This window comes from Phycisphaeraceae bacterium, assembly GCA_019636555.1.
In the GTDB taxonomy this organism is placed as follows: domain Bacteria; phylum Planctomycetota; class Phycisphaerae; order Phycisphaerales; family UBA1924; genus JAFEBO01.
In genome coordinates this window covers 403,701-461,371 of sequence record JAHBXH010000001.1, presented here as the reverse complement: position 1 = coordinate 461,371, position 57,671 = coordinate 403,701, and the positions used below count along the sequence as shown (strand labels likewise).

46 protein-coding genes (2 of these 46 cut by a window edge) are annotated in these 57,671 nt (G+C 62.8%); 20 read left to right on the top strand and 26 right to left on the bottom strand.

Features of this window, described 5'->3' with window-relative positions; genetic code table 11:
• The 3 genes from KF691_01865 to KF691_01855 form a co-directional block, all read right to left on the bottom strand.
• Positions 1 to 1,292: the 5' portion of an HlyC/CorC family transporter gene (locus tag KF691_01865; protein ID MBX3388183.1), read on the bottom strand. 133 nt of this gene lie to the left of the window's left edge; only the first 1,292 of its 1,425 coding nucleotides appear in the window; its start codon is at positions 1,290 to 1,292; its stop codon lies off the left edge, out of view.
• The gene (gene ybeY / locus KF691_01860; GenBank protein MBX3388182.1) at positions 1,289 to 1,954 is read right to left on the bottom strand and encodes an rRNA maturation RNase YbeY; all 666 of its coding nucleotides are present in this window, start codon (positions 1,952 to 1,954) and stop codon (positions 1,289 to 1,291) included. The genes KF691_01865 and ybeY overlap by 4 nt, the downstream gene beginning before the upstream one ends.
• Positions 1,955 to 2,027: 73 nt before the next feature.
• The gene (locus KF691_01855; protein MBX3388181.1) at positions 2,028 to 2,933 is read right to left on the bottom strand and encodes a hypothetical protein; all 906 of its coding nucleotides are present in this window, start codon (positions 2,931 to 2,933) and stop codon (positions 2,028 to 2,030) included.
• 49 nt (positions 2,934 to 2,982) lie between these two features.
• Between KF691_01855 and upp the strand changes: the two genes are divergently transcribed.
• From upp to KF691_01825, 6 genes are all read left to right on the top strand, one after another.
• Positions 2,983 to 3,630: a uracil phosphoribosyltransferase gene (gene upp, locus KF691_01850; protein ID MBX3388180.1), complete on the top strand. Its 648-nt coding sequence runs from the start codon at positions 2,983 to 2,985 to the stop codon at positions 3,628 to 3,630.
• Positions 3,631 to 3,876: 246 nt separating this feature from the next.
• On the top strand, positions 3,877 to 4,335 hold the full coding sequence (locus KF691_01845) for a hypothetical protein (GenBank protein MBX3388179.1): 459 nt from the start codon (positions 3,877 to 3,879) through the stop codon (positions 4,333 to 4,335).
• Between the two features lie 206 nt (positions 4,336 to 4,541).
• Positions 4,542 to 6,389: a hypothetical protein gene (locus KF691_01840; protein ID MBX3388178.1), complete on the top strand. Its 1,848-nt coding sequence runs from the start codon at positions 4,542 to 4,544 to the stop codon at positions 6,387 to 6,389.
• A gap of 141 nt (positions 6,390 to 6,530) precedes the next feature.
• Positions 6,531 to 7,655, top strand: coding sequence for a hypothetical protein (locus tag KF691_01835; protein ID MBX3388177.1), 1,125 nt, complete (start codon positions 6,531 to 6,533; stop codon positions 7,653 to 7,655).
• 175 nt (positions 7,656 to 7,830) lie between these two features.
• Positions 7,831 to 8,634: a hypothetical protein gene (locus tag KF691_01830; protein MBX3388176.1), complete on the top strand. Its 804-nt coding sequence runs from the start codon at positions 7,831 to 7,833 to the stop codon at positions 8,632 to 8,634.
• Complete coding sequence (locus KF691_01825) at positions 8,631 to 9,143, top strand: hypothetical protein (GenBank protein ID MBX3388175.1); 513 nt, start codon at positions 8,631 to 8,633, stop codon at positions 9,141 to 9,143. Before KF691_01830 ends, KF691_01825 begins: the two co-directional genes overlap by 4 nt.
• A gap of 154 nt (positions 9,144 to 9,297) precedes the next feature.
• Here KF691_01825 and KF691_01820 read toward each other — a convergent pair whose 3' ends face one another.
• Complete coding sequence (locus KF691_01820; GenBank protein ID MBX3388174.1) at positions 9,298 to 9,495, bottom strand: hypothetical protein; 198 nt, start codon at positions 9,493 to 9,495, stop codon at positions 9,298 to 9,300.
• Positions 9,496 to 9,809: 314 nt separating this feature from the next.
• On the opposite strand from KF691_01820, the gene KF691_01815 reads away from it, so the two are divergent.
• A complete protein-coding gene (locus tag KF691_01815) occupies positions 9,810 to 10,115 on the top strand; it encodes a hypothetical protein (protein ID MBX3388173.1) in 306 nt (101 codons plus the stop codon).
• A 652-nt stretch (positions 10,116 to 10,767) separates the two neighbouring features.
• On the opposite strand, the gene KF691_01810 is transcribed toward KF691_01815, so the two are convergent.
• Complete coding sequence (locus KF691_01810; protein ID MBX3388172.1) at positions 10,768 to 11,247, bottom strand: DinB family protein; 480 nt, start codon at positions 11,245 to 11,247, stop codon at positions 10,768 to 10,770.
• A 735-nt stretch (positions 11,248 to 11,982) separates the two neighbouring features.
• Here KF691_01810 and KF691_01805 point away from each other — a divergent pair.
• From KF691_01805 to KF691_01795, 3 genes are all read left to right on the top strand, one after another.
• Entirely contained in the window at positions 11,983 to 12,366 is a 384-nt protein-coding gene (locus KF691_01805; protein ID MBX3388171.1) for a hypothetical protein, read from the top strand.
• Between the two features lie 422 nt (positions 12,367 to 12,788).
• Complete coding sequence (locus tag KF691_01800) at positions 12,789 to 14,543, top strand: FHA domain-containing protein (GenBank protein MBX3388170.1); 1,755 nt, start codon at positions 12,789 to 12,791, stop codon at positions 14,541 to 14,543.
• A 100-nt stretch (positions 14,544 to 14,643) separates the two neighbouring features.
• Entirely contained in the window at positions 14,644 to 15,429 is a 786-nt protein-coding gene (locus KF691_01795) for a methyltransferase domain-containing protein (protein ID MBX3388169.1), read from the top strand.
• Here the strand turns inward: KF691_01795 and KF691_01790 are convergent.
• The 11 genes from KF691_01790 to KF691_01740 form a co-directional block, all read right to left on the bottom strand.
• Entirely contained in the window at positions 15,362 to 17,146 is a 1,785-nt protein-coding gene (locus tag KF691_01790) for a tetratricopeptide repeat protein (protein MBX3388168.1), read from the bottom strand. The genes KF691_01795 and KF691_01790 overlap by 68 nt on opposite strands.
• A 4-nt stretch (positions 17,147 to 17,150) precedes the next feature.
• The gene (locus tag KF691_01785; protein ID MBX3388167.1) at positions 17,151 to 18,950 is read right to left on the bottom strand and encodes a tetratricopeptide repeat protein; all 1,800 of its coding nucleotides are present in this window, start codon (positions 18,948 to 18,950) and stop codon (positions 17,151 to 17,153) included.
• Between the two features lie 48 nt (positions 18,951 to 18,998).
• The gene (locus KF691_01780; protein ID MBX3388166.1) at positions 18,999 to 20,756 is read right to left on the bottom strand and encodes a hypothetical protein; all 1,758 of its coding nucleotides are present in this window, start codon (positions 20,754 to 20,756) and stop codon (positions 18,999 to 19,001) included.
• Between the two features lie 25 nt (positions 20,757 to 20,781).
• Positions 20,782 to 22,047 (bottom strand): MFS transporter, encoded by a 1,266-nt coding sequence (locus KF691_01775; protein MBX3388165.1) that lies wholly within the window; start codon positions 22,045 to 22,047, stop codon positions 20,782 to 20,784.
• Positions 22,048 to 22,097: 50 nt separating this feature from the next.
• The gene (locus KF691_01770; protein MBX3388164.1) at positions 22,098 to 22,685 is read right to left on the bottom strand and encodes a GNAT family N-acetyltransferase; all 588 of its coding nucleotides are present in this window, start codon (positions 22,683 to 22,685) and stop codon (positions 22,098 to 22,100) included.
• A gap of 9 nt (positions 22,686 to 22,694) precedes the next feature.
• A complete protein-coding gene (locus KF691_01765; GenBank protein ID MBX3388163.1) occupies positions 22,695 to 23,897 on the bottom strand; it encodes a patatin-like phospholipase family protein in 1,203 nt (400 codons plus the stop codon).
• A 135-nt stretch (positions 23,898 to 24,032) separates the two neighbouring features.
• Positions 24,033 to 24,266, bottom strand: coding sequence for a hypothetical protein (locus KF691_01760; GenBank protein ID MBX3388162.1), 234 nt, complete (start codon positions 24,264 to 24,266; stop codon positions 24,033 to 24,035).
• Positions 24,267 to 24,270: 4 nt separating this feature from the next.
• Complete coding sequence (locus KF691_01755; protein MBX3388161.1) at positions 24,271 to 24,858, bottom strand: SRPBCC domain-containing protein; 588 nt, start codon at positions 24,856 to 24,858, stop codon at positions 24,271 to 24,273.
• A gap of 134 nt (positions 24,859 to 24,992) precedes the next feature.
• Positions 24,993 to 26,723, bottom strand: a complete 1,731-nt coding sequence (gene tadA / locus KF691_01750) for a Flp pilus assembly complex ATPase component TadA (protein ID MBX3388160.1) — start codon at positions 26,721 to 26,723, stop codon at positions 24,993 to 24,995.
• A 3-nt stretch (positions 26,724 to 26,726) separates the two neighbouring features.
• On the bottom strand, positions 26,727 to 29,573 hold the full coding sequence (locus KF691_01745; GenBank protein ID MBX3388159.1) for a hypothetical protein: 2,847 nt from the start codon (positions 29,571 to 29,573) through the stop codon (positions 26,727 to 26,729).
• Positions 29,574 to 29,864: 291 nt separating this feature from the next.
• Positions 29,865 to 30,581, bottom strand: coding sequence for a Cys-Gln thioester bond-forming surface protein (locus KF691_01740; GenBank protein ID MBX3388158.1), 717 nt, complete (start codon positions 30,579 to 30,581; stop codon positions 29,865 to 29,867).
• Positions 30,582 to 30,968: 387 nt separating this feature from the next.
• Here KF691_01740 and KF691_01735 point away from each other — a divergent pair, with 387 nt between their 5' ends.
• From KF691_01735 to KF691_01715, 5 genes are all read left to right on the top strand, one after another.
• Complete coding sequence (locus KF691_01735; GenBank protein ID MBX3388157.1) at positions 30,969 to 32,600, top strand: hypothetical protein; 1,632 nt, start codon at positions 30,969 to 30,971, stop codon at positions 32,598 to 32,600.
• A gap of 119 nt (positions 32,601 to 32,719) precedes the next feature.
• Positions 32,720 to 34,339 carry a hypothetical protein gene (locus KF691_01730; protein MBX3388156.1) on the top strand — a complete coding sequence of 540 codons (1,620 nt, stop codon included), beginning with the start codon at positions 32,720 to 32,722 and terminating at the stop codon, positions 34,337 to 34,339.
• 64 nt (positions 34,340 to 34,403) lie between these two features.
• Entirely contained in the window at positions 34,404 to 38,564 is a 4,161-nt protein-coding gene (gene dnaE, locus KF691_01725; protein ID MBX3388155.1) for a DNA polymerase III subunit alpha, read from the top strand.
• A 114-nt stretch (positions 38,565 to 38,678) separates the two neighbouring features.
• Positions 38,679 to 39,101, top strand: coding sequence for a transposase (locus KF691_01720; GenBank protein ID MBX3388154.1), 423 nt, complete (start codon positions 38,679 to 38,681; stop codon positions 39,099 to 39,101).
• Complete coding sequence (locus KF691_01715; protein ID MBX3388153.1) at positions 38,990 to 39,625, top strand: IS630 family transposase; 636 nt, start codon at positions 38,990 to 38,992, stop codon at positions 39,623 to 39,625. Before KF691_01720 ends, KF691_01715 begins: the two co-directional genes overlap by 112 nt.
• A gap of 95 nt (positions 39,626 to 39,720) precedes the next feature.
• On the opposite strand, the gene KF691_01710 is transcribed toward KF691_01715, so the two are convergent.
• From KF691_01710 to KF691_01695, 4 genes are all read right to left on the bottom strand, one after another.
• Positions 39,721 to 42,036 carry a hypothetical protein gene (locus KF691_01710; protein ID MBX3388152.1) on the bottom strand — a complete coding sequence of 772 codons (2,316 nt, stop codon included), beginning with the start codon at positions 42,034 to 42,036 and terminating at the stop codon, positions 39,721 to 39,723.
• Positions 42,037 to 42,082: 46 nt separating this feature from the next.
• Positions 42,083 to 43,456: a trypsin-like peptidase domain-containing protein gene (locus KF691_01705; GenBank protein ID MBX3388151.1), complete on the bottom strand. Its 1,374-nt coding sequence runs from the start codon at positions 43,454 to 43,456 to the stop codon at positions 42,083 to 42,085.
• A 224-nt stretch (positions 43,457 to 43,680) separates the two neighbouring features.
• Positions 43,681 to 44,877: a hypothetical protein gene (locus KF691_01700; protein MBX3388150.1), complete on the bottom strand. Its 1,197-nt coding sequence runs from the start codon at positions 44,875 to 44,877 to the stop codon at positions 43,681 to 43,683.
• Positions 44,874 to 46,184 (bottom strand): B12-binding domain-containing radical SAM protein, encoded by a 1,311-nt coding sequence (locus tag KF691_01695; protein ID MBX3388149.1) that lies wholly within the window; start codon positions 46,182 to 46,184, stop codon positions 44,874 to 44,876. Before KF691_01695 ends, KF691_01700 begins: the two co-directional genes overlap by 4 nt.
• Before the next feature lie 248 nt (positions 46,185 to 46,432).
• Between KF691_01695 and KF691_01690 the strand changes: the two genes are divergently transcribed.
• A complete protein-coding gene (locus KF691_01690) occupies positions 46,433 to 47,158 on the top strand; it encodes a hypothetical protein (GenBank protein ID MBX3388148.1) in 726 nt (241 codons plus the stop codon).
• Here KF691_01690 and KF691_01685 read toward each other — a convergent pair.
• A complete protein-coding gene (locus tag KF691_01685) occupies positions 47,155 to 48,603 on the bottom strand; it encodes a UbiX family flavin prenyltransferase (protein MBX3388147.1) in 1,449 nt (482 codons plus the stop codon). The genes KF691_01690 and KF691_01685 overlap by 4 nt on opposite strands.
• Positions 48,604 to 48,609: 6 nt before the next feature.
• On the opposite strand from KF691_01685, the gene KF691_01680 reads away from it, so the two are divergent.
• Together KF691_01680 and gmk are read left to right on the top strand one after the other, a co-directional pair.
• Entirely contained in the window at positions 48,610 to 49,638 is a 1,029-nt protein-coding gene (locus tag KF691_01680) for an aspartate carbamoyltransferase catalytic subunit (GenBank protein MBX3388146.1), read from the top strand.
• 85 nt (positions 49,639 to 49,723) lie between these two features.
• The gene (gene gmk / locus KF691_01675) at positions 49,724 to 50,347 is read left to right on the top strand and encodes a guanylate kinase (GenBank protein ID MBX3388145.1); all 624 of its coding nucleotides are present in this window, start codon (positions 49,724 to 49,726) and stop codon (positions 50,345 to 50,347) included.
• 180 nt (positions 50,348 to 50,527) lie between these two features.
• On the opposite strand, the gene KF691_01670 is transcribed toward gmk, so the two are convergent.
• From KF691_01670 to KF691_01660, 3 genes are all read right to left on the bottom strand, one after another.
• A complete protein-coding gene (locus tag KF691_01670; protein ID MBX3388144.1) occupies positions 50,528 to 51,400 on the bottom strand; it encodes a GAF domain-containing protein in 873 nt (290 codons plus the stop codon).
• A 70-nt stretch (positions 51,401 to 51,470) separates the two neighbouring features.
• Positions 51,471 to 51,959, bottom strand: coding sequence for a hypothetical protein (locus KF691_01665; protein MBX3388143.1), 489 nt, complete (start codon positions 51,957 to 51,959; stop codon positions 51,471 to 51,473).
• Between the two features lie 123 nt (positions 51,960 to 52,082).
• Positions 52,083 to 53,156 (bottom strand): Mrp/NBP35 family ATP-binding protein, encoded by a 1,074-nt coding sequence (locus KF691_01660; protein ID MBX3388142.1) that lies wholly within the window; start codon positions 53,154 to 53,156, stop codon positions 52,083 to 52,085.
• Between the two features lie 387 nt (positions 53,157 to 53,543).
• Between KF691_01660 and KF691_01655 the strand changes: the two genes are divergently transcribed.
• Together KF691_01655 and KF691_01650 are read left to right on the top strand one after the other, a co-directional pair.
• Positions 53,544 to 54,611, top strand: coding sequence for a hypothetical protein (locus tag KF691_01655; protein ID MBX3388141.1), 1,068 nt, complete (start codon positions 53,544 to 53,546; stop codon positions 54,609 to 54,611).
• A gap of 347 nt (positions 54,612 to 54,958) precedes the next feature.
• On the top strand, positions 54,959 to 55,960 hold the full coding sequence (locus KF691_01650; GenBank protein ID MBX3388140.1) for a GDP-mannose 4,6-dehydratase: 1,002 nt from the start codon (positions 54,959 to 54,961) through the stop codon (positions 55,958 to 55,960).
• A gap of 49 nt (positions 55,961 to 56,009) precedes the next feature.
• Here the strand turns inward: KF691_01650 and KF691_01645 are convergent, their stop codons facing one another.
• On the bottom strand, positions 56,010 to 56,876 hold the full coding sequence (locus KF691_01645) for a hypothetical protein (GenBank protein MBX3388139.1): 867 nt from the start codon (positions 56,874 to 56,876) through the stop codon (positions 56,010 to 56,012).
• Between the two features lie 93 nt (positions 56,877 to 56,969).
• Positions 56,970 to 57,671, bottom strand: partial view of a trypsin-like peptidase domain-containing protein gene (locus tag KF691_01640; GenBank protein ID MBX3388138.1) — the 3' portion only. 1,488 nt of this gene lie beyond the right edge of the window; 702 of the gene's 2,190 nt are visible here — the last part of the coding sequence; its start codon lies off the right edge, out of view; its stop codon occupies positions 56,970 to 56,972.

Sequence of the window (57,671 nt, the reverse complement as noted above, 5' to 3'; positions counted from 1 at the left end):
GCTTCGAGCACGCTCACCTGCATCGTCGCACGCCCCGCCGGCAGTTCGAACCGCTCGCCCGTTTGCGGAATCCGCCCGAGCGCGACCGTCAAGTAGCCGCCCACGGTCGAGTAGTCCTCGCTCTCGGGAAGCGCGAGCCCCAGCGGCTCGAGCGCCTCGTTCGCATCCGAGATGTACGAGCGCGCATCGAGCTCCGCGACCCGCCGCACCTCGTCGGTCTTCGCGCCCGGCGCATCTTCCGGTTTCTCGTACTCGTCCTGCACGTCGCCGAAGAATTCCTCGACGATGTCTTCGAGCGTCACGACCCCCGCCGTGCCGCCGTACTCATCGAGCACGATCGCGATGTGCACGCGCTTCTCGAGCATCTCGTCCAAAAGTTCGCGGATCGTCTTCGATTCCGGAACAAAGATCGCCGGGCGCAACTGCGAGCGCAGATTGAACGTCTTCCCGCCGCGGCTGCCGCCGACTCCCGCCAGCCAGCGCAGCAGGTCCTTGATGTAGAAGACGCCGATGATGCGATCGATCGATTCTTCGTACACGGGGATCCGGCTGTGCCCGCCCTCGCGGATCATCGACGTGATCGACCCGAGATCGTTCGTCAATTCCAGCACTTCCATCTCGGTGCGCGGCGTCATGATCGCGCGCACCGTGGTGTCGCGGAAGCGCACCACCGCGCGGATCATCTGCTGCTCGGTCTCGTCGAGCTGCCCCTCTTCCTTCGCTTCCGCCACCACGTCGAGAAGTTCCGCCTGGATCGCCTCGACATCCCCCACTTCTTCCTTGCCCGCGAGTATCCGAACCGCGCCGTCGATGCCGCGAACGAGCAGGCGCAGCGGCGCGGTCACCATGTACATCGCACGCACGAGCGAAGCGAACCCGTAGATCGTCGGCTCGGCGAGATGGCGCGCCACGCTCTGCGGGATCACCGTTCCCGCGAGCCAGATGGTGATGCACGTCACCGCGATGCCGCCGATCGCCCACACCCACTGCACCGAAACCGAAGTCCCGGGCGCCGATGTCTGTTCGACAATCCACATCAGGCATCCGGTGGCGGAGATGATGGAGAACACCACGCGCGCGAGCGCCACCGCCGCGGCATGCCCGTCCGGGTCATCGATGATCCGGCGCACGCGGCTGGCGCGCTTGTGATCCACGCGATGCTTGAGGATCTCTTCGAGCGCGGAGCGCGAGAGATCGCGAAGCGAATGGAAGATCGCGCCGAAGACGCCGGTCGCCAGCAGCGAGACGATCGCGACGAAGAGCCATGCGCCGGAAGAAAGAAGGTGGCTCATCGCGCGCCTCCTTCGCTCAGCGCGTCGCGCGCGAAGATCGGTCCGACTCCGATGGCGCTGAGTATGTCATCCTCAGCGCGGTGCATCGCGCGATAGGCAGCGTCATCGTGATCGTCATGCCCAAGGCAGTGCAGAACGCCGTGCAGCGCGTAGAGCAACAACTCGTGCTCGGGGTGATGCTCGTGGCCGCGCTTCGCGCCCTGGCGCAGCGCCTCGTCGAGACAGACGAGCACATCGACATCAAGATCAGGCGCGCCTTCGCCCTCATCGACCGACATGTCGAAGGTGAGCACGTCGGTGGTGCCTTCGACCCCCGCGTACTCCTCGTGCATCTTGGCCATTTCTTCGTCGCCGATCACCCGCACCCGAACCTCGCCGCCACGCACTTTTCCGGCGGTGCGGGCCTTTTCGCGCCGGCAGGCTTCGGGGAGCGCTTCGGAAAGCCGGTCGAGCAGCCAACGGCTCGCGCTGTCGGAAAGGCGGCCGGTCGAATCGGCGAGGTCGATGCGCAGCGAACCCTTCCCCCCTGCGGCCGGAGGGCTTGACGGGAGCTGAGTTTTTCCACGGTCTTCCATGCCGTCCCTGACAAACCCGCCCGCATCAGATACGCGCCGCGGAACCACTTGGGTCTGGCGCGCTGCGGGCTCGATCAGAACCTTCATCGTATCAGACCGCCCGCCCAAACCCGCTCAGTCTACCATTTTCGCGTACCAAATACAATTAAAAACCTATTTATTACCGAACAAAATAGGTTATAGGACTATCTAGGCATTCAAGGCGGAGTTTTTCGCCGGAATTGAGCCGACCGCCGGCATCGCCATCGAGTTGCCAAGCCCCCCCGCCTTCGACGACGACGGCTTTGCCGCGGCAGCAGACAAGGGCGGGGTGTTGCGCGGCGGTCTTGAACGTGCAGCGCGCCATCCACTTGAATACGCCGAGTCGCGAGCGGAGTGGGAAAAAACGCACATCGAGAAGGCCATCGCCGGGCTTGGGGGTCTCGCCGAGTGCGCAGGGGTCGAGCCCGAGCGCGTAGGGAGTGTTCGCGGCGACGATGAGCCATCCGGCATCATCTGCGATTTTCTTGCCATCGACCCAGACACGCAACGGCTGAGGCGCGGGGTGAACGATCGCGTCGAACGCTTCGGCGAGCACGGGGCCGAGATAGGCGAGGTGGCCGCGGGCGCGGCGCGGCGCGCTGCACAAGCGCTCGATGACGGACGCATCGGGACCGAATGAGACCATCAAAGAGAAGCGGCGTGCTTTGTCGAGATGGTCGACGCTCGCGACGGCGCCGACATCCAGAGTCGCGGTTTTTCCGCCGGCAACGAGCGCTGCCGCGAATTCGACGTCGCGGGTGTGACCGCAGGCGCGGGCGAAGAGGTTTTGATTGCCGCAGGGGAAGTGGTAGATGGCGACGCCGAGCTGCGCGCAGGTTTCGAGGGCGCGGTTGACGGTGCCGTCGCCCCCCATGATGACGAGGGCGCGGCAGTCGCCAAGTTCGCCGCGGAGGTCGAGCGATTCGCCGACTTCCACGGCACGCGATTCGACGGCGCGTGATTTCAAGGCTGCTTGCAGCTCGTCCGCGAATCTCGCGGCGCGCGTCATTCCGGAATGCGGGTTGTACACGATGAGCGCCTGCATGGGGCAAGATGCTACCGAAGTGCGGCCCGGCTAGTTCGTATGCTCAGGCATGCCCAAGTCGCACCCGCAGTTCCCGAATCTGGTCGAGTTCGACCATCCGCTCATCCAGCACAAGATGTCGTGGATCCGCGACGAGGCGACGGGGCATCGGTCTTTTCGGGGGCTGCTCGCGCAGATCGCGGGGCTGATGGTGTTCGAGGTGACGCGGAGTTTGCCGGTCTCGAGCGTGCGGGTGAAGACGCCACTGGAGATGACCGAGGCGCGGCGGCTGAGCGCGAACATCACGGTTGTTCCGATCCTGCGCTCGGGGCTCGGGATGATCGAAGGGATTTTGTACGTGATGCCCGAGGCGCGGGTGGGACATTTGGGGATCGCGCGCGATCACGAGACGCTGGAGCCGGTGGCGTACCTGAACAAGTTGCCGCGGGATCTGGAGGCGGGGCCGGTCTTGCTTGTCGATCCGATGCTGGCGACGGGGGGTTCGGCATCGGCGGCGATCACGATGCTGCGCGAGGCGGGAGCGAAAGACCTGCGGATGATCTGTCTGGTCGCGGCGCCGGAGGGCGTGCGGCGGCTGTTGAAGGATCATCCGGATGTGATGGTGTACACGGCGGCGCTGGATCGCGAATTGACGGAGAAGGGATACATCACGCCGGGGCTCGGGGATGCGGGGGACAGGATGTATGGAACGGGGTGAGCGGATGGCGGATGGCGGATGGCGGATGGCGGATGGCGGATGGCGGATGGCGGATGGCGGATGGCGGATGGCGGATGGCGGATGGCGGATGGCGGATGGCGGGCGGAGCGTATGACGCGGGAGATTTTGCCGCGGGACTGAGGTGTTGGGAGTGAGCGAGAGATGTGCTGATCGCGGCGCGATCCGTGGCACGGCGGGGCCCGTCTTCCGCCGATGCCAAGCGCCAAGTCTCCTCTATTCTCTCCCATGCTCCGCCCGGAAGATGTACCCGAGGTGTTCGAGATCGACGGCAGTTGGCGCGATCTCTATGTCCTCGATTCGACGGTCGAGGATTGGAAAGAGATGCTGCGGCTGGTGCGCGATCGCAGGACGATCGACTACGCGCTCCGCATCGAAGATCAACCCGCGGCAATCCCGGAACCGCCCGAGCCCGTATTCATGAGCAGCGGCGAGGTCGGATGGTCGTTGTCCGTAAACATCGACGGCCTAATCCTCAATGCTCACTTCTTCGGACCCGAGAACATCGAGTGCGACATCGACCCGCGCGAACTCACCGTGAACCGCTTCTATGGGTTGCTCGACTTCATGGAAAGCCTCGGCCGCCGACTGAAGAAAGAGGTGCGGCTGACACCGGAGAATCGGGCAGAGGACCCAATCGTAAAGTATGACCCGATTGTGGATCGGATTGTCAAGGTGGAGGAGTAGTTGAGGAAGCCGGATTGAAGGATGAGAGGCAGCAAAGACACACTGATCGCTCAAAGCCGCGATCAGTGCCACGAGCGTGGGTTCGTTTCGAAGTTGGGCCAACAACAAAGGTCAGGGCCACCCGCCAAATTGCAATGCGGCCAACCCTTGCATAATCTGTTTCCAGTCGGGGCACGCAACATTCTGCCAGCGGGGAGCATCACACAATGGCGAACAGAGTAAATCTAGAAGCGATTCTTGCCGGCGCTACCCTTCCTAATCAATACGCGCGGCAGCTCGCGAGAATTCAGAAAGCTGGCAACACAACCGCGATGATCGAAGAGGCGGTTAGCGGGGTGATGGGAAAATTGCCGGGTGCCGTTGGCAACTCCTTGGTGATATACGGCGACCCTCAGAGCGGCAAAACAGAGCTCATGATCTGCCTCACCGCGCGGCTTCTAGATGACGGGCACCACACGATCATCCACCTCGTCACCGACAGCGTGGATCTTCTTTCACAGAATCTTGACAGATTCAAGCTGGCGGGACTAGCCCCTTCCCCGCGAAATGCATCCGACCTTGCGAATGCCCCGGTTGCGGCCGGACACAACGCCGTCCTGTTCTGCAAGAAAAATGCACGGGACTTGGCCAAGCTAATTCCTGCAATTGCCCAGTCTCGACCTGTGGTCGTGATTGACGACGAGGCAGACTACGCGACACCGAACGCCAAAATCAATCAGGCAGAACAAACGAAAATCAACAAACTGGTTGGGCAGCTCTTGGGGAGCAACGGCGTTTACATCGGCGTCACGGCAACCCCGGCGAGACTCAACCTCAACAATACTTTCAACAACAAGACGGAGAGCTGGGTTCGATTCAGGCCGCATCCGACATATACGGGACAGGATGTATTCTTTCCGCAAAACGCAAATGTCCGCTACCGCCTGACTCGACTTGAGGGTCCGGGAGGGCCAGATGATGCTCGCCGGGCTTTGGCTCGGTTCTGCATCACGGTTGCGCATTTGAATCTGGGATCTATTGCTGCTGGCAAGGATGAAGGGAACTACAGCTTCTTGGTCCACACGAGCGGCAAGACGGACGACCATGCAACCGACCGATCGACGATCGAAACCACGATGAACGTCTTGGTCAGCCGCTCTGGCAAGAAGTTCGAAGCGTTCGTCGGCATGTTGCATGCCGAGGCACAGGGGCTCTTTCCCGCTGACGATCCCGACTCATTGACCAAATACGTGGTCGTGAATGCATCTCGCAACGCGTTCGTAGTTCTGAACAGCAAGACGCAACGCAACTCCACCGGAAGCAATCCCACCGTTCCGACATGTCCGTTCACAATTATTATCGGCGGCAATATCGTTTCTCGCGGCGTAACGTTTCCAAACCTCCTATCCATGTTCTTTACGCGGGACGTCAAGACGAAGCTCCAGCAGGACACATATATCCAGCGAGCACGGATGTTCGGAGCCAGGGGCGGCTATCTGTCACAATTCGAATTGACAATCCCCGACGGGCTTTACAACGATTGGCAGCGTTGCTTTGCATTCCATCGGCTTGCTCTTGAATCGATCCAGAGAGGTACCGGTTCTCCCGTATGGATCGGCGATGATCGAATTGCCATCGCGGCCTCCTCAAGCATCGATCGCAGCACGGTGGATTTTAATCGAGGAGAAATGTCATTCGCCCAATTCGACTGCGCTGACGTGCCAGCGTTAGATGAAATCGCGGAGCGCGATCCCAGGAGTATCGAAACACTGGAAGCCCTGGCGACAGCTACCAACGGCGGCGTTCCCGGCTTTCTGATCGAATACCTGCGAGCGGAAGTCGCGAAGGCTGGGCAGAGCCTCGCGATCCACAAGGCGAGCTCGATCGAGAACTACGGTACCAGCGCCGATCAGAACGCCATCTATCGTGCCAAAGGCTTTATTGGTCGGCCCCAGTTGGAGGTTCAACGATTCCCAACAGCTGTCCACCACGTCAAGATTTTCCACAACGGGAAGGGGAGAGCCCGTGTGTTCTACAAGAACACGGGAACTGTTCACTTTGTTCAGAACCAGTAGCACCGTAAAGTGCCGGCCACAGCGATAGCCATGCTGAAATCTCACCACAAAACCATTTTCGAGACCCTCGGGCGGAACCCTATCCACCCATTTCCCGCTCGAATGGCCCCGGGAATCGCACTCGAAGCCCTTGGCGAGGACATGGATCAACTCCGCGTGCTCGATCCGATGGCCGGTTCCGGAACTGTGCTTGCGGTCGCGCGCGCAAATGGCCACCACGCGATCGGCGTCGACCTTGATCCACTTGCAGTTTTGCTCGCTGGCGTATGGACACGGACCGTGGATGCAGATGAGATAAACGACAAGGCAGCCGAGGTTCTCGACCGCGCCGCCACCACATTTCGGACGCTCTCGACCGGGCAGGCTTATCCAGCGGGAAGCGATATCGATACCCGTGAGTTCATCCGCTACTGGTTCGACGATTATTCTCGCAGGCAATTGGCAGCATTGGCTACTGCTGTCGCCCGCGTTCGGGACGACGCAACTCGCGATGCCCTATGGTGCGGATTCTCGCGGCTCATCATCACCAAGAGCGCCGGCGCCTCGTTGGCGATGGATCTTTCCCACAGCAGGCCGCATAAGGAATTCGACCACGCGCCCGTTAAGCCATTCAATCGATTCCTTTCAGCTGTCCAAATGGTGGTGTCCAACTGCCCGCAGAAAGGGAAAGATGTCGTAGGACCGGTAGCAAACGCCAGGCATGGAGACGCACGGAATCTTCCCATTGAGTCGAAATCGATTGACCTTGTCCTGACTTCGCCACCGTACCTGAATGCGATCGATTACATGCGATGCAGCAAGTTTTCCCTTGTGTGGATGGGCTACAACGTGGATCACCTTCGAAAGATTCGTGGCGAGAGCATCGGCGCCGAATCGTCCTCCGAAAAGGCAACGGAAACGCCGTGGGTGAGGGCGCTCATCAAACAGCTTGGTTTGGCAAAAAAGCTGTCGCCACGGGATCATGGGATTCTGGCTAGATACGTGTTCGACATGGGCGGCGCACTCGCAGAGGTGTCGCGTGTGTTAAAGAAGCGCGGCAGGGCCGTCTACGTGGTCGGCGATTCGACGGTCCGAGGGACGTTCATTCGAAATTCCGAGATTGTCAAAGCGGTTGCAGAACGTCACGGTCTCGTACTTCACGAGCGACGAACCCGGGCACTCCCTGCAAACCGCCGATATCTGCCGCCGCCGAAGAAGCGTGCCGGATCGGCTTCGATCGACGGGCGCATGCGTCGCGAGGTCGTCTTGGCATTCACAAAGCACTAAACGGAAAGCTAATCAGGGGCTTGCCAATAACAGGCATTGGATTCCGTCTCATTCGAAGCCTGTTTCACTGGCCATCCCGTCGTCGCGCAGCTTCGTCAAGTCATATTGTGGAGCCGACTATTATTTGAGACCGTTCAAGGCGAGTCGGGGTCAAGCTTGAATTTGGAGTTTGGGTATGGGTTCTGACGACATTGCGATTCTCAAGCGAGCACTGCAGCGGCCCTCCAAGTCAGCAGTAGTCGCGCCTCGAATTGAAGTGACCCGCAAGGGTTGCGGGCACAGTTCCGGCGAGGCACCAAGAGCTTTGAAAGCGATTCTGCTAGATCGACTCAAGCAAGCAAGCGAGCCCGGAACGCTCAAGCAGGTAAGTGGCGATTCTTACAAGACGGTCTTGGACGATCGGCCAGTCTCTTTTACATTCAGGGTCACCACTTCTCGTCTGGACAATCGTCCTTGGTTTAATGTTTCGGCAAACGAAGTCGATCAATGGCTACGTGACGGCACCTCCGTCATTGTTGCCCAATGCCTGAGGAGTACAAATACAGTATGGATGTATTTCATTGACGCGTCATGGTTTGGTGATATACGTCAACGCCGAACAAAAAAGGCGGAAGGTGTTCCGACGGCATTGTTTGAAATTCGGCAAGTGTCTGAAACCGATGGCGCGATGCTTTACAATCGGATGTCGTCATCGAACGAGGCTGCTGTCTTGATTGGCGTCGAGAACGTCTTGAGAATCACTTTAACCGAACCTGAGCACCAGTTCTTGCAGGATGGCTACAAGACGGAGCGGATTATCGATCGTACTAATGGCGGCAATATTGCTCCGTTGGCAGTGCTCATTCAACCCGGCAAAGCCGAGCCCGAACACATTGCAGAATTCTTGGCGGAGCTCTCAACGCTGTACCGAATGGTTGGCGGGTCCGGCATTAATTTTCAGCTGGCAGACGTCCGGCAGTGTCAGGGAGTGGTCGCATGACAACGCCTGACAACACTGACTCGGATTCTGCGATTCAGCGATACGAGGGAGTACCGAATAAACCATCCGTGCGTCGCGAAAGAAGTCGCTGGAATGCATTCTTGCAATGGCTGGTTCCTTTTTTGTACCGCGGCGAAGATCTACTGGATGACTATCTCGACGCCAAAGTCAGCGAAGCTCAAGCCGACGCCGAGATAAAGCAAGAGAAGGCTGCGGCGATCGCCGCCGAAACAGATCATGCGCGACAAAAGAGTGCTTTGGCGTTTTGCGACGTGATCGATGCCATCGCTCCTGGTGACTCCGAATTGGCTAGGAATCTCAAGCTCGCAAAGCTCTTGGAAGCCAATCCAGGAATTATGGCCCAAGTCGAGCGAGTTGTTGACCTGAAAAACTCGCTCGAGAAGGACCATGGAGCGCGAATAGAAGTCGTCGCGGGCGAACCCAAATCGCTTCCGAGCGCCAAGGCTCTTGACGAAGAGAGTGACGAGGCAAGCGGGCGAACTGGATAGTTTTTCGGGCTGGAGCATGCACACTTTTGGATTCGATGATCGGCGGGTGGCATCGATCTCGCCTCGGCCACGCCTCGAAAGTCACCCAACACGCGTGCCACGGACGTCGGTTCCTCCGGTGTGCCTGTGCGTCACCGCCCTTTTGCCCCAATCCTCACCGCTCCCGCCGCGCTGCCGCGGGATCGAGTTCGATCTCCCGCGTGCGCTCATCGAACCACATCCAGCACGTCCTGTCGTCCGCCGGGAGCAGCGAATCCCAATCGATTTCTCTCGGTGAATCGTGCCGCATGTCGGCGCCGGTCCATGCCCGAGGCTGGGCTCTTACATCTCCCACTCCCCCCATTCCACCCACGCCCCCCACTCCCCTTCCGCCAGTCACCCGACCCACTGCCGCGGCGGGCACGAGCAACGCGAATCGCCAGTCGTTTCGCTCGCTTCCCTCGATGAAAACACGCCCGCGGATTTGATGTGGGGGTGGGCCGTCGAATTCGTACACCTCCGGCTCGAACCCATCGCACCACAGAAAGCGCCGTTCAGGTAGACCGGCGAATTCAGCGCACACGCGGAACTCGAGCCGAATCCAGAATTCTCTTTCGGTGATCGGGAAGGTGCGGGAGGCTATGCCGGGGGGAGCAATCCTGCGGCGGACATCGATATTCTGACGGCATGCCGCCGCCCGAGACAGGCGAAGATTGGCCGTTTGAAGATCCGCGCAATGTCGCGACGATCTCGCTGCGCCGGATTGTCTTTAGCGGGCGGCCCGTGCTCTATGTGGAACACGACGACGAAGACGGCACGTGGGTGATGCTGGATGATGAGCCGATGACAGAAAAGGATGCGTGTGTGGTTGCGCTCGAGGAGATGGTCGTGCGCGATCCGACGCTGATTGAACTGGCGGACCTGCCCTGCGGATGGGAGGCACGAAGAGATTTCGTGGGTGGGCCCTGGCGACGGGCGAAGTGTGCGATGTGAGTAGGTGTCGATGCGTTCGGAGAGCTTCCTGCACTCCTTCGGAGTGCGATGGATCGGGGAATGTTTTTCGCGGCTCGCGCTCTGCCTCTCAACGGGTTGCGCTCCACCCGTTGCGACACACCTCCGCCCCTGCCGGGGCGGGTGGGTGAGGCGGAACGTCTTCCACGGGTTGCGCGGCGCTCGAAGACTCGCTTGCTGCATCCGTGGTTAGGGGTGGGCGAGCCGCTGGGGCGACGCGGTAAAGAAGAGAAGATTTCCTGCACCCCTTCGGGGTGCGGAGATTTTGAGGTTCGGAAACCGGGGGTGCCGCTGCGCGGCAACCCCACCCCGCCCCGGCTACTCACCGTGCACCGCTTCGCGGTGAAGACGTGGAATGGAGTTGGTTCGCAACGCGGGATAACGGCAGAGGGGCAGAGGGGCAAAGCGGCAAAGCGGCAAAGCGGCAAAGCGGCAAAGCGGCAAAGCGGCAAAGCGGCAAAGCGGCAAAGCGGCAAAGCGGCAAAGCGGCAAAGCGGCAAAGCGGCAAAGCGGCAAAGCGGCAAAGCGGCAAAGCGGCAAAGCGGCAAAGCGGCAAACGATGATAAAACGAGCGCGAGTTCAAACGGGAATTGCGCGGGCTCATCGTGCTCTGCAGGTCTGCGGTTCTGCTGTCTTATCCCTTCGTCATCGGCTTGCCGAGGGCGGCGCGTTTTTCCATGACGAACTTGCGGTGATGGAGGACGTGTTCGACGTAATCCTGGACCAGGGCGCCGAGGGAGATTTTGCCGCGTTCGGAGTGGATGCCGGTGCGCGCGAAGGCGTCGCTCGGGAGGCAGGCGAGCAGTTCGCCCATGAAGCGGCGGTGCATCGCGAAGAGCTCGCAGGCCTTGGAGACGTCGCGCTTGTCGTAGCAGAGCAGCGCGGCGAAGCGCGACTCGTCGTACCCCATCAGGAGCGGATTGTCCATCGCGACGATGCGGCGCATGCGGTCGCCCGCGACGAGATCGCTGTCGAGCGTGTGGAAGACGCACTGCTGCACGCTCCATGTGCCGGGCACGGGATGGGCGTTGAGCTGATCGCGGGTGAGGCCCGAAACCCAGGCCTTGAGTTCGTCGGCCTGGGCGAGGTAGTTGGCGATGTGGGAGCGGTCCATAGTGAGAGCGTACCAGCGCGGGAGATGCAAAGAGAACGCGGAGGGGCGGAGTTGGCGGAGTTGCGCGGAGAAGAGAGAAGAGAGAATGCGATCCTCGCCGGAAAACTTGTGATCAACGCCGTACGAATCCTGCTGCGACGAGGGTTTGCTGCATAATCCTCTGAAAGCGTGCGGGATTTCGGACGACGCTCACCGAGGGTGCCGCTGGCGCGGCAACCCCCACCCCCTGGCTACTCACCATGCACCGCTTCGCGGTGAGGAGACGGTGAGGACACACTGGGATCTGTCGCACCACAACGCCATGCCGCGTGTCGATCCATGCACCGCTTCGCGGCGAGGAGAACGGTGAGGACACGCTGGAATCTGTCGCGCCACAACGCCATGCCGCGTGTTGATTCGTGCACCGCTTCGCGGTGAACAAATCCAGAATCGCGGAACGGATCGCATCGAGACCATCCGGGGCGCGACGAGATCCGTATTCCAGAGAGCGCGTCGAGATTCATCCCCCTGCCCCTCCATGAAGTAGAGGGTTCTCGAGTCAGGATTTCACCACTCGTGTAAAGCCACGAGTTGTGGCACGGGATGAGCGGGTTTTCGTGCGCACGGATTGTCGCGAAGGGCGCTGCGCTGCCGCCTTGTGAAAGGGCATTCAAGTTGGAGTCACCCGCGATTCAAGCGCGGGACGCTTACTTGTTTGACCGGGGAGCGTTTCCCCCTCACAAGGAGAACGTCACCATGATCCGCAAACGCAATTCGCAGACTGGTTCGATCTCGCGCGTCGAAGACTGGAAGATGATCGCGCGGCCGGGCACGGGCAGTCTTGTGATCAATCACGAAGAAGAAGCGATCGAGGATGAGCCAGGCGTCTTCGAAAAATTCGCGGCGTGGGATGGTGAAACGGTCGAGCGGCTCCGGGCCTTCTTTGGCCGCAACGGTGCGGTGGTCGCGTATTTCGAGGAGCCGCTTCGCGGAACCAAAGACGGAGCGCGCCGGCGGTTCGCGGCGATCAGCGCGGCGATCGCGCACCTCGCGGATTTTCTCGAGCAGCAGAATCGCCTGGGTCGCTGGGGGCCGCGGGGCGTCTTTGCGCGCTGGGAGAGTTCGCTGGTGACGGAGTGAATGCGGCGCGTTCGGTGGACGGCGAGGCGTCCTGCACCCCTCCGGGGTGCGGAGAGTTTCGGCATCGGATACCGGGGGTGCCGCTGCGCGGCAACCCCCGGCTACTTACCGTGCACCGCTTCGCGGTGAGAAAGCGCGTTCGAAAGCGGCTGATTTGCTGCATCACGGTTTTCGGGATTTCACCACTCGCTTGGAGCCGCGAGTGGTTGCTCGACAGAAGAACTGATTCTGCAGCTGCGAGATCGATCCTCCCTTCCCCCAACCCCTTCCCTCAGGGAAGGGGCTTCGGAAACGCGCGAGCTTGCGCGATTGAAAGTTCGAGTGATTCATGCGCCCACCCCCTGCCCCCTCCCTCAGAAGTGCGCGATGCACCGCGTGATCGCGTAGGCATCCGATTCAGAGGTGATTCGTACACTTGATGTGTGCTGATCCTGACCGTCATCCAGGGGCCGGACAAAGGGCGCACGTTCCAGTTGCCCGATCACGAGCCGCAGTTGATCGGGCGATCGGGCGAGGCGCTGCCGCTCACCGATACGACGGTGAGCCGGCGGCACGCGGAAATGACGCCGGATACCGGCGCGTGGTTCATCCGCGATCTGCAATCGCAGAACGGCACGTACGTCAACGCGGAGCGGATCAAGGACCGGGTGCGGTTGCGACCCGGCGATCAGATCCGCGTCGGCGCGACGCTGATGGTCTTCGGGTTCACGGAAACCAACGACCCCGAGATCGTGAAGCTCGCCAAGCCGGGACAGGTGGAGGCGTCGATCGAGCACACGCTGGCGGGCGACGTGCTGAGTCCGAAGTCGGTCGTGGACGCGAACGAAGAGTCGCTGGTGATGGCGGAGCCGGAGCCGCGCGCGGCGGCGGCGACGCACCTGCGCGTCATTTACCAGTTGACGAGCCTGACGAGCCAGTTGACCGACCGGACGGAGCTGCTCAAGTCGGTGATGGAGATGGTGTTCAGGGAGTTCAAACCGGAGCGCGGGTTCATCGTGCTGACCAAGTCGGGCGAGATCGACAAATCGCGGCCGGCGGTGGTGAAGTATCGAACGGCGCCGGCGAACGAAGAAGACGCGAAGATTCATGTGCCGCGGACGATCCTGCAGCATGTCGTGAAGAAGGGCGAGGGCGTCTTGTCGAGCAACGCGATGAACGATCCGCGGTTTCAGGCGGGCGACAGCGTGCAGCGGATGCACGTGCGCTCGGCGATCTGCGCGCCGATCAGTTTTCGGGGAACGACCTTCGGCGCAATCTACATCGACAGCACATTGGCGAACTACACGTTCACGGCCGAGCAGCTCGCGCTGATGAACGCGGTCGGCCAGCACACGGGGCTGGCGCTCGCGAACGCGGAGGGTTATGCACGCCGGCTGCGGACCGAGCGGCTGGCGGCGGTCGGTGAGACGGTCGCGAGTCTTTCGCACTCGATCAAGAACATTCTTCAGGGGATCCGCGGCGGCGCGGACGTCGTCGAACTCGGGCTGAAGAAAGACGATCTCAAGATCGCCAAGGGCGGCTGGGACATTTTCAAGCGCAATCTCGATCGCATCAGCAGCCTGACGAGCAACATGCTGGCGTATTCGCGGCATCGGAAGCCGGAAGTGGAGCTCACCAAGGTTCAGCAGCTCGTGGATGACTGCCTGGAGCTGCTCAAAGGCGCGGCGGAGGCGAAGGAAGTCGCGATCATTGTGGATATTGATCCGGAGATGCCGCCAATCGCAATCGATCCGGGGCTGATGCACCAGGCGATGCTGAATCTTCTGACCAACGCGGTGGAGGCGGTCGAGCCTCAAAGAGGGGTGGTGACGGTGCGGGCTGGATACCTTGTCGCGTCGCCGGGTCAGGTGCCGCCGGATTCGAAGACCGCGCCGTCCGCGAATCAATCCGGCGCGCTGTGGGCGACGCTCGAGGTGATCGACAACGGGCCGGGCATCGCCAAGGCCAAGCAGCCGTGGATCATCGAACCGTTCAATACGACCAAGGGGCTGAGAGGAACCGGGCTCGGTCTGCCGGTCGCCAAGCGCGTTGCGGAGGATCATGGGGGATCTCTCACCATCGAGAGCGACGAAGGAAAAGGCTCGGTTTTCCGCATGATTGTTCCGGCGGACCCATCGGCGGCGATCGACCCTTCGGCGACGACGGGCGAGCGCGACAGCCGCGGAAAGTCGATATGACTTTTGCCTCACAAGGGCCGGAACCCGGCGGCATCGGCTCGGCTCGGCGACGCCTAGCCTTCATTCCGTACCTGTCGCGCCAAGACGCTGGATTTTTACCTTGAATTCAACGCGCCATTCTCATCCGCACGGCCAACACCTCAACGGTCACGCCGGCGCGAACGGCCATCTGAACGGACACGCCACCCACACAGCCCCCACGACCCACGCGCCACACCGCATCGTGGAGCCGCGGAAGGCGGGAGTCTCTTCGGCGCTGACGGCGCACGCCAAGTTTCTGGCGGAGTTCATTTCGAATCCGGGGCGGATGGGAGCGGTCGCGGCGAGTTCGCCGAACCTCGCCAAGCGGATTGCGGACCAGATTGATTTTTCGCGAACGAACTCGATCGTGGAATTCGGGCCGGGGACCGGAGTCGTCACGAAGGAACTGCTGGCGCGGATGAAGCCGGGCACGAAGTTTTTCGCGATCGAGCGGAGCGCGGACCTGGCGAAGATCTGCCGCCAGAGGCTGCCTCAGGTGAAGGTGTACGAAGAGAGCGCCGAGATCGTGGACGAATTGTGCCGGCGCGAGGGCATCGAGAGTCTGGATGTGGTGGTGAGCGGTCTGCCGTGGGCGAGTTTTCCGGATGCGCTGCAGGATCGGATTCTGGAGTCGACGCTGCGGGCGCTGAAACCCGGCGGCCGGTTTGTGATGTTCGGGTATCGCGTCGGGCTCTTGACGCCGGCGGGGCGGCGGTTCCACGCGAAATTGCCGCGGTTCTTCGATCATGTGCGGCGATCGAACACGGTCTGGCTGAATCTGCCGCCGGCGCTGGTGTTCACCGGAGTGCGGAAGGCGAAGATTGATTCCGCTTCTGCTCGCACCAAGTCCGCCACAGCAATCTGACCGCATCCTGCCACCGTGCGGTGTACGCCGCGCCGTCGCACAGCGTGGACGACAGGAATCTCTGCGACCGATCCGTGCGAGCGGCGCGCAGCTCATCGACGCGTGGGGCGAGCGCGGCGGCGTTCGCGACGTATTCATCCGGTGAACGCGCGACCAATTCGGGGAAGCCGGCGGCGTGCAGGAGGCTGGCTCCCACTCTTCCCGCGTGCGTCGAACCTTCCAGCCCGACGACCGGAACACCCTGCATCAATGCCTCGCACGTCGTGGTCGTTCCGTTATAGGGGAACGAATCGAGGGCGATATCGATGCGTTCGTACATCGCGAGGTGATCCTCTTCCCGTTGCTGAAGGCCGATCAATTCGATGCGCTCGGGCGGCGCACCCGCGCTCGCGAAGCGCCGCATCAACAAGCCGCGTGCCGCGGACGAATCGAGCGCCGGCGACTTCAGGATCAGCCTGGCGCCGGCGCTTCGGCGCAGGATCTCCGACCACGTGCGCACGCAGGCCTCTGAGTACTTGGCCACCCTGTTGAAGCTCGCGAAGACGGGTTCTTTCCCATCGACGCGGAGAGCGGGCCTGCGAGCTCGCGGCGTGAAGCAGAGAAAGCAGGGATCGAGCCGGATCAGCTTCTCGGTTGAGAACGTGTCGGAGGCACCGGGAGGATCTGTCAGAGAGTCCACAAAGCGGAACTGAACCGCGCGGAAGCCGGTGGTGTTGGGGTAACCGATCGCGGAGATCTGCACCGGAGCGACCTGCGGCATGAGCGCCGGAAGGGGCGACCCTCCGGTCAGGCCGCCGAGTTCGATCACGACATCGGGCGAGACGGCCAGGACCTCGCGTCCGAGCAGACGGGGGGAACCGGAACGTTCGCTTTTCCAGTCGTCCGCGAGCGAGCGAAGCCGATCGCTCACGGCATCTTCCGTGAACGACGTGGAGAACGCGGTGAGGTGAAACGCCGAGCGATCGTGATGTCGCAGGATTGCCTCGACGAAGTACGCAACGGAATGCGCACGGAAGTCGTGCGACAAGAGCGCGATGCGCAGCGGACGATCCGGATCCGGACGGTTCCGAAAGGAGAGCGGATCGGTCACCGGCAGGGCGTATTCCGCCATGCGGCCCAGGGCGCAGTGGCGGCGGAAGCCCTCCTCGCGCGAATCGGAGACGAAGTTGGTGGCGTTTGCGAGCGCCGCCAGACAGGCGATGTCGCCGGGAAATTCCCGCAGCGCTTCGTTCAGCACGGCGATCGCTTCGGCCCCGCGTCCGAGATCGACAAGCGCCGAAGAGCGTGCCGCGGCGATCTCGGCATGGGGCTTCTTCCGGTACTGCTCGGCGAGGACTTCCTCCGCCTGCGTGAAGTCGTAGATCGATGAGAACGCGGCGGCCGTCGCGAGGGCGAGCTGCGGATCGGAGTCGAGCACACGGCGCAACACGAGCGATCGCGCCGTGGCGTCGCGCCCGCGACCGGCACGAATCAGCGTCTGCACGATCAGAGCTGCGCCTTGGGCGGCAAAGTCCTGATGCGCCAGCAGAGACTCGAAGAGCGTGAGAGCCTGGTCGAAGTTTCGTTCCTGCGCCTCGAGATGGCCGAGCGAAAGAGCGATCTGGGCGTTTTCGGGGTTGCGGCGGTTCAGCTCGCGCAGCCGCGCGCGGCCCTCGGTCCTTTTTCCTTGGCGGATTTCGTCGATCGCCTGTTGATACTGGTAGAACAACTGCGACAAGAGATCATCCCCCGATCGGCCGCACGGCCGATCGCTTCGCGCACCACGCACGCCACGTGCGGCGAACCGCCTCGCACCAGCGGGCGGCGTACGCGGTCCCATCGCAGAGAGGCGAAGCGAGCAACGTTGATCGGACACTCTCGCGGCTCGGGAGTGCGCCGGCGAGCGCAATGGCCTTTTCGACGTATTCGTCGGGTGTGCGGGCGAGATTGTGCGAGAATCCCGCGGCGTATAGAAGGCTGACGCAGACTCTCGCGGCGTGGGGCACGCCCTCGAGGGCCACAACCGGAACGCCCATCGCGAGCGCTTCGCAGGTCGTGGTTGTTCCGTTGTAGGGGAAGGTGTCGAGCGCGATGTCGACCTTGTCGTACATGCGGAGGTGGTCTTTGGGTTTTTCCTGGAGACCGGCGAGTTCGGCGCGGTCGCGCGGGATTCCGGCGCGTTCGAGGCGGCGGAACATGATCTCGCGGACATCCTCGCCGTCGAGCGCGGCGGTTTTGATCAGTAGGCGGGAGCCGGGTATGCGCGCGAGGATCTTGCCCCAGAGCGCGAAGGCTTCGTCGGTGTACTTGGTGATCTTGTTGAACGTGCCGAAGGTGATTTGTCCGCTCGATTTCGACGGAGAAGCGCCCAGATCGGGCAGATTGCGGGGCGTGTAGCAGAGGAAGCAGGGATCGAGGCGGACGAGCTGCTCGGTCGCGAAGCGATCGGCGTCGCCGGGCGGATCGGTGAGCGAATCGACGATGCGGTAGTCGATGACGCTCATGCCGGTGGTGTGCGGGTAGCCGATCGCGCTGACCTGCACGGGCGCGAGGCGCGGCGACATCGAGAAGAGCGGTGAGTTGGCGGTGAGGCCGCCGAACTCGACGAGAACGTCGGGCTTTTCTTCGCGGACAATCTCGGCCACGACGCCGGGCTTGCTGGTGCGGATGGTGCGCCAGCCGTCGCAGAGCGCGCGGAGTTCGGCCGTGACCTCGTCGTCGGTCGGGTACATGAAGATGCCGGTGAGGTGGATCGACTTGCGATCCCGGAAACGCATGATCGCTTCGACGAAGCGCGCGACCGGATGCTCGCGGAAATCAGGGGAAATGATCGCGACGCGGATCGGGCGATCGGGGTCGGGATTGTTCGGGAACGAGAGCGGATCGACGGGACGGTGCCCGGCTTCGGCGCTGCGCCCGAACATCTTGTGCAACTCGAAGTTTTCTTCTCGGTTGGCCCACGGAACGTAGTTGAGCGTGGCCGCGAGGAGGCCGATCGAGGTTGGCTCGTCCGGGACCATGCGGAGCGCTTCGCGGAAGGCGTTCTCGGCTTCGGGGAGCAGGCCGAGGTTGAGGAGGATGCTGCCACCGTAACGGACCATGGCCGGGACGGGGCCGTGCGCTTTCATGAAGTCGGCGAGCAATTGGCGGGCGCGGGTGTAGTGCGTGAGGCCGGCGTGTGTGGAAGCGAGGACGAGAACGAAATGGGGATCGGTGCTGAAGCGCTTGTAGAGCTCGTCGCCCTTGGCGGCGGCCTCCTTCTTTTTGCCGGCGAGGCCGAGCATGTGGATCAGGTTGCCCGCGGCGACGCGATCGGCGGGATTGAGAGCGAGGCAGCGCTCGACGTAGTAGACGGACTGGTCGTAGCGGCCGGTTTCGGCAAATGCTTTTCCGAGCGCGTTGCAGACAGTTGTGTCTTTGGGATCGAGGCGCTGGAGTACCTGGAGCTGTTCGATGGCGGCGTCGTATCTCCCGGCGTGGAGAAGCTGCATCGCCTGCTGGAACTTGGCGGGGCTGACGGGCACGGGCGAACGGTACGGCATGCGGAAGGGGAACGCGAGAGCGCGAGACCGAATGCGAAGCGGGCTGGATCATGAGCGCGGCGCGGCGGCGGCCTCGATGAGGGCGGATTCCCAGCGGCGCGCGTAGGCGGGACCGTCGCAGAGCGCGCTCGTGCGGATGCGCTCGCGAAGGGATGAGCGGAGGGAGGCGAGTGCGGAGGTATCGGAGGCGAGGGTGACGGCGGTGCGGAGATAGGTTTCGCGATCGGCGCAGACGAGCTCGGGCAAACCCGCGGCACTCAGAACGCTCGTTCCGACGCGCGAGGCGTGGGTGCTGCCGGTGCGCGAGACGACGGGCACGCCCATCCAGAGCGCTTCGCAGGTGGTTGTCGTGCCGTGATAGGGGAAAGTGTCGAGCGCGATGTCGATCGCGAAGTAGCGTTCGAGGTGGGCCCGCGTCGTGTCCTCCTTGCCGAGGACTGTGAGGCGATCGGGCGCGATGCCGGCGCGAGCGGCGCGATCCTGAACGTCGCGCTTGGTGCCGGGATCGTCAGCGGCGAGGCCTTTGAGATGCAGCCTGGAATTGGGCACGCGGCGGAGCAATTCGGCCCAGTCGGAGAAGAGCTCATCGTTGAGCTTGCTGAAGGCGTTGAAGGAGCCGAAGGTGATGAAGCCGTTTGCGAGAGCGGGGAGCGCGGAGACTTCGGGGGCCGATTCGGGCGGCTGGAAGCAGAGGAAGCAGGGATCGAGGCGGATGAGCCTTTCGGTGTTGAATTTGTCGCTCGCGCCGGGAGGATCGGTGATCGAATCGACGAGGCGGAAGTCGATCGTGGGCAGACCGGTGGTGTTCGGATAGCCGATCGCGCTGCCTTGGAGGCCGGCGATGCGCGGGACCATGAAGGGGAGAGGCGTGTTGGTCATATGGCCGCCGAGCTCGATCAGCACGTCCACTTTTTCGGCGGCGCAGATCTCCGCCAGGCGAGCCGAGGAGAGCGGGCGAAGATCCTGCCACGCGTCGGCGAGCGAGGCGAGTCGCTTGCTGGTTGCGTCGGGTCGCAGGCTCATGGAGATGAGGACGATGCGGACGCGTGAGCGATCGGCGTGGCGGACGATCGGCTCGACGAAGCGGGCGACGGAATGTTCGTGCAGATCGGGCGAGAGCATGGCGACGGTGAGAGGCGCCCGGTTCGTCGGCGGGGCGCGGCGGGGCGCGGGAGGATTGAGCTTCTCCATCTCCTTGCCGTACTGCATGTGGACGCGGAAAACCTCGTCGGGGTCGGCGTCGGGGATGTAATTGAGGACGGTGGCGAGGAGACTGAGGGCGGAGCGCTGGCGCGGGTTGCTCGCGAGAATCGCTCGAAGCTCCGTAGCGGCTTCGGGTGTTCTTCCCATCGCGAGCAACGCGGATGCTCGCAGCCCCCGCAAATCCTCGCTGGCGACCCCGGCGCTCGAACGCTCGGCGACGAGCGCCGCGCATTCGGAGCCGCGCCCCACATAGAGGAGCGCCGAAGCGAGCACGAGTATTGCGTTCGGCTGGGTCTTCGATTGTTCGAAGACGGTCCGGGCTCGGGCGACCGCCTCGTCCGGCTTCTTTGCCGCGAGCAGCATTTCCACGAGCGTCTGCTGGGCGGCAAAGTCTTGAGGGAGGAGTGCCGCGCGACGTTCCGCGGCGAAGGCGGCCTGCTCGAAGCGACCGGTTTCGGCGAAGAGCGAGATCAAGAGTCCGGCGACGTTGGGATCTCCGGGCGAGATGCGGCCGAGCTTGTGGAGTTCGGTCTCGGCCTGGGCAAAGCGACCCTGCCCGAGCAGGCGCGCGATCGATTCGAGTTTGAAGGGTGAGACGGCCATGGTGCGCGAGCGGAAGGGTGCAAGCCTACGGCGCGGCTTCTTCCGACGGCGGCTCGGGGAGGAAGAGGCAGACAATGAGGCCGGGAATAAAGAGCAGTCCGATCCACCACAAGACGGCCGTGAAGCCCATCGCGGTTGCGAGCCGGTCTCCGGCGAGGAGGGCGAGAAGCGTTCCCGCGGCGGAGACGAGGCGCCCAACGTTGTAGGTGAAGCCGGCGCCGACCGTGCGGATCAGCACGGGGAAGAGCGGCGGGATGTAGAGCGGAAAGAGCGCAAAGAGGCCGAGCGCGAAGAAGGCGATGATGCAGTAGAGAAGCAGGACGTGATCGAGCGCGGGCGGGGCGCGGAATGTCAGGCAGAATGCGCCGAGGCCTCCGCCCATAAGGATGAAGAACGCGCGGCGGTAGCCGATGAAGCGCGCAAGATAGGTGGCGAAGAAGTTTGCGAAGATGTTGACGACCAGGTAGATGATCGAAATGCGCGAGACGAGGGCCTGCAATTCGGGCTTTTTCATGGCGCCGACTTCGGGCAGTTTCTGGATGAGTTGTGGCCCGAAGAAGAGGAAGCCCCAGGCGGTTGTGAGGGCGATCGAGGTGAGTGCGGTGAGCAGGAGCGTGGAGCGGGCGATTTTGCCGGAGAAGAGTTCGCGGATGCGGGGCGGCTTGGATTGGCTCGCGGCCCGGACCCAGTGTTCGGGCTCGGGGACGGCGCTCCTGATCCAGATCGTGAAGAGCGCGGGCACGACGCCGACAAGGAACGGCGTGCGCGGGTCGAAGCCGCGTTCGAGCATCCACTTGGCGACGAACGAAGCGGCGATGCAACCGACGATGTAACCGGTTTGGAGTGTGGCGCTCGCCCATGCGCGATGGCGGACGTGCAAGGTCTCGCAGACAAGCGCGGAGCCGGCGGCCCATTCGCCGCCGATGCCGAGCGCGGCGATGAAGCGGAAGACGAGCAGGAGCCACCACGAATTCGCGAAGTAGACGGCGCCGGTGAAGATCGCGTAGGTGAGGACCGTGAGCATGAGCGTGCGCGCACGGCCGAGTTTGTCGCCGATGCGACCGAAGACCGCGCCGCCAACCGCCCAGCCGACGAGGAACATCGCCTGGATGAGAACGGCTTTCGTGCCAACATCCTTGGGATCGGGCGCGACGCCGTATTGCTCGGTGAGAACTTCCTCGACGAGCGGCGCGGCGAGGATGACGAAGAGGTAGCCGTCGAGCCCGTCGAAGGCCCAGCCGAGCCAGGCGGCGATAAGCGACTTGGTGGGAGAGGCGGCGCGGACTTGCACCGCCAGAGACTACACCAAGTGCGCGCGGGATTTCAAATCGGGCCGGGGCGTCAGGAGGCGCTCGCGCGCTTTTCGAGCGCGGCTTTGACCGCGGGCCACTCCTCGCGGATGATGCTGAACAGGGCGGTGTCGCGCATGCGCCCGCCCCGGACGACCATCTGCTTGCGGAGCACGCCTTCTTTTTTGGCACCGAGTTTCTGGATTGCCGCGGCGCTGTGCAGGTTGAGCACATCGCACTTGAGCTGGACGCGTTCGCAGCCGAGAGTCTCGAACGCGTGCGTCATCATGAGGAGTTTGCTCTCTGGGTTGACGCGCGTGCCGCGGTGTTCCTTTGCGATCCAGGTGAAACCGATTTCGATTCCCTTGTTGGGAAGGCGGATATCGCAGTACGAGGAGCTGCCGATCGCTTCGCCGGTTGATTTCAGAACGGTGGCGAACGGAACGCGATCGTTCATCGCGATCGCATCGCGGATGAACTTGCGGATCCCGTCGAGCGTCCATTCCGGATCTTCATTGCGGAAGTAGGTGAAGGCGTCGCGGGGAGTGTGTTTCAGGATCGCCTCGGCGTGCGATTCATCGAGCGGGACCATGTCGATCGTGCGGCCGCGGAGTGGAACCGGTTGGAAATCGTCGGTCATGCCGGATTGTTACTCGAACTTGAGCGATGTGTTCCAGCTCTCGGGGTCGGCGCCCATTTTCAGCCCAAGATCGGAGAGAGCCCGCATGGTCTCGATCTTGAACGTGCCCTCGACGGGCACACGGAAATCGTCGGGCACCGCAACATAGAAGTACTCCACGTCGATGCCGTCGACTTTTCGCAGCAGCTCGGTCTGGTAATCGAGCAGCCGCATGCTCGCGATATTGCTGAACCGAGTCATGGTGGTGAGTGCCTCGCCGGTGATGCTCGGCCAGGTTGGGCTCACGATCTTGGGCACGTCGGCCATCTGGTTGTTCACGATGACCCAGATCCGGATTCTCGACATCTTGCGATCCGGGTAGATCTTCTTCCAGAGGCCGACCAGTGATTTTTCGGAGCGGATGTTGGCGCCGGCGAGCATGTTGGCGGTTGTCCCGCCATCGACATAGAGCGAGCCGTCGATGACTTCGGGGGGGAACGCCGCGGGAACGGCGCTCGACGCCATCAGCACGTCGTAGACGGGCGCATAGTCGCCCGACTTCGCCGCGCGCTCGCAGATTCTCCCGAGAGAGAACGGCCGATTCACCCCGATATCGAGATTGGTTGTTCCGATGATGAGCGAGCGCTCGTCGGCGCTCTGCGCAGCGATTTTGTTGATGCGTTCGTGCGTCAGATGCTCCTCGACATCTCGCCGCAAGCCTTTGGTTGTTGTGAAGCTCTCGCGCCATGGAAGAAAAAAGAACCAGTCTTTCAGCTGCACCCAATCCTGTTTCGGGTTTCGATAGAGCTCGCAGATCTGCTCGTAGTCTTCGTTTGTGCCCAGGAACGCGAAGGGCGCGATGAGCGCGCCGGTGCTTACGCCGGTGACGATGTCGAACTGCGGACGCGCGCGATCTCCCTCGACACTCCCCCAGCCCTTGAGTATTCCCGCGCCGAACGCGCCCCAGTCGCCGCCACCGGAAATAACGAGCACGTTGAAGATGGGCTCGCGCGGATTCTTGCCTTCGGCTTTCGCCGTCTCGTATTCGTCCTGCTCCAGCTTCATCCGCTTGACAAACTTGGTCGCTTCGAGCACCTGATCGGTCTTGATCTGCTCAAGCGTCTGCAACCGGAGGTCCCGAAGCTCCTGCTCCGAGAGCTCCGGGCGCGAGGTTGCACAGCCGAGGATGAAGAGGCACGCTGAGAGCGCGGCAAAGAGGAGTAGTCGCTGCATCCGGGCAGTTTAGCGGGAGCATTTCGCCCTGCATCCGATTCTCGTTGGTGACGTATTGAAGACCGGGCAGGTCGATTGCGCAATCGAATCGCAATTTCGGTCACGGTGATTCTCGCGGTGGTGTGCGCGATTGCGCTACCGGTCGAACTGTCGCAAACCAGCGCGGCGTTTGGTTGCCGCATCGCTTGGGCGCGAGCGAGTGGATATGACGGATGTGTTTGCGATCAGTGCGCTGAGGAATACGGCATCGGTCGAGCGCCGACACAATCGATTCAAGACCAGCACGTGATCGTCGTACACCTGACGATCGCCGCGCTTGCCAGCGGCACAAACCTGATCCTGGCGTGCCGGGCTCCGGCGGGCTCGCAAGCGGCTACTTCTCTTCGTAGGACTCTTTGAGCGCATCGAGCACTCTCGGCCACGCCTTGACAAAGTACTCTTTGACCTCGGGCCAATTGCCATCGGTTGCAAAGCCGAACTGGCGCAAGCGCACATTGGACTTGCCGCCGGCGGCATCGGTGAACGTGACCACCACCCACGTTCGCTTGGCGCGCTCTTCCGAGAATTTGGGCGGCGCGTTCCAGGAGAAACTCACCATTTCGTCCGGCACGTAGCTCAGCACTTGGCACCCGTTGCTGCCGATCTTGGCGTTCGGGTCGAAGTAGATCTCCCACTGCCCGCCGATGCGCAGATCGAGGTCGGCCTGTGTGCCCATGAACTTCTTCCAGCCATCGCTGGTGGTGAACCGGTTGTAGACATCGCCTCGCGGAGCGTTGACGGCGATTGAAACGTCGATAGCCGGGGCTTCCATGCCGCCGGCGACGAACATCGCGGAATCCACGGCCTGCGGCTCACCGGTTGGTCCAACCATCGACTTCACTCCTCCGACTCCAAAGGCAAAGAGAAGGGCGACTGCAAGCCCGACTCCCATCCCCCGGATCGCGTTTTTTCGCGTGTTCATGCGGCTTCCCCTTGAATAACCGACCCCTTCGCGGACCATCTTTGAACGATCATTCAAATCAAGTCTACAATGGTTTGAACGATCGATCACGCGCTTTCCGTACCGATTCTTCGAATGGTGTTGAACACAATTGACTAGTGCAGCACGCGGAAAATCTCGGCCTCGTCGGTCAGGCCCTGGGCGATCTTGTCCGCCGCATCGTCCTTCATTGTCCGGAAGCCGGAGCTGACGGCTGCCTCGTAGAGCGCGACGGCGTCGGCACTGCGAAGCGTGAGTTTGCGCAGCTCGTCGTCCATTTTCATGATCTCGTAGATACCAAGGCGGCCTTTGTAGCCGGTGCCCCCGCAGACTTCGCACTTGCCCCCGATGCCGACGTGTTCGCCGACGCCGCTGCCTTTGCAGGTGTTGCAAGTGCGCCGGACGAGGCGCTGGGCGAGTGCCGCGAGGAGCGTGCTCGTGACGAGATAAGGCTCGACGCCGATATCGATGAGTCGGGTGATCGCACTGGGCGCGTCGTTGGTGTGCAGCGTCGCGAGCACCAAGTGGCCCGTGAGCGAAGCCTGGATCGCGAGCTGCGCCGTCTCGGCGTCGCGGATTTCGCCGACAAGGATGACGTCGGGGTCTTGGCGCAGCAGGCTGCGCAAGCCCGCGGCAAACGTGACGCCCCGCTTCACGTTCACCTGCATCTGGCTGATGCCGTCGAGGTGGTACTCGACCGGATCTTCGATCGTCATCACGTTGCGGCTGGTGCGATCGACGCGCCCGAGCGCGGCGTAGAGCGTGGTCGTCTTGCCGCTGCCGGTCGGTCCGGTGACGAGGATGATTCCGGTCGGCCGCTCGACCAGGTCGAGCAATTCGGCCTGCATGGTCCGGGTCATGCCGACGGCATCAAGGCTGAGCTGCGTCTGGCTCTGGTCGAGGAGACGCAGGACCAGCCGCTCGCCATAGACCGTGGGGATGCAGGAGAAACGGATGTCGATCTTGCGGCTGCCGATTCGAACGCTGGTCTGGCCATCCTGCGGGCTGTGACGATTGGCGATATCGAGCTCGGTCATGACCTTCAAGCGCGAGCTGATGGCGGGCGCGAGCGAGAGGGGCGGGCTGAAGGCATCGACAAGCATGCCGTCCACGCGGAAGCGGATGACGAGCTTGTTCTCCATCGGGTGGATGTGCACGTCGCTGGCGCGCCGGCGGAGCGCTTCGAACAGGATCATGTTCACGAGCCGGATGACCGGCGTCTGGCGTGCGAGCTGCAACAGATCGGTCGCGCTGCCGACGCTGCCGGCGACGCTCGCAATCGTCCGCTCGTCGAGCGGCATCTCGTCGATGATCTCGGTGACGAGGTCCTGGCGGCGCTCGTACGCGCGGTTAATGAGGTTCGCGACACTCGCGCGGGGCGTGAGGACGATCCGCACCGGCATGTGCAGCAGGTCCTCGAGCATGTTGAAGACTGTCGGCTGAAACGGCTGGCTGGTCGCGATCGTCATCGTCGCGCCGTCGCTCTCGATCCCGGCCACGCTGTGACGCCGGGCGAGATCGGGCGTGATCGTCTCGAAAAACTTCGCGGCGCTTTCCTGCAGCCGCGGCTCGCTCACGAACGCGAGGCCTGTGCGTTTGGAGAGCAGTTCGAGCGCGACGTGCTCGTCCATCGCGAGCGTCGAGAGCAGCGTGTCCCACGGCTCTTCGTCCGAGCTTTCCGATTGCTGAAACGCGCGCAACTGATCGCCTGTCAGGCGCAGCGGGCCGAACGCCTCCGCCACGCGCGACCATTCCCGAACAACGACGGGCGACTGTTCGCGCGCATGTTCAGCCTTGCCGTTGACAACGGCGGTGGCGAGCGCTTTTTCGGAGATTCCTTTGGGCATCGATCAGGGTCTGGCTGAAGAAACCGCGGCGGGTTCGACCGGAGGATTCTGCGCCGGCGCCTCGATCGGCGGCGGAGGCATGAGTTCCTGGATCTGCGATGGCGCCACCGGATCGGCAACCCTGGGCGAGAAGAAATCCACCAACACCGGCTTGAGTCTGGGAAGATCGGGAGCCACCTCTGTTTCAATCTGCGGGCCGGTCGTCAGCAACCGGAGATCCTCGAAGTTCGGGTCCTGCACGATCCGCGGTGTGATGAAGATGTAGAGCACCGTCTTGCGCGATAGCTTGTTGGTATCGCGGAAGAGATACCCGATCAAAGGGATGTCGCCCAGGAGCGGCAGCTTCCGCACCGTATCTGTCCGGTTGGCGAGCGTGATGCCGCCGATGACAACCGTCATATCGCTCGGAACCGTCACGGCCTTGTTGTCGATGCTCGCCTTGTTGCGGGGCGGCGGGATGCCGTTCGACCCCGAGCCCTCGAACGCGGACAGGTTCGAGATGATCTCGAGCGTGACGAGATTGCCGCTGATGCGCGGCGTGATCTCGAGATCGGTTCCGGCGTCCTCGTAGCCCGCGAAACTCGTGGTCGTCGTCGAAGTTCCCTGGTTGCTCGTGGTGGTCGGCTGCTGATCGACTCGTTCGATCTTCGCCTTTTCGTTGTCGTTCACCATGAGCGAGGGCGACGAGAGGATGCGGGTGTCCGTCGTCGTCTCGAGCGCGTGGATGATAATGGGGACGTAATTGCTCTTCACGACCGCCGCCGTGAGGCCGGTCAGACCGGTCGCGACAGTCTTCGCGGTTCCGATGTTGCTCAGCGTGGAGAGACCGAAGGCCGTGTTAATGTCGATGCCTTCGCCGAAGAGGTTGGTGAGCTGAGTCTCGAAGGCGAGCTGGAAGTCGTCGGACGCGGTGACCGCGACGATCTTGGCGTTGATGTACACCTGCGGACGACGCAGATCGATGCGCTCGATGACCGCCGCGAACTGCGTTTGCTGCCGCTGCGGCGCCTTCACGAGCACCTGGTTGTTCGCCTTGTCGGCGAGAACGAACACGTTGTTTCCGCCGGAGAACCCGATGCCGCTGGCGTCGATCTGCTGATTCTGCGTGCCGAAATTGGGGCCGAGGAAAACCTGCGGGGTCTGATTCTGCTGGTTGTTCCGCTGCGTGTTGGTGCGGTTGTTGAGCCCGCCGGTCGACGATCCGCTCGAGCCCGGCAGCAGGCTCGAATCTCCCGCCGGGGTGGTGTTGGTGAGCAGCCCGTTGATGATCTCGGCGACGTTTTCGGCCGAGGCGAACCGCAGCTTGTATTCCTTGACGACGACAACATCGTCTTCGAGGTTCATTCCCTTGATCAGCGCTTCGAGCAGCTCGTGTTGCTGGTCGGTGGCGTAATAGACGATCGTGCCTCGGTCCTCATCGACCACCATCACGGGGCCGCCCGAACTGACCGCCGTCTGCGACTGGTTGCGCTGGTTTGCGTCGTTGCCCCCGCCGAAGAACCGGCCGACCTGGTTGTTGTTTTGATTCTGTGCGCTCGCAATTGTCGTGACATCACCGAGCCCGCGCTGACGCGCGAGGTCGGCGATCTGTTTGGCGGCGGTCCCGACATAGTGGCTCCGCGAGGTCAGCCCGCTCGGCGCATCGATCGTCGCCAGCACATCGCGCACGCGGGAAATCTCGTCCGGCACGCCTCGGAAGATCAGCGCGTTGCCCTGCGGATCAATCGTCAGCCGGTCCGCGAGATTGTCGAGCGTGGTGGTTCGCCCCGAGGCGCCCGGGTTGTTCGGATCTCCGGGATTGTTGGGGTTGTTTCGCCCGAACGAAGCGGTCGTTTGCGGGGCCTGCCCGATCAATTGCAGAGCTCGTTCGCGCGCGATCGAGGCCGCAACATACTTCAATTCGACCCGGGTGAATTTGGATCTGGCGTATTCATCCAGCAGAAGTCGAACGAGCGACTCCACCGCGTCGAGTCTGCGGGGTGAACCGGTGAGCACGATCACGCCCAGTTCATCGATGTACGCCGCCTGGCTGAGCGCGCCCGAACCGGTGGTGACACCGGAGCCTGGCGCCCCTCCCGGCATTCCGACCGCGCCGCCGCCGCCGGAAGCAAACTGCGCCTCGATCGCCGGCTTGAGCGCGCTCGGGCGTACGTTCGGCGTCGGGATCACGCGCGTGGAGGGCGAGTTGCCCCCGATGCCGACCGCGACCTCGTTGATGGGGTGAACGAGGTAGAACCCGGTCACTTCATCATGGGTGATCGTGAAGCCCTGCTGCTCGAGCAGCGCGTTCACCAGCGGCAGGAACCGCTCTTTGGAAACCGAGATCGGCGCGTTGAAGCTGACCGTGCCCGTGAGGCTCCCCTTCACGGCGACGTTGATGTTCAGTTGCTTGACGAGCATGTCCACGAGCGCGGACAACTCGACGGGTGCGCTGAACGCCGACAACTCGATCTGATCCGGCGCCGCGTCGTGCCTGGTGTCGGCGTTCTCGCGTACGGGCGCGTTGCCCGGCGCCGCGCCTTCGGCGCCGCGAATCCCGTCCGCCGCGCCCGGATTGTCCTGCCTCGGCGGCATCGGTGTGCCTGCGCCGGGCTGGGCCGTCGCTTGGTCACCCTGCCCTGGCGGCGTCTGCCACGGCGCCGGCCTGGGCTCGCTCGAAGGCTGACTGGGCTGGGTCGGCTGCGCTTGCGATGCCTGCGATTGCGAAGCCTGTTGCTGCGTTGCTGGAGACTGCGGCCGGCGGACCGTCTGAGTGGTCTGGCCGAGCGCGGTCGAAGCGCCCGCGGCGAGCAGCAAAGCGGCTGCGGGCGCGAGGCAGGATTGGCGGACAACGCGCTCGGCGCGATTCATCTCTGGCGCACTCCGTGCTGAAAGCGTCGGACTTCGGCGATCGCACACGCGATGGCCGCACCGCCGCCCGGCTCCGCCGGCACATCGGGGAGAAAAGCTGGCAGTACGTTACCACGCTCGGGCGGGGCCGTCTCAGGCCTTTCAGCGCGCTTGGCGGGATTGGGGTTCGGGAAAGAGCCGGAAGTTGGTCTTTGAGAGCACGACGCGGAATGAAAAAGTGACCCGCCAGCTGCTGGCCGGCGGGTCGCTGTGCGTTGAATAACGGAAGAAGGTTGGGAGGGATCGAATGAATCACCGGCGACGGCGACCGGCGACGAGGAGGCCGCCGAGGCCTGCGAGTGCCGCGGCACCGGGCGTCGGCACCTGCACGAGCTGATCCTGGTAGCTGCCGCTCGCGATGCCAAGCACCTGATTCGACGACCCACCCGTCTGCAGATACGACATGGCGGTCGCGTACAGGTTCGTCGCGATGCTGACCACGCCGCTCGAGAGGGCGCTTCCGTTGGTCTTCTTGGCGCGGAAGTTTCCGGTCGTGAAGCTGCTCGCGGTGATCGAGGCGCTCGGGCCGTCGGTCACGATCTCCCAGATCGCGAGCTGGAATGCGGTCGCGTAGTCGTTCGACGTCGCGGCGATCGCCTGCGCACCGTTGGCGGCGACGAACAGAGCGCGGATCGCGTCGGCCTTGGCCTGGCCCATCGGCGAGGAGCCCGGCATGATCTCGATCTGCTCGATGGTGTATGTCTTGGTGGTACTCGTGACGTACTGCGTCAGATCGGTGCAATAGGTGAGGTGGTTGCCGTTCAACCAGCCGTAGCCGCCCGCGGCGTTGCTCAACTGGTGATTCAACTGTCCGGCAAAGACGTTCTTCGAACTGCCGTTCAGCGTCATCGTGACATTCTGTCCGGCGCCCTTGCCGAGGTATTTCACGCTGATCGAAGGACCCGCCGACGCAAACGAAGCAAAGGCGGCGATACCGGTGAACGCGATGATGTTGTTACGGATCTTCATGTCTTCTCCCCTTCCATAAGGAACTGCCGCGACCGGAACCGGTGCGGATGGGCTGCCTGCCCCTTCAACGCAAACATGACATGTGGGGAGCCCCGAACCCACCGTTTGGCACGCGCGGCAACAAATTGCGCGACCGCTGCGCTGCCTGCGACGGCACAGGCGTCAGATCCGACAGGTTTTTCGATCGCTGGCGTAGGCAAATGGCCTAGGCGGCCTGCTGACCGAATCGGAGCCGCCGGATGCTGCCCAAAATTTTCAGCCGTCGCAACAGATATTGGACTTGCCAAGGGGCATGCCCGCGCGTTCCACTATCACAAAGCCCCTTCAGACAGCTCTTTGGATTCGCGCCTCGTCGTTCGGATTTTCGGAGTCCCGAAAGGAGGCCACATGAAGAAGGCCTTGTGCGCAGCCGCGGCAGCAGCAAGCATCGGTATGGGTGCGCGAGCCGCCGACCCTTCGCTCATCGATATCGCCATTTCGATTCTGAATGAAGCGGTTCACGCCCCCGTGCCGACCGTGCTGGGACCGCTGGTGACGGCGGCCGAGAACGCCGACACGATCGCGATCGCGGGCCTTGAGACGTGGTGCGGCCTGCGCGATCGGCAGATTCTGTTGCAATTGGTCTCCGCCGGCAGTTCGCAAAGAAGGGATCTCGAACGGCAACTCAAGGCCGTGCAGGAAATGAAGAGTGTCCTGAATCGAATCAAGCAGAAACGCCAGGCTGAAGAAAAGAAAAAGAAGGAGGACGGGTGGGATCCGTTCTATGCGCGATACATGGCGACAGGCCCGATCGTGCTTCCGGGATCGAACTCGTTTTCATTGCTTGTCGATGGCTTTGAGGATCTGGCGGGTGATGCGCCGCCGGGTCCGATCGTCGCCCTGACCGCGCCCCCATGGTGCGGCGATACCAACTGGCTGTTGAGCGTTCTCTCGAGCAGCGCGACGGCTTCGTTTACTCCCGCGCCCGGTCCGCCGGGAACGTTTTCGGTTTCGATCACGTCGTTTTCGCAGACGATTGGTTCGTTTGACCTTGGGCCGGGAATGCCGACGGGCATCAACACCGCTTCACTCAACAAATTCGGTTCACCCTCGACGGGGAGCATGACGCCGACCGGGCTTGTGGACATGTACTGGGAGGGAAAGTACATCAATTCGGTTCACACCGGTCGATCGCCGATTTTGTTCTTCGCGGCGACCCACGGCGTGCTGAGCCCGACCGGCGAAGCCGTCATGATGGCGGATGATCCGATGATCGTTCCGATGCCGCCGGGAATCGCACCGGAAGGCGAACCCTGGCTGCGCGGGGCCGCGGTCTATGCGTTTGATTCGACGACGATGACGCTCCGCATGAACGAGAACACGGTCGTTATTCCCGCCGGACCGCCGGAAAACCCGGACCTCGCGATGATGCGGGACTGCGAAGGACGGCACACCTACCGACCGGCCGAGGATCCCGCGATCGGCGCCAAGATCAGCATCCCGCCGATGCCGTACACCGGCATGTCCGGCGGGATGCACACGTTCGGCGACGTGCCGTTCGCCGTCTACAACGGACTCTTCACGCTGATGGAAGGAATGGTGCGCGATATCAAACTCGACCCCGACGGGCTCATTTTCGAAGGCGTGCTCGACGTGACCCCCGCGACCTATCCGGTTTTTTCGCGTTCGTGCAATCAGATCATGAACGCACCGGGGCCGCGGAGGCTGGCATTCGCGACCGCAGCCACCGTTGCGGACCTCGTTGATCGGACGGCAACTTTCACGACCGGCGCTGTTATGCCCTTCCCGGAGGTTTTCGCGCTCGAGGCGACGGGAAGCGTCGCCTGCCCGGCCGACCTGAACGGAGACGGCTTCGTGGATGACGGCGACTTTGTTCTGTTTGTCATGAGCTACAACGAACTCGTCGTACCGCCCGCCAGCCCTTGGTCGGACATCAACGGCGACGATTTCGTCGACGACGCCGACTTTGTGATTTTCGTCACCGCGTACAACGCCCTTCTGTGCGGCGACGCTGAGTAGGAATCGCCGCGGCTTTTTGCCGAGGCGGAGAGCACATTTCAAGATGCGGCACGGGCCGCGAAGCGCGACGCGTCTGAAGCGCGGTGCACCGTCTTGGCTTTCTCTGAAAGGAGAGGGGCATGCTGCACCCAAGATCAATCCCGACCGCGATGGCCGCGGCGCTCACGCTGCTTGCGAGCAGGGCCAGCGCGAACGACCTCGTCGATCTCGCGAAAGAGATCCTGAACCAGGTCATCCACGCGCCCGTTCCCGCCACGATCGCCCCGGTCGTGACGCTCGCCGAAAACTCCGACACGGTCGCGATCTCCGGTCTCATCATCTGGTGCGCGCTTCGGGAGCGCGAGCTGCTTGCCGAGAACATCGACGCAAGCCCGTCGCGCAAACGGGAGATCAAGCGGCAGCTCAAGGCGATTCAGCAGATCAAGGGAAAGGCGGCGGCCGTCCAAACAACCATCCTCGCGAAAGAAAAAAAGGCCAGAGAAAAAGGATGGGATCCGTTCTACGCCCGCTTCGCTCCGATCGGTCCGCTCATGATCCCGGGCCCGAATACATTTTCGCTCGTGATCGACGGTTCTGAAGACGAACCCGGAGACGCGCCCCCCGGACCGATGGCCTCGCTCGTCACGCCATTTTTTTCGGGCGAGACCTCTCCGTTCGTACCGGTGCTGACGAGTTCCGCCCAGGCGGATTTTCTGCCGGCGATTCCGCCGTTCATGACAGTTCAACTCAACTCGTTTTCGCTCACGCTTGATTCGTTCGATCTCATGCCGGGGATGCCGACCGGTCAGAACAGCGGCTCGCTCGACCCCTTCGGCACGCCGCCGGTCGGACTCTTCGACGCGGCAACCGGGCTCCTGTCCATCCGCTTCGAGGGCGTGTACGTCAACAACATCCACAGCGGTCCTGCTCCGATCGTTTTCTTCGCATCCGCATTGGGATCACTCGCGGGCTCTCCGCCGGAGGCAATTGTGGTTGCCGGCGATCCGATGATTGTCCCCGAGCCGCCCGGAATGACCACGCGTGAGAACCCTGTCTTGTACGGAGGTTCGCTGCTGAGCTACGACGCGCCCGGCGACAGCATCCTGATGCTCGAAAACACGACGGCAGCCGGCTCCCCGGATATCGCGATGGCACGGGATGCCGAGGGAAGGTTCACACACCTCCCGGGCGAGGACCCTGCCAACGGCGCCGTATTCACGATCGGTCCGATCGTCAGGTCGGGCAGCGTCGGGCCATTGCTCACTTTCGCGGACACCGGCTTCAGCCTGGTCAAAGACTCGATCGTGCTGTTGCAGGGAACGATCCGCGACATCACGCTCGATCCGCAAACGCTTGTCTTTGATGGATCGCTTGAGACTAGTTCTGCGCCGCTTCTGTTCGGAGGGTCTCGAGTCTGCAATCAGATCATTGCCGCGGCAGGCGCGAAACGCGTGGTGCTCGTGAACGGGGGAACCGTGACCGATCTCAAGGAGATCAGCGCCGGTTTCTCGCAAACCGCGCTCATGCCGTGGCCCGATGTTTTTCAGATCGAGGCGGTCGAGGGCATCGACTGTCCCGCCGACCTGAACGGGGACGGGCTGGTGGAAGATACCGATTTTGTGATCTTCGTCGCGAGCTACAACGCTCTGGTCGTGCCGCCGGCCTCCCGGTTTGCGGATCTTGATGAAGACGGGCTCGTGAACGACGATGATTTCGTGCTTTTCGTCGCGGCGTACGACGCGCTCCTGTGCGATCAATAGCCACGCGGCTTGCTGTCGGTTGGAGCCGACGACGCGCACAAAGCGGAGGGGTATCCTGTCGGAGATGGGAACGGAAGCCCCAACCAAGCCCGCGCCGCAGCCGCTCCCCCGCGAGCAGCAGTTCGCCCATCTGCACCTGCACACCGAGTACTCCCTGCTCGACGGCGGCAACCGCATCGACAAGCTCGTCAAGCGGGTCGCCGAACTCGGCATGACCAGCGTCGGCATTACCGATCACGGGAACATCTTCGGGCACATCGCGTTCTACCAGACCTGCAAGGACAAGGGCATCAAGCCGATTCTCGGCGTCGAGGCGTATGTCACCCCGCCGGGCAAGCCGCGCACCGATCGCACCTACTCAGGCGGAGGCGAGGGCGGGTACCACCTCGTCCTGCTCGCGGAGAATCTCACCGGCTGGAAAAACCTGCTCGTTCTCTGCTCCGAGGCGTATCTCACCGGCTTCTACTACAAGCCCCGCATCGATCGCGAGCTTCTCGCAAAGCATTCCGAAGGGCTCATCGCGATCAACGGCCACCTGGGCAGCGAGATCGGCGAACACTTGCTCGATTTCGAGCGTTCCCAGGACCAAAAGTTCTGGGATCTCGCGGTCGAGAGCGCCGAATGGCACGCGAAGATTTTCAATAAAGGTGTCAAGGTGTCAGGGTGTCAAGGTGCCGAGCCTGCATCTTCGCTCGACACCTCGACACCTCGGCACCTCGGCACCTCTTCTTTCTTCATCGAGCTGCAGCACCACGTGCGCGAGCAGAACTCGATCAACAAGCATCTCATCAAGCTCGCGCAGGAACTGAAGCTCCAGCTTGTTTGCGATAACGACGCGCACTTCCTGAAGGCCGAAGATCACGACGCCCACGACACGCTCGTGTGCATCTCGACCGCGCGCAACAAGGACGACACCGACCGGATGCGCTATCCGGAAGAGCTGTACGTCAAGAGCCCGCGCGAGATGCGCGAACTCTTCGATCAGTACGGCGCGATCGGCAAGGCGGCGTGCGATGCGACCGTCGAGATCGCGGAGCGCTGCAACGTCGAATTGCCGCTGGGCGTGAATCACGCGCCGATGGTGAAGATCCGCGTGCCCTCGAAGAAGGATCTCCCGAAGCACGACGACAAGAAGTACAACGGCGACCTGTCCGCCTGGTATCGCGACTTCTGCTCGAAATTTGAGCTTCAACCGTTCGAGAAAGAGCCCACGAAAGACGAGATCGAAGAATCAAAGAAAGCGTGCGACGCGGCACTCCGCATGCTCGCCGATGCGGGATTCATCTGGCGCTACGGGCCCGAAGCAGCCGACTCGAGCACGGACCGGGCAGACAAGACCGCCCGGCTCGAGCGCGAGCTCAAGATTCTCTGCGACAAGAACATCGCGGCGTACTTCCTCATCGTCTGGGATTTCGTCAACTGGGGCCGGCAGAACAACGTCCCCGCGCTCGCCAGAGGTTCGGGCGTCGGCACGATGGTGGGTTACGTGCTCGGCCTTTCCAACGCATGCCCGGTGCGGTACGGACTGCTCTTCGAACGCTTCACCGACCCGGATCGCAGCGAATACCCCGATATCGATATCGATCTCTGCCAGGACGGCCGCGCCGACGTGATCAACTACGTCCGCAGGAAGTACGGCCACGTCGCCCAGATCATCACGTTCGGAACAATGAAGGCGCGTGCCGCGGTGCGCGACGTCGGGCGCGTATTCAACTTGCCCCTGTCCGAAGTCGACAAGATCGCCAAGCTGATCCCCGAGCAGCTCAACATCACGATCGAGGATGCGCTCGAGAAGGAGCCCGATCTCCGCAAGCTCTACGAGAACGATCAGCGCATCGCCCGCCTGCTCGACAACGCGCGCACGCTGGAAGGTCAGGCCCGGCACGCGAGCGTGCACGCCGCGGGAGTGATCGTCGCGACGCGCCCGCTGCACGAGATCGTGCCGCTTTTCAAGCAGCCGCAGGCGGAAGAGCACGAGATCGTCACGCAGTGGGACGGCCCCACGTGCGAAAAGATGGGCCTGCTCAAGATGGACTTCCTGGGCCTGCGGACGATCTCGATCGTCGCGCGGGCGCAGAAGCTGATTCGGGAAGCGCTCGACGAAGCCGCGATTTTCGGTGCGGTTGGCCGCAAGCCGGGCGACGGCGGCCCGCATCCGCTCGATCTCGATCGCCTCAACTTCGACGATCAGACTGTCTTTGAGCTCTTCCGGCGGGGCGAGACCACGGGCGTCTTCCAGTTTGAATCGCCGGGCATGCGCCGCCTGCTCGTCGAGATGAAGCCCGACCGGCTCGAAGACCTGATCGCTGCCAACGCGCTCTTCCGCCCGGGTCCGATGGATCTCATCCCCGATTACAACCGGCGCAAGCACGGAACCGAAGTTGTTCCCAAGGTGCACGAGATCGTCGATCGCTACACCGCCGAGACCTACGGCGTTATGGTCTATCAGGAACAGGTCATGCAGATTGTGCATGGCTTGGGAGGAATCAAACTCCGCGACGCCTACACGCTCATCAAGAACATCAGCAAGAAGAAGCACGACAAGATCGACAAGGAACGCCCGAAATTCATCGAGGGCGCTCAGAAGCAGGGCCTGAGTAAGCAGCAGGCGCAGGATCTCTTCGATCTGATCCTGAAGTTCGCGGGCTACGGCTTCAACAAGTCGCACTCGACCGGTTACGCCATCGTCGCGTATCAGACGGCGTACCTCAAGACTTACTTCCCCAATCAGTACATGGCGGCATTCCTCACCTTCGAAAGCCAGGCCCAGAAAGCCAGCGATTGGATCAGCTATCTCGAAGACTGCAAGAAGTGCCGCTTCGTCGAACCCACAGGCGACCCCGCGAAGGTGGGGCGAACGATCAAGACGGGCGTCGAAGTGCGCCCGCCCGACATCAATCTTTCCGATGCCGAATTCGCCGTCGTCTACGTCAATGACGAGGCTCACACCGCACACAACGGTCACGTCCGCTTCGGCCTGAAGGCCATCAAGGGCACCGGCGACAAGGCGATCGAGAAGATCATCGCCGAAAGGGGCGGAGGGGCAAAGGGACAAAGTGGCAAAGGGATGGAAACGGACAAGAGCGATTCCGCCTCTTCTCCCTCTGCCCCTCTGCCACTTTGCCCCTCTGCCCCTTCTTTTTTCTCCTCCCTCTTCGACTTCTGCGAGCGCATCCCGCAGGGGACGATTACCAAGTCCGCCATCGAAGCCCTCATCAAGTGCGGCGCCTTCGATAGCGTGCACGGGCGCGACAGCCGCGCCGCGATGGTCGCGACGATCGAGCAGGCGATCAACGCAGGGCAGAAAATCGCCGCGGATCGCGCCGCGGGTCAGGGCGCGCTCTTCGGGTTTGGCGGATCGGAGCCGCCGGCTTCCGTCGGTGCGAGCAGTTCCACCACCAACCTCGCCCGCGCCGACAAGTGGATCGAGAGCGAAACACTCCGCTACGAAAAGGACATCCTCGGCTTCTTCGTCAGCAGCCATCCGATGGACGCGTGGAAGCGCTGGTCGGGCGTGTTTACGACTTCCACGATCGCGGGCGTCAAGGCGAGCCAGCAGGACGCGCGCGTGATCGTCGCGGGCATCGTGCAGGGCGTCCGCACGCTGATCGTCAAGAACGGCCGCAGCGCGGGCCAAAAAATGGCGGTCGTCACCGTCGAAGACCAGAGCGGGTCGATTGAATGTGTTGTCTTCGCCGATGCGTTCTCGCGTTTCAGCCATCTCGTCGAGACCGACAAGATCATCTTCGTGCTCGGGCGCGCCGACCTCTCGCGGGGCGAGCCGCAGATCGTGGTCGATCGCCTCGTTCCGATCGAGGGTTCGCCGCTTTCGCCCGGACGTCTTCAAGTCCTCATCGACGAGCGCAAGCTCAACGGCACCAGCCTGAACGCGCTCGATGCGCTCGCAAACGTCCTCAAAGCGCACGCCGCGGGGCGCCCGACCGCCGGCTCAAACGGAACATCGAACGGTGACACCGAGCTCGAATCCATCCTCGCCCGCCACTCCATGACGCCGTTCCCCGTCGAACTCGCCATCGGCACCATGACGCACACGGCGATCCTCACCGCCCCCGGCCTGCGCGTCGGCCTCAAGCCGCAGCTCCTCGCCGACATCGAGTCCGCCCTCGGCCCCGCCTCCGCCCGCATCGTCGGGGGCGTCTCGGTCGAATTGAACGAAAAGAAACCGTGGGAAAAGAAGTTTGCGAAGAGCAGCTCCGACGATTAGAGCGGCTTGCATGATTTCGTAGCGCCTGTACGGCGCACGGTCGGGTTGCGCGAACGGGGTTTGTGGTGTAGCTTGAGTTCGGCGTCGGAGTGGCGCCGAGTTGGAGCTGCACGGATGGCTGCTGCGTACTCACAGGATCTTCGGGATCGGATCATTCGGGCGTACAAACGCGGCATGACCACCAGCCAGATCGTGCGGCTGTTCGAGGTCAGCCCGGCATGGGCCCGTCGCGTCAAGCAGCGGCTCACCGAGAGCGGCGAAGCCGGGCCGCGGAAGGTGGGCTCGCGTGGGGTCCGCAAGATCGACCACGAGCGTCTGGCCGTGCTGGTCCGGGAGCAGCCCGACGCCACGCTGAAGGAACTGCGTGAGCGCCTGGGGGTGCAGTGTGCCGAATCGGCGATCTGCCGCGTTCTCCAGAAGCTCGGATGGTCGTTCAAAAAAAGACAATCCACGCGCAGGAGCAGGACCGCCCGGATGTCGCAGAACGCCGCGAAGAGTGGAAGACCGGACAAGCCGGACTCGACGCCGGCCGCCTGATCTTCCTGGACGAGACCCCACCCCAAACCTGGGCCAAGACCAACATGACCAGGCTGCGGGGGCGGGCGCCGCGTGGCGAGCGGCTGGTAGCCAAGATGCCGCACGGCCACTGGAAGACGACCTCGCTGATCGGGGCGCTGGGCATCGGCGGCGTTCGTTGCTCGACGGTGGTGGACGGGGCGATCAACCGTGATGTCTTCGACGCGTTCGTCGAGCAGGTGCTCGTGCCCGAACTCAAGCCGGGGGACGTGGTGATCCTCGACAACCTGTCGAGCCACAAGAGCGAGAAGGCACGAACGCTGATCGAATCACGCGGAGCGCGGCTGGAGTTCCTGCCGCCGTACTCGCCCGATCTGAATCCCATCGAGATGGTCTTTGCCAAGATCAAGCAGCTGCTGCGATCGCTGGCATGCCGCACGAAAGAAGCTCTGTGGAAGGCGATGCAGTCGGTCCTGGACCAGATCTCCCCATCCGACGCCGCCAACTGCTTCCGCCACTGCGGTTACTCGCTACGCAAAGACTGAAACCGCTCTAGTCGTCGCCCCGCGGGACTTTCGGTTTTCGGTGCCGAGAGGCCGCGCGCAGATATGCGGCAAGGAACCTGAACCGCGCCGGGTGCCTATCTGTCGTCGGCGTCCTCGTCAGATTTCGGCATCTCTTCACTGCTCTGAGCCGGCTTGGCACCCGGCTTCACAACAACGGTGCGTCCCTGCGTCATCCGCTTCACCGCCATCTTGAACTCGCCGCCGGTTTTCACGGCGTCCTCAAAGTCTTTCACACTCGCGACCGGCTTGTCGTTCACCGACCTGATCGTCTCGAGCGGCTTGAGCCCCGCGACCGCGGCACGTCCGCCCCGCTCCACTTTCGCGATGATCACGCCGGTATCTTCCGGCTTCATCTGGAAGTAACGGCGAACCTCGTACGTGATGTCCTTGACGGTCAATCCCAAGTCCTCACTCTTGAACTTTGCCGCGGCTTCGTAGTGAGACGGGCCCAGCGTCACGACCATCGGAAACTGCAGCGTCTTGCCTTCGCGAACCGCCTCGATCGTGTAGCCGGTGCCGAAGCCCATGTCGGTAAGCGAACGAATGACGGGCGTCTCGGCGTTGCCCCACGGAGAAGGAATCCGATCCATGTATTCCTCGGGCACCCGATCGAGATACTCCCAGTACCTGTCCATGACCGAGCCCATGCCGTTATCCTCAACCTCGATCTCCAGGGGCTTGGGCTGGCCATCGATCTGAATTCGCAGCAGCACATCGCCGACTTGCATGCCGGCTTGCGCCGCGGGTGAGTCCGCGTACACATACGTCACGATCCCGCCGCTGCGACCTCCGTTGGTCAACTCGACAATGTCGTTGGCGCGGGCAAGATCCGGGTTCATTCCCTGCATCTCGACACCGATCCACGCGAGCCGCAATTCATCTTCCTTGCTCAACGGCTTGTTGTCGGCGTCGTATGCGCTCTTTCCCTGGCGCAAAGCGTCGCGCACGACATCCGACGGAACGAGTTTGTCGTCGCCGGAGCGCGAGTACGACCGATCGCCGGTGTTCAATCGGTCACGCCGGCCCATGGGAACGGCGGCGATCTCGCCATCGAGCGTGAACAAGAAGGTGTGGTAGGCCAGTCCCCGATCGTCCCAGCGGCCGCCTCCGGAGACCGCCGTCATCGACGGATAGAGCACCCCGCGGAAGCCTTCCTCAAAGTCGCGCACGCGCTGAGTTCCGAAGTGCGCCGTGCGCGTCTCGCCCTTGACCGCGATCGACCCCTGCACGAGCAACCGGTCCCGAAGATCCGTCACCTGGCCCGCACGCAGCTTCGCGCCGGTTCCGATGCTCTCATCAAACGTCGCGACCATTCCCTGCCAATCACGCAAATTCCCGGCAAACGTCGCCTGCCTTTCCGATCCGCCGGGGAAGTGCACCGTGATTTTCTCGAGCCGCGCCGTCGTCTTTGGATTGAACCCGGCGGGGATCAGGATCGTTCGGTCGTCCACCATCAAGCCCGGGCCGAACCATTCGGTCTGCACGCCGTCGTCGCTGTCGCGGAAGTAGCTGCGCCGTCGCTCGGAGCCGGTCGCCGGGCTCCGAAACTGGATGTGCACGCGCGGAACCTGCATTTCCGAGGCCTCGCGGATCTTCGCAATCGCGTCGCTCCATTGATCCGATGAAACACACAGTTTCTTCGCCGGGTCGATCCGCCACGATCCGTCCACGCGAAGGTGACCGCCGCTCAAGATCGTCACGGGCGTGTCGTCTCGATCGACGAGCAAAGTGTTTCCCGCACCGCGTGTGGTCGCATTTCCCTGTTCCGTCACCATGACCCCGCCCGGCGCACCCGACGCGGTGACAACCCACTCCCCGTCGATCTTGTTGTACCGGATCCCGACCGCAGGCTCGCCCGCATCGGCACCGAACGAGAGCGGCTTACCGCCGTTGATCGGACGCTCCAGCTTCAGGAACATCCCGGGCTCGTCCGCGAGATAGCCGTCCACGGTTGCCGCAACGGCCTCGTCGCCCAGGCGCACGACGATCGACTTCACGAATCGCGGATGCAGGGCCAGCTCGGCGGTGAAGACCCGATCGGGCGCGACCAAAAAGCCGCCCGCCGTCACCGGCCGCTCCTCGCGCATCACCTCGCTCCACGAGTCGGTGATGAAGCTCGCCGACACCGAGTCCGCCATCGACTTCGAAACACAACCGCCCGACGAGGGCATCGTCAGAATGTCGTAGGGCGCTTCGCCACCATCAAAGCGAGGCGTGACCTCGACCTGAACAAATGAACCCTTGAGCTTCGCGATCATCGAAGCCAGTTCCGCCGGTGCGGGACTGGCGCTCCTGATGGCGGGCGATTCCCCTTCCTGCACGGCGCGCACCTCGGCTCCCAGCAACGAACCCGCCATGACGACCAGGCACAAGCCCAAGTAATTCCGCATTCCGCACCTCTTTTCAAGGCGACCGCTCGATGCGCCGCCGCGTTCTTCACTCGCGATCAAAGTCCCGATGGAAGTCCAGCACAACCTGCCGCGTCAGCCCGCCCCGCAGAACCGTGAGCACGATGCGAGACTTGCTCTCGACGTTTGCGACCAATTCAGCGTGGAGCGATTCCACATCGGCGAGCGTCGCGACTTCTTTTCCGTCGATTTTCAGGATGATGTCATTCCCCGAAAGCCCCGACCCCGACGCGTTGCCGGGGTACTTCGTCGCGTGCACGAAGACGCCCTGATTGCGATGGAAGTAGAGCTCGGGGTTGTCGAACTGATTGATTTCCTTGATGGTCATGTCCCAGCGCTTGAGCGCCAGCTCCTTGCCCTCAACAGCGCCTTTTTCCCGCGGCGTAATCTCCACAGTCAGCTTCTCGCTGCCGCGCTGCACGACAAACGTCGCGGGCGTGTTCTTCGGCAACAGCCCGAGCTTGCGGCGCACCGCCGGCAGATCCTCCTCGGTGAGCCCGCTCAACTCCGCGCCGTTCACGGAGAGCAGCCGATCGCGCGGCCGGATCCCCGCGCTTCGCGCCGGACTATCGAGGTCGGTCTCTGCGACCATCACTCCCGTCGCCCCCTCGAAATACGTGTCCTTGTTGAAATCGCGCAGTGGCTGCAACTGCAGGCCGAACCACGTCCAATTCACCTTTGAAAACTGGCGAATCTGTGCGATCAGCACCGAGACGGTGTCCGAAGGAATCGCAAATCCCAAACCTTCCGCCGAGCCGCTCGTTCCGCGCGCGTTGATGCCCACCACTTCTCCGTCGGTGTTCACCAGCGGCCCGCCCGAGTTCCCCGGATTGATCGCGGCGTCGGTCTGAAGCCACAGGCTGTACTCGCTGATGCCCTCGAGGTAGCGACGAACGCACGACACGATCCCAATGGAGACCGAACGATTCAGTCCCCAGGGCGCACCCATCGCCATCACGAAGTCGCCCTCGTGAAGCTTGGAGGAATCGCCAAACTGCGCGAACGGCAGCGCCGCATCGCCGGGTTTTTGACGCAAACGGATGAGCGCGAGATCCGTGTCCTTATCGCTCCCGATCACCGTCGCCGGCAAGGCGCGCCCATCGGTCAGAAGGCACCGCACGTCCTGTGCCTTGTCGATCACGTGCCAGTTTGTCAGCACTTCACCGTCCGAAGAAATGATCACCCCCGAGCCGGAGATTTGCTGCGCCTTCTTCTCTCCCCGGTCGTTGTCTTCCCGCACCACGCGGATGTAAACGACGGCCGGAAAGACCTTTGATTTTCCCTTCTGCACCGTCTCGCGGAAATCGATCGCTGAATCGGGCGATCGGGCCGGCTCAACGCCACGGCTTTGTGTCGCGAGCGCTGCCGCGATCACCGCGGCGCCGCCCAGCGTTCTGATCATCGATGCTCGAATCAAAGTGCCTCCTTCGCCCGGGACATTCCTCCATCCAATTGGAATGCACCCTTTCTCGGCGCGTTCGACCGCGCCCCGTCCCGCCGTGACACATAACTCCGCACACAAGTTTCCCCGACCCTGCACAACGATTCTCACCATTCCCTTGTTCGACGGGCACGCTCTATCGGTTACAAAACAGACTCTACTTCATTTCAGAAAACCGTGCTCTCCTACTTTCGGTTCCGCGTTATTCGCTCGACGGCGTCGCCGAGCGCCCGCCGCTCCGCCGAGGACAATGACCGATCAAAGTCAAGGTGAAAGCGGAGCGCCCGGACGTTGGCCTCCGTTTCCAATTCGACCGGCAGTCGCTCGAATTCGATCCGCTGCCCATAGAGGTGCATGCTCATCCCCAGCTCTCTGAGGCTCTTCTGGGCGTACAAATCAAGAACCCATGGCGCGGGCGGTTTCTGCCGGATCGCTTCGCGGATACTCGCCATCGACGGGTTTTTCTCTTGGTACAGCAGGACCGGCGGCGGCTCCCACGCGGGCGGGTAGTCGGCCCGAACATGCCGCGAAAGCTCCCGCAACCCTTCTTCGATTCTTCCGCCACGCAGTGCGCTTTCGGCGCGATACCGCCGCTCCTGCTCCGGCAGCATCGCTCGCGCCGGATTGATCCAAATCACCAGCGCCGAACCGGCAAATACCAGAGCCCCCTTCGGCATCGTCGAAGTTTGAACGATTGCCATCGCCCCCGTTCGCCTGGCAAGCGCCGCGGCAAGAAGCATTGCGAGCGCGAGCGGAATGATCGCGATCGTCGCGACGGCTTGCGTTTCAATCGCCCGGTTGGCGATCTCGCGCTCGACCTCTGTCAGCTGCATGCCGCCCATCAGGTCAAAGAGCGGTCTTGGCATCAGCGAGGTCGCCACCAAGACCGCGGCATTCGAAAAGAACAAAACCGGAAACACCATCGCCGCAAACGAAACGCCGAGCAGGTTTGAGAGAATTCGCGCCGCGAAAAGCACCCGCCAAGCCGACACGATCGAGAGCGTCCACGCATTCGCGCGAACGGCATCGACCGGCGAAAGGAATTGCTCGTACGGAATGCCGTACAACCACGCCATCGGCGCCGAGATCCAGAACAATCCGAGAAACGCCAGATAGCGCTTGCCCCACTGCTTCCACACGTCCGCTTTCGCTGCAAATACGCACGCCAACCCGAACAACACAAACGAATTGATCAGCGTTACGCCGATGCCGCGCAGCAGCACATGCCATTCGGCGGGCAAGTACGCGTTGTCGTAGTACCGCGCGACGCCTCCCGAAAACACAAAGAGGAGTCCCACGGGCAGCGCCCAGCGCGAATTCGCAATCGCTTCGATTTCGCGTCGCGAGCCCAGCAGGCACATAACAACGCTGCGCGTTGTCATGCCGCGGCCCCGCTCCGGCTCGAGTTTGAAGGGCCCATTCGTTTCGACCAGACCGATTGGCGAATCTCCTGTCGGTGCCGTGCCGGTTCACGATCAAATGTCATACGCACGAGATGGCGAAAACCGTTCTCGAGCGCCTCCGGCGAAAGCTTGTCCGGCTTGTACGTCAGGTCGAAGAGCGTGTACGACTCCCACCCTCGGTCGGGCAGCAGACGGTTCTCGGCGCGAAGCCGCCGAGAGAGCGCCGTGCCGGGAAACGGAGTCTGCAGGGTCAATTGAACATCCGCGAGCGGCGCATCTTGGAGAAACTCCGCCAGCAATTGCAGCGATTCGTAGTCCTCACCGTCCGCGCCAACGACGAAGCATCCGATCGCGGCAACTCCCGCCTCCTGGATCCGCTGTGCCGCGTCCATGACCCGCGCGAGCGATGCACCTTTCGCGCCCATCCCCTTGTAGCGCAGCTCCATCGTCTCAACGCCGAAGAGCACCTGCACGCAACCTGATTCTGCGAGCCGCTCGAGCACATCGGGCCGCTCACCGATCCGCCAGTCCGCCTCCGTGAAATAGCGAATGCCCGATTTCGCGAACAGATCGAGGAGAGCGCACGAATCGCGCCTGCCCGCGAACGTGTTGTCGTCCGCCAACTCCACGAGCGGACGGCGCTGCAGCGCTCTGATCGCTTCAATTTCCCGCTCGATCTGCTCGAGTGGCTTCTCGCGGAACGGACCGAGCAGCCGGCTCGCACCGCAGAATTCACACGCGAGCGGACAACCCCGCGCGGTCTGGATCGTGTAGCGCGGCCGTTCCCTTTTCCCCAACAGATCCAGCCGCGGCAGAGGCGCCTCGCGCAGATCAAACGGCGCACGCGGCGAATACATCCGCCGCAACTCGCCCCGCTGCGCATGAAGCAGCAGCTCCCTCCACGTTGATTCTCCGTCCCCGATCACGACCGCATCCGCGTGCGCAATTGCTTCCTCCGGGAGCGCCGTCACATGCAGCCCGCCCAGAACGACCGGAATTCCCTCGACACGAAGCGCATCCGCCAGCGCATACGCCTCGAGAATCGAAGCGGTCAGAGCCGAGATTGCGACCAGATCGGGCCTCTCCGAGACAATCGATTCGACCAGCGCTTCATCGGCCGCGGGAGCTTCTCGAAAACTCACATGCCAATTCGCAGGCGTCATTCCTGCGAGGGTCAGCAGTCCGAGCGGCGGCAGCGCCGCGATCGCTTGCGCCCGGTCGTGCAGCCCCGGCAACGACATCCCCAGCGCGCCCATCTCCTTTTCGCGCACCCGAAACCCGGACATGCCCACCAAACACACCCGCGGCATAGTGCCTCCAATCGTAGTAAGCACTAACTAATACGGGAATGGCGTGCCGGTGTTTTCACCGATCCGCCATTTTCGCGCGAAAAATCAGCCGCCCGCAAGTCTCGCTTGCTCTTGTGCTTATCGAGAGACCACGCGGAACGGCGCTTTGGTCGGCTGGCACCACTGCAATTTGTCCCGCAGCTTGTCTGACCGGGGAATTGCCCGACCACCCCTTGGAGCCGCAAATGCGCCGTGTCCTGATCGCCTGTGTTGTCTCTGGAATTTCATCCGCGTCGCTCGGCGGCGTCAGCCTTGTGTCAAACGAAGCCTCGTTCGCCACGAGCGACACCATTCAGTGGTCCCAGTTTGGCCCCACCGGTGCGTCCGTTCCCGGCTTGGTCGGGGGAACTTCCGTCAGCGGTCGGAGCTTCTGGGCGGAGTCCTATTCGAGCGATGCCTCCGGTCTCAGCCGCGTCGATCAATGGGCGGGCGCTCCCGATCCCTTCTCGGGCTGGGCGGGAAACTTTGGCGCCAACGCAGCGCTGCTCCGCGTTTCCGGCCAAGATCTCGTGTCGCCACCGACGACCGATGCACGACTCTCGCTGACTTTCTCGGAAGCGATCCGCGGATTCGGCGCCCAATTCGATGCTAGTTTCTCGAACTCGTGGATCATGCACGTCGGGGTGTTCGATGTCGAAGACAACATGATCGGCCTCTTCGATCTCTCGATGAAACGCATCGTCGGGAGCATGGCCGACAACTCCGCCAAGTTCATGGGGGTGCGCTCCGACTCCGCGAACATCGCACGCCTCGAAATCTGGGCGACCGCGATCTACAACACCGACTTCGGCCCAATCATCGCGCCCGACTATTTCGCCATGAACTTCGGACGTCTGGAAATTCCCGCTCCGGGGAGCGCACTCCTCGCGATCGGTCTCGGTTCGATGCTCGCGCGTCGCCGCCGCATCTAATCCGCCTCGCGCTCCGCTCCCTCCCACCTCGTCTTCAGATCGTGCTCCACCTTCAACAGATCGAGCACCTTCCCCACCGTGAAATCCACGATCTCCCCTACCGAATCCGGCAACAAGTAAAACCCCGGGTTCGGCGAACAGATCGTCGCGCCCGCCAGCGCGAGCGTCTCCATATTGCGAATATCGATCAGGCTCAGCGGCATCTCGCGGTGGCACACAATCAGCGGCCGCCTCTCCTTCAGCGTCACCATCGCGGCGCGGCAAAGCAGATTGCTCCCGCTCCCGCTCGCCATCGCGCCCAGGCTCGCGCTCGAACACGGGATCACCACCATCCCGTCGTGTATAAAACTCCCCGAAGCGATCACCGCGCCCACATCCTTGTTCGGATGGACGATCAATCGCTCCGACAGCTCCGCCACTCTCGACCTCGTCGCGGCTTTCGCCAATCTCGGACACAGCGATGCCAGATCGATCGCCCTGACCCCCGATTCATCAAAGAGCAGGCGCTTGCCGTAGTCACTCACCACGAGGTGAATCTCGTGGCCGCCGCCAAGAAGAATCTCGAGCAATCGCTGCGCATACCACGCGCCCGATGCTCCCGAAATCCCCACAACAAACCGTCTGGCTTGTTTCGGCGATGCAATCAATCCCGACTTCCCGCGCTTCTTCGGCACGCCTGATCTTTCGCCCGGTTTCTCTCGCCCGATTCGCGGCTTGACCTCTTTCTGCAAGGAACCCACTATTCTCCCGCGGCCGGGGCCGTGCGGACTCTTGCTCCAACGCCCGACGGACCGAAGGAAGACGCTATGAAATTGCGCCTCACGACTCTTCTCACGCTCTCGGGCACGATCGCGCTCGCGTCCTGCGCACGCGAATACGCCAACTACCCGCCCATCACCGGTGACGAGTTCGCGATCAAAAACGTCAACAACAGCCCCAACATGAAGAACGCCATCGCCGCGGCAGTCCGCTGGACGGCGATGCGCTACCCGCCCCCCGGTGGCGACAACGCGCCCTTTGCGATCAATCTGCCCGCCGGCTCGTCCGAAGAGACCTACCAGCGAATCGCTTCGATCGTGGGCCACGGCGTGCAGCCCATCACCGAAGCCAACTCCACCTCGCTCCCGATCTATCACGTCACCCGCGTCTGGCTCCGGGGCGAGATCGCACGCATCGACGTCGTGCGCCCCGTCTTCGAAGTCGCCGACAAACCCACCGGCGGTCGCGTCTACCGGGGTGTCGAGGTGCGACTCGCAGGCGGCTGGAACCCGTGGCACGTGACGGGCTCGAGCGAATATGAGATCGGCGTGCTCGAACCGCCGGCGCTCCACATTCCCGGAACCGCCGCGGATGCACCGAAACTCTCCAACTCCGTGGACGACGAGTTGCCCCCGCAGCCGATGCAGCGGGTCGACGATTCGGAAGACAAGTAAGCCCGTTACCATGTCCGCATGGTGAAGTCGCGCAAAGGGCGCCGGCGAAATGCCGCGCCGGGCAAATTCGGCTCGCAGTGGCCGCACAAAGACCTGATCGGGCTTCAGGGCGTCCCAGCCTCGCAGATCCGCGCGCTCCTCATGGCCTCTCGGAAGTACGTGGACGTCACCACCGACGTCTCCGGTTCACCGCTCCAGGGCACGACGATCGCCAACCTGTTCTTCGAAGATTCGACGCGTACCCGCACCAGTTTCACCAACGCCGCTCACCGCCTCCGCGCGCACGTTTCCAATCTGCTCGGCGCGTTCTCCAGCGTCACCAAGGGCGAAACGCTCATCGACACGGCGCGCAACGTGGAAGCCATGGGAGCGCACGCGCTCGTCATCCGCGCCCGCCACGCCGGTGCCGCGGCACTCATCGCCTCCAACGTCCACTGCCCGGTCATCAACGCGGGCGACGGCAAGCACGAACACCCGACGCAAGGCCTGCTCGATATCTACACGCTCGCCGAAGCCCACAAACGCCTGAGCGACTTCGACATGAAGGGCCTGACCGTCGCGATCGTCGGCGATGTTGTGTCTTCGCGCGTTGCGCGATCGACCATCGCCGGCCTCACGACCCTCGGCGCCCGCGTCGTCTGCGTCGGCCCTGCCGGACTCGCTCCGCGCAGCCTCGAGTCGCTCGGCACCGGCGTCCGAGTCACGCACGATCTCGACGGCGTGCTGCCAAAGGTCGATGCCGTCATGATGCTCCGCGTGCAGTTCGAGCGCCACGATGCGCCGCCCGACCCCGCGGGCAAGAGCTCCCCCGCCATCGCCTCCGTCCGCGAGTACAAGTCGTTCTTCGGAATGACCGCTCAGCGCGCCGGCCGCCTCAAACGCGGCGCCGTCATCATGCACCCCGGCCCGATCAACCGCGGCATCGAGCTCGACCCCGACGTCGCCGACGGGCCGCAGTCCGTCATCCTGCGCCAGGTCACCGTCGGCGTCGGCGTCCGCATGGCGGCGCTCGAAGCGTGTTCGCGGGCTTGCTCCCGGTCGTCGTGAGAATCCCGCCCGTTTGGCTCGCCGCTCCGCTCCGGCAGCATCCGCGCCGCCCCGCCCCCACCCCCCGCGCATAAACTCGCCGCCGATGCCTCCTCCTGCACACCGTTTGCCCACCGATACCGACGACGGAATGGTCGTCATCATCTCCGGTCCATCGGGCGTCGGAAAGACGACAATCACCCGCGGCATCGAGCGCTCCATCTCCGATGCGGTCTTCTCGGTCTCGTGGACCACCCGCCCTTCGTCGGGTATCGACGTCGAAGGCGTCGACTATCACTTCGCCACCGACGATGAATTCGAGGCGATGAACGCCAAAGGCGAGTTCCTCGAGACCGCCGGTGTTTACGGAAAAATGTACGGCACGCCCAAGGGCTGGGTCTTCGAGCAACTCAAGCGGGGACGGCTTGTGATTCTGGAGATCGATGTCGTCGGCGCCGTCAACGTCAAGAAACAGATCCCCGACGCCTTCGCGATCTTCGTCCTCCCTCCGAATGAAGAAAGCCTGCTCGAGCGCCTGCGCGGGCGCCGACGCGAAGAGGAGTCCGCGATCCAGAAACGATTCGCGCAGGCTAAGGCCGAAATCCAGCAGGCCCGCATCTGCGGCGTCTACGACCTCTTCCTCGTCAACGAGCACCTCGACGATGCGCTCGGCAAAGCCATCAAGGCGATCGGTGTCGAACGCGAGCGAAGACGCATGACCACGAGATGACAGATCTATTTCATCTGAATCTTTTTCGATTTTTCGGATGCCACAGCTACCTGAGAGTTAGTGGCAGCACTCTCGTGCAATTGGGCGTAGGAAATCTGCTGGCTCGCATACTTACCGTACCTCTCTACCACTTCGCGGAGATTTCGCCCTTCCTGAAGAGTGTTCGGCTTTGCCATGGAGCTACTCCCCTTTTAGATGCTCGCATAATCCTATCAGATACGCCAGATCGGCGACAAGAGTTTCTAAGTCGAGAGAAAGCAAGTTCGGCTCAGTAGCGTCAATATTCACGACCCCCAGCCTGGAATTCCGTACTGTTACGGGTATTGAAAGAATCGACCGATAGGCGGGCGAATCCGGAAAAAAGGGAAGCATATCTGAGCTCTGCGTGTCCGGTACGAGCGTGACTTTCCCAGTCAGGAGGGCACGCGAAGCTCCCGGCTTATCAGACGCCAATTCATGAGAGCGGCTTCCGTGTGCCCTTCGGACGTCATGACGGTCGTAACGAAGAGGGACGAAATACTCCTTTCCCTCTTGAACTTGGAGGACCGACCAATTTGCGCTGATCACTCTTCGGTCCAGACCGAGGTGCTGAGAAAGGCAGTCCGCAATGTTCGCCAAAATTGCGGTTTGAAGGTGCTCAACCTGCGATTGAAACTTTGGTTGGTTTCGGCTCCTGTCATCCAGCGCTTCGACGAGTTGCCCAGTTGCCCCAGCGGCATCACTATTAAGCTCTCCGATTCGACGCCAAACGTCTTGCCTCGCTTGATGCACCGCAGCTATCGCGTCTTCTTTCTCCAGCTTTTCAAGCCGACTTTCCGCTTCCTTCAAATACGCGACAGCTGCAGCAGAGACACCAATCGCAATCAAGACGGCCACCTTCAATGAAGGCTTCAGCGAGCCGGAACGAACCAAATCCAAAAGCAAAGGGGTCAGCAGGGGCACTACCACAACCAAAAGTGGAAACCCAACACGCCCAATTATCCAAGGAAACTTTCTGGCAAGAAAAGCTCCGGGATACCAGACCCCGAGATCGTGAAACGTTAAGCGAGGCATTTCGAGAGAATACCGAAATCTCGGGTCGCGGATCCGCCCACTCTCTGACATGGCCGTTGCCGTTTGCGGTTCACCCCGCCCGATACATGAATTCTTCCTGCACGATCTTCCCGTTCTTCACGGTGTAGACGCCCACTTCGGTCATCGTCTCGCGCTTGGCGCTGCTCTTTGTCTCGACATCGATGATGAACTTCACCGCGAATCCCGTCGCGCCGACAAACGGCCCTTCGGCGCTGGCGCCGTGCACGACGTGATCGCTCGCCCACCACTCGTTCTTGGCGTCCACGGCCTTGCGCCCGCGCCACGCCTGGCTCACGCCGAATCCCTCGATCGACACGATCGACGGCGACCACATGTCGTTGAGATGCATCTTGCCGCTGTTGAAATCGGCGACCAGCTTGCTGCCGACCTCCATCGGGCTCATGCCGGAGCCGGTCTTGATGTTCTGCGGCGCCATCGAATCCTGCTTGTTCGATGTCTTCTTCTTTGCACTCGATTTGGCTTTCGAACCGCCCCGCTTCGATGCTTTCTTCGCCGGCTTCTTTGATTTCTTGGCCATGACCTTGTTCCCCTTTGTGCGTGTGGCGCACTGTCTGGGCCCTCCGCGCGCGACTCAAGCCGCCGCGGCAATCCCGCCGCCCGGTTTCGCCTCAACTTCAGGCCCCACGCAGGCTTACAACCGCTACGAGATCGTCAAGACCGGCTTCTGCGCGCCGCTCCGCATCGCCGCGAGCGCCGCCTGCGATTCGAGATTCGTCACGAGGTTCTCGAGCGCATCGCGCAGCCGACCGCCCGCGCCGTCCGTGCCCTCGAAGTTCGCGCTCGGGTCGCCCTTGTCGCTGTTCTCGCGCAGCGCCATCGTGATCGGCACCGCGCCGAGGAACGGCACGCCCAGGCGCTGCGCCATCACCTCCGCGCCGCCCCGCCCGAAAATGTCGTATGACTTCCCATCGTCGCCGACGAAGTAGCTCATGTTCTCAACCACGCCGAGCACATCGATGCCGAGCTGCTTGAACATGCCCGCCGCCCGCACCGCATCGTCCTGCGCCACTTTCTGAGGCGTGCACACGACGATCGCGCCCGTCAGCTGAAGCGTCTGCGCCATCGTCAGCGCGATGTCGCCCGTGCCCGGTGGCAGGTCGATGATGAGATAGTCGAGTTCGCCCCAGCTCGTCTGCTCGGTGAGCTGCTTGAACGCGCCGTGCGCCATCGGCCCGCGCCAGATCAACGGCCGATCCGGATCGACCAGTTTCCCGATCGTGATCGCCTTGATCCCGTGCACATAGAAAGGCTGGAGCCTTCCCGCGACCACCGCCTGCTCGAGCGCGCCGAGCCCGAGCATCGTCGGCATCGACGGTCCGTAGATATCACCGTCGAGCAATCCGACGGCCAGCCCCCGGCGCGCAAGACCGACGGCCAGGTTCAGCGCGATGCTGCTCTTGCCGACGCCGCCCTTGCCCGCGCCGACCGCGATGATGTTGCGCACGCCCGGCAGCGCGCTCGCGCCCGCAGGCTTCGCGCTCTTCGACAAGCCGGGAATTGGTTCGTGTCCCGCGCCGCCCGCGGGTGGGGTCGGCTGGCTTCGAGGCGGCGCGGCTTCTTGTGCACTCTTCGTCGTCATCCCTCCGAATCGCGCCGTGTGCACTACCGCGCCCGCATCGTCCACGAATTCGACGATCAACGAATCGACCGCTTCGCCGTTTCGCTGCGCGATCTGCGTGATCTTCGAGTGCGCGAGCTGCGCCACCTGCTGCATCACCGCCTTGCCCGCTTCCGGCGGCAGAAAGAGCCGGATCGACGCGTACGTGTCGCACGCGCTCACCCACTGCAGCGCGCCCGAGCTCACGAGGTCTTTTCCCCGCGCCGGGTCGGGAACCCCGGTCAGGCAGCTTGTCACAAAGTCTTTCGTCAGGGACATTCGGCGGGCCTTTCCGCGGCAAATTCGCGGGTTTGTTTCCTTCGCGATGCTAGCCGTGCCGGTCCGAAAGCGCGGCACATGCCGCACAGACGGATCGATTTGGGCTTTGTTTTCCGCGGTTTTGTTGTTCGGGCCGCAATACGGTGCTCTCTCCCCGGTTAAGCCGATGTCTCGGGCAATAAGCCCGTTGGTCCCAACCCTTTACCCGCTGGGTGGAGTCGAACGATGAAAGCCAAACTCTTTGCACTCGCGCTTCTTGTTGCGGCCGGCGCACCCGCCGCGATCGCCGAGCCCGCTTCGAATGAACCGGTCCTTCAGGGCCCCAAAGTCACCGACGGCGGCGTTCCCGGAACGCGCCGCAACTTCGGCGACGGACAGAGCAACGACCTCAAGCAGCGCCTCGCGGATCGCCCCATCCCGCAGATGGAGTTCATGCGGGCGATCGGCGCGCTCCGCGACGACAAGACGCCGGAAAACCTGCGCCTGACCGACGATCAGCAGGCCAGAATCAAGTCGATCAATCAGGAGTTCGAGCAGTCGATGCGAGAGTTTCGCCAGGCGCACAAGGGCGAATTCGAAGAAATGCGCGGCCAGTTCGGCGATCGCGGCCGCCCGCAGCGCGGTCCGGGTAAGCCCGATGCCGACGGCGAACCGATGATGCCGCCGCCGGATGCACCCAAGCCTCCCGAAGGAAAAGCCCCGAACGAAGCGGCTCGTCAGAAGTTCGAAGAGCTGCGCGCCCAGGCCCCCAATCCCAAGGATGCGCAGGCCAAGATCTTCGCCGTGCTCACCGATGAGCAGAAGCCTTTGGTGCAGGAGCGCCTCGAAGCGATCAAGAAAGACATGGCCGAGCGCGGCCTCGAAGGCAAAGCGCGTGAGGAAGTGCGCCGGCGCCTCCAGAAGCAGAACGGACCCGACGGCGCTCAGCGCAAGTTCGATCCGGAGAACCTGCCCCCTCAATTCAAAGAGCGCCTCGCCAACATGACGCCGGAAGAGCGCGAGCAGGCGATGCAGAAGATCCGCGAGCGCTTCCAGAACGGTCCGCGCGGCAATGATCAGCGCGGGGGCGACCAACGCGGCAAAGGCGATCGCGCCAAGGGCCCGCGCCAGGACGGCCCCGATGCACTCCCGCCCGATCTGCGCGAAACCTGGGAGAGCATGACGCCCGAAGAACGCCAGTTCCTGATCCAGAAGCTGCGCGAGAAGGCACGCGAGGAAGGTCGCGATATGCCTCCTCCGCGCCGCCGCCCCAAGCCGCCGCAGGACGACGCTCCTCCTCCGCCCGCCAATTGAAACGTTTCTGGCACAACCGACAGTTTTTTCAGCCCGCTCCACAAAGCGGGCTTTTTGTTCCAAACACAATACAAACAAACGATCAAATTCATGCTGAATTTGGGGTTTTGGGGCAGCGCACCTTCGCGGAAATCGAACAGAACAGGGGCGTGGACCGATAAATTTGTATACTCACCTGATCTCTCTCTCCTCCAGCGGGGCACTGTCTAGCGATAGTGCCCTGCTTCATTGTTGAGAACCGGTGAAGTTGCGAGTTTTGTCTTGACCGCGGGCCGCGGGTTGATCTCGCGATGAGCGACTTGTGTCTGGCGCTTGAAACCCGGAGGCCCTGATGCAAAGGTTGACGCGTGCGTGACCGACCGACACTGATCACCGGCGTGGCGGGCTTCATCGGATCGCACACGGCCGAAGCGCTTCTCCGCTCCGGCAGGCGCGTCGTCGGAATCGACAACTTCGATCCGTTCTATCCCGAGCGCCTCAAACGGCTCAACCTCGCCGAAGTCGAAGCAACCGCCGCGAAGCACGACGCCGGCTTCGAGTTCATTCCCTGTGACATCACCAATCAGAACGAAGTCGCTTTCTTGTTCGAGCGCACGAACCCCGGCGCGATCATCCATCTCGCCGCCAAGGCCGGCGTGCGCCCCAGCATCGCCGACCCCGCCGGTTACGCGCGAGTCAATGTCACCGGAACCAGCATCCTGCTCGATCAGTGCGCCAAGCACAACCTCGAGCGCGTTGTGATCGCCTCGTCCAGCTCGGTCTACGGAACGCTCGCGCCCGGCGAGAAATCGCGCCCGTTCCGCGAAGACGAGAACGTCGATCGGCCCATCAGCCCCTACGCCGCGACCAAGCGCGCCTGCGAACTCATCGGCTACACGCACCATCACCTGACGAAGCAGCCGGTGGCCATGCTCCGGTTCTTCACGGTCTTTGGCCCGCGCCAGCGCCCCGACCTCGCCATCCGGTCGTTCATGTCGAAGATCGCATCGGGCGAGCAGCTCACGCTCTTCGGCGATGGGACCTCCAGCCGCGACTACACCTTCGTCGCCGACACCGTCGGCGGCATTCTCAGCGCGCTCGACCGCATCCCCACTTTCGGCTACCGCATCTGGAACCTGGGCAACAGCAAACCCATCAAGCTCGACGAAATGGTCGATGCGATCGCAAAGGCCGTCGGCAAACCCGCCAAGATCGCTCGCGCGCCGATGCAGGCCGGCGATGTGCTCGCGACCTGGGCCGACCCGAAGCGCTCGCGCGAAGAACTCGGGTATGAGCCCAAGACCTCTTTCGAACAAGGCCTCGCGCGCCAGTGGGAATGGATGCAGCGAAACAAAGCCGAAACCAAATGAAAAAGGCCCGCACTCGCGGGCCTTTTCTTTCGTGTGCTTCGCGAGAGAATTACTTGTCTTCCTTCATCTCTTCCTTCTTCTCATCCGCGTCGGCCGCGGGCGCGGGCTCATCGACCGGCTTGCCGCTCGCCGCGGCTTCCTTCGCCTTTTTGATCGCGCTCGCGACATCTTCCGCCGGCAGAATCACTTCGCCCACGCCCCGCGAAGCGCCCATCATGCCCTGCTCAGCTTCCAGCTCTTCCTTGCTCGGGAGCTGAAGCACCGTCACGCCGACGACGGTCATATCGCTCGAGAAGATCGGCGTGCCCAGCCCGGCGCCGATGCGCTCGCTCGGAACAAACAGCCGCCGCGGCTTGGCGACGATCGCGCCCACTTCAAAGCTGTTGACGCTCGGCACGCGATCAAAGAACTTGCCCAGTCTTTCCATGCTGTAGAGCGTCTGACCCTGCACGGCCTTGCTCCCCGCGGAGAAGTCGATCGACGCGTACGGCTTGTCGGGCTTCTTGGAAATCTGCACCCACGCGAGATCGAGTTCGCTGTCGCGCGCGACGAGTTTGGCCTCGACGCCGTCGGTGTCCTCGCCCACCATGACCTTGATGTCCTTCGGCGTCATGCTCATGCCCTGCGCCATGAAGGATCGCATCGCCTCGGACACCCCGCCGAGCTGCAGGTTGCTCGCCATGACCATGCCGTCGGGCTCGATCATGACGCCGGCGATTTCGGTCTCTCGCTCCTCATCGCTGCCGCCCATGCTGATCTTCAGCACGAACTTGATCGTGACGATCGCCGGGCTCTTGGCCTCGGTGAGCTTGGCGAAGACCGGGTCAACGCCGGCGCGCGCGACCGACGCGGCACACGCGGCAAGCACTGCGAACGAAGCGAAGAGACTGCGGACACTTTTGAAGGAACCGAGCATGCGATACTCCAGAAGGAAGCGACGCAAATGGCCGCCTTCCCGTGCGAGGCCAATGGTAAGCCGCCGAATCTTCTGATCATCGCGAGCTGGTAACTACTTGGCGGGAGCGTCCTTCGCCCCATCGCTCTGCACCGTCGGCTTCCATTCCGGTTCGAGGTAGCGGTACATCGCCCGGTTGTCGCGCAGGATTCCCATCGTGACGCGCGCCGGTTGCTCCTTCGCGAGCCGCGCCATTGCTTTGCGATAGCCATCAAGATCCGTGATCGTCTCGCTCCATTCTTCGGCGCCGCTCGCGTCGCTCGGCACGCTGATGCGCTGGATCAGATCGCCCGAGCGAATCCCCGATGCGCCCGCCCAGCCGAGCGGCTCCGCCCCCGACACGATCACGCCGTCCACCGTCTGTTCCCAGCGGTTGTCGTCGCGATCGAAGAACGTGAGCTCGCGCACGGTAATCTCGAAATCCTTGTTCGTGTCGCGCCGCGCTTCTTCGGGCGAGAGCCGTGTGCGCTCGAGCGTCACCTTGATCTCTTCCGGAACCGGCTTCCCGTCGCTGCCCTTGCGCAGCACCTTGACCACCGCTTCGCCGTCGGTGTTCAGAGTCCGGATTTTCCGCTGAAGCGCACCGGTGTCCTGCATCCCCTTGACGGATGTCTTGTCTCCGTTGATCGCGATGATCACGTCGCCCACCTTCAGGTCGCTCTTCTCGGCGAGCGTTCCCGGATAGATGCGCGTGATCATGTGGCCGGTCTGGCTCTCGAGCCCCATCTCGCGCGCCAGGTCACGCAGCACCGGCTG

Coding starts and splice junctions, on each gene's coding strand:
- ybeY (MBX3388182.1), bottom strand. CDS start 1,954: ATGAAGGTTCTGATCGAGCCCGCAGCGCGCCAGACCCAAGTGGTTCCG.
- KF691_01855 (MBX3388181.1), bottom strand. CDS start 2,933: ATGCAGGCGCTCATCGTGTACAACCCGCATTCCGGAATGACGCGCGCC.
- upp (MBX3388180.1), top strand. CDS start 2,983: ATGCCCAAGTCGCACCCGCAGTTCCCGAATCTGGTCGAGTTCGACCAT.
- KF691_01845 (MBX3388179.1), top strand. CDS start 3,877: ATGCTCCGCCCGGAAGATGTACCCGAGGTGTTCGAGATCGACGGCAGT.
- KF691_01840 (MBX3388178.1), top strand. CDS start 4,542: ATGGCGAACAGAGTAAATCTAGAAGCGATTCTTGCCGGCGCTACCCTT.
- KF691_01835 (MBX3388177.1), top strand. CDS start 6,531: ATGGATCAACTCCGCGTGCTCGATCCGATGGCCGGTTCCGGAACTGTG.
- KF691_01830 (MBX3388176.1), top strand. CDS start 7,831: ATGGGTTCTGACGACATTGCGATTCTCAAGCGAGCACTGCAGCGGCCC.
- KF691_01825 (MBX3388175.1), top strand. CDS start 8,631: ATGACAACGCCTGACAACACTGACTCGGATTCTGCGATTCAGCGATAC.
- KF691_01815 (MBX3388173.1), top strand. CDS start 9,810: ATGCCGCCGCCCGAGACAGGCGAAGATTGGCCGTTTGAAGATCCGCGC.
- KF691_01810 (MBX3388172.1), bottom strand. CDS start 11,247: ATGGACCGCTCCCACATCGCCAACTACCTCGCCCAGGCCGACGAACTC.
- KF691_01805 (MBX3388171.1), top strand. CDS start 11,983: ATGATCCGCAAACGCAATTCGCAGACTGGTTCGATCTCGCGCGTCGAA.
- KF691_01785 (MBX3388167.1), bottom strand. CDS start 18,950: ATGCCGTACCGTTCGCCCGTGCCCGTCAGCCCCGCCAAGTTCCAGCAG.
- KF691_01780 (MBX3388166.1), bottom strand. CDS start 20,756: ATGGCCGTCTCACCCTTCAAACTCGAATCGATCGCGCGCCTGCTCGGG.
- KF691_01770 (MBX3388164.1), bottom strand. CDS start 22,685: ATGACCGACGATTTCCAACCGGTTCCACTCCGCGGCCGCACGATCGAC.
- KF691_01765 (MBX3388163.1), bottom strand. CDS start 23,897: ATGCAGCGACTACTCCTCTTTGCCGCGCTCTCAGCGTGCCTCTTCATC.
- KF691_01755 (MBX3388161.1), bottom strand. CDS start 24,858: ATGAACACGCGAAAAAACGCGATCCGGGGGATGGGAGTCGGGCTTGCA.
- tadA (MBX3388160.1), bottom strand. CDS start 26,723: ATGCCCAAAGGAATCTCCGAAAAAGCGCTCGCCACCGCCGTTGTCAAC.
- KF691_01745 (MBX3388159.1), bottom strand. CDS start 29,573: ATGAATCGCGCCGAGCGCGTTGTCCGCCAATCCTGCCTCGCGCCCGCA.
- KF691_01740 (MBX3388158.1), bottom strand. CDS start 30,581: ATGAAGATCCGTAACAACATCATCGCGTTCACCGGTATCGCCGCCTTT.
- KF691_01735 (MBX3388157.1), top strand. CDS start 30,969: ATGAAGAAGGCCTTGTGCGCAGCCGCGGCAGCAGCAAGCATCGGTATG.
- KF691_01730 (MBX3388156.1), top strand. CDS start 32,720: ATGCTGCACCCAAGATCAATCCCGACCGCGATGGCCGCGGCGCTCACG.
- dnaE (MBX3388155.1), top strand. CDS start 34,404: ATGGGAACGGAAGCCCCAACCAAGCCCGCGCCGCAGCCGCTCCCCCGC.
- KF691_01720 (MBX3388154.1), top strand. CDS start 38,679: ATGGCTGCTGCGTACTCACAGGATCTTCGGGATCGGATCATTCGGGCG.
- KF691_01715 (MBX3388153.1), top strand. CDS start 38,990: ATGGTCGTTCAAAAAAAGACAATCCACGCGCAGGAGCAGGACCGCCCG.
- KF691_01710 (MBX3388152.1), bottom strand. CDS start 42,036: ATGCGGAATTACTTGGGCTTGTGCCTGGTCGTCATGGCGGGTTCGTTG.
- KF691_01705 (MBX3388151.1), bottom strand. CDS start 43,456: ATGATCAGAACGCTGGGCGGCGCCGCGGTGATCGCGGCAGCGCTCGCG.
- KF691_01700 (MBX3388150.1), bottom strand. CDS start 44,877: ATGACAACGCGCAGCGTTGTTATGTGCCTGCTGGGCTCGCGACGCGAA.
- KF691_01695 (MBX3388149.1), bottom strand. CDS start 46,184: ATGTCCGGGTTTCGGGTGCGCGAAAAGGAGATGGGCGCGCTGGGGATG.
- KF691_01690 (MBX3388148.1), top strand. CDS start 46,433: ATGCGCCGTGTCCTGATCGCCTGTGTTGTCTCTGGAATTTCATCCGCG.
- KF691_01685 (MBX3388147.1), bottom strand. CDS start 48,603: ATGGTAACGGGCTTACTTGTCTTCCGAATCGTCGACCCGCTGCATCGG.
- KF691_01680 (MBX3388146.1), top strand. CDS start 48,610: ATGGTGAAGTCGCGCAAAGGGCGCCGGCGAAATGCCGCGCCGGGCAAA.
- gmk (MBX3388145.1), top strand. CDS start 49,724: ATGCCTCCTCCTGCACACCGTTTGCCCACCGATACCGACGACGGAATG.
- KF691_01670 (MBX3388144.1), bottom strand. CDS start 51,400: ATGCCTCGCTTAACGTTTCACGATCTCGGGGTCTGGTATCCCGGAGCT.
- KF691_01665 (MBX3388143.1), bottom strand. CDS start 51,959: ATGGCCAAGAAATCAAAGAAGCCGGCGAAGAAAGCATCGAAGCGGGGC.
- KF691_01660 (MBX3388142.1), bottom strand. CDS start 53,156: ATGCAGCAGGTGGCGCAGCTCGCGCACTCGAAGATCACGCAGATCGCG.
- KF691_01655 (MBX3388141.1), top strand. CDS start 53,544: ATGAAAGCCAAACTCTTTGCACTCGCGCTTCTTGTTGCGGCCGGCGCA.
- KF691_01645 (MBX3388139.1), bottom strand. CDS start 56,876: ATGCTCGGTTCCTTCAAAAGTGTCCGCAGTCTCTTCGCTTCGTTCGCA.